47 protein-coding genes, 2 tRNA genes, 2 rRNA genes and 2 riboswitches are annotated in these 50,335 nt (G+C 41.3%); of the genes, 45 read left to right on the forward strand and 6 right to left on the reverse strand.

Annotated elements, in window-relative coordinates; translation table 11 throughout:
* The 7 genes from rrf to tsaD all read left to right on the forward strand — a co-directional run.
* Window positions 1-95: ribosomal RNA gene (gene rrf, locus J2S25_RS15955) — 5S ribosomal RNA — on the forward strand; the annotation flags it as partial.
* Between the two features lie 32 nt (window positions 96-127).
* Window positions 128-201, forward strand: a tRNA-Met gene (locus J2S25_RS15960).
* Between the two features lie 29 nt (window positions 202-230).
* A tRNA-Asp gene (locus tag J2S25_RS15965) sits at window positions 231-306 on the forward strand.
* 206 nt (window positions 307-512) lie between these two features.
* The gene (gene tsaE, locus J2S25_RS15970; protein WP_307192363.1) at window positions 513-965 is read left to right on the forward strand and encodes a tRNA (adenosine(37)-N6)-threonylcarbamoyltransferase complex ATPase subunit type 1 TsaE; all 453 of its coding nucleotides are present in this window, start codon (window positions 513-515) and stop codon (window positions 963-965) included.
* A complete protein-coding gene (gene tsaB / locus J2S25_RS15975) occupies window positions 966-1,667 on the forward strand; it encodes a tRNA (adenosine(37)-N6)-threonylcarbamoyltransferase complex dimerization subunit type 1 TsaB (RefSeq protein WP_307192364.1) in 702 nt (233 codons plus the stop codon).
* A 13-nt stretch (window positions 1,668-1,680) separates the two neighbouring features.
* The gene (gene rimI / locus J2S25_RS15980) at window positions 1,681-2,133 is read left to right on the forward strand and encodes a ribosomal protein S18-alanine N-acetyltransferase (protein WP_044391735.1); all 453 of its coding nucleotides are present in this window, start codon (window positions 1,681-1,683) and stop codon (window positions 2,131-2,133) included.
* Window positions 2,130-3,161 (forward strand): tRNA (adenosine(37)-N6)-threonylcarbamoyltransferase complex transferase subunit TsaD, encoded by a 1,032-nt coding sequence (gene tsaD, locus J2S25_RS15985; RefSeq protein WP_044391736.1) that lies wholly within the window; start codon window positions 2,130-2,132, stop codon window positions 3,159-3,161. The genes rimI and tsaD overlap by 4 nt, the downstream gene beginning before the upstream one ends.
* Window positions 3,162-3,361: 200 nt before the next feature.
* Here tsaD and J2S25_RS15990 read toward each other — a convergent pair whose 3' ends face one another.
* A complete protein-coding gene (locus J2S25_RS15990) occupies window positions 3,362-5,290 on the reverse strand; it encodes an ABC-F family ATP-binding cassette domain-containing protein (RefSeq protein ID WP_307192365.1) in 1,929 nt (642 codons plus the stop codon).
* 167 nt (window positions 5,291-5,457) lie between these two features.
* Between J2S25_RS15990 and moaC the strand changes: the two genes are divergently transcribed.
* Both moaC and J2S25_RS16000 read left to right on the forward strand, forming a co-directional pair.
* Entirely contained in the window at window positions 5,458-5,952 is a 495-nt protein-coding gene (moaC, locus tag J2S25_RS15995; RefSeq protein ID WP_307192366.1) for a cyclic pyranopterin monophosphate synthase MoaC, read from the forward strand.
* 28 nt (window positions 5,953-5,980) lie between these two features.
* Entirely contained in the window at window positions 5,981-6,646 is a 666-nt protein-coding gene (locus tag J2S25_RS16000) for a redox-sensing transcriptional repressor Rex (protein ID WP_044391739.1), read from the forward strand.
* 24 nt (window positions 6,647-6,670) lie between these two features.
* Here J2S25_RS16000 and J2S25_RS16005 read toward each other — a convergent pair whose 3' ends face one another.
* Both J2S25_RS16005 and J2S25_RS16010 read right to left on the reverse strand, forming a co-directional pair.
* Window positions 6,671-6,874: a YdiK family protein gene (locus J2S25_RS16005; RefSeq protein ID WP_307192367.1), complete on the reverse strand. Its 204-nt coding sequence runs from the start codon at window positions 6,872-6,874 to the stop codon at window positions 6,671-6,673.
* A 3-nt stretch (window positions 6,875-6,877) separates the two neighbouring features.
* Window positions 6,878-7,609 (reverse strand): CPBP family intramembrane glutamic endopeptidase, encoded by a 732-nt coding sequence (locus J2S25_RS16010; protein ID WP_307192368.1) that lies wholly within the window; start codon window positions 7,607-7,609, stop codon window positions 6,878-6,880.
* Window positions 7,610-7,949: 340 nt separating this feature from the next.
* Here J2S25_RS16010 and groES point away from each other — a divergent pair, with 340 nt between their 5' ends.
* From groES to J2S25_RS16145, 27 genes are all read left to right on the forward strand, one after another.
* Window positions 7,950-8,234 carry a co-chaperone GroES gene (gene groES / locus J2S25_RS16015; protein ID WP_041967795.1) on the forward strand — a complete coding sequence of 95 codons (285 nt, stop codon included), beginning with the start codon at window positions 7,950-7,952 and terminating at the stop codon, window positions 8,232-8,234.
* 107 nt (window positions 8,235-8,341) lie between these two features.
* Window positions 8,342-9,970: a chaperonin GroEL gene (gene groL, locus J2S25_RS16020; protein ID WP_044391749.1), complete on the forward strand. Its 1,629-nt coding sequence runs from the start codon at window positions 8,342-8,344 to the stop codon at window positions 9,968-9,970.
* A gap of 416 nt (window positions 9,971-10,386) precedes the next feature.
* Window positions 10,387-10,959 (forward strand): hypothetical protein, encoded by a 573-nt coding sequence (locus J2S25_RS16025; protein WP_052806957.1) that lies wholly within the window; start codon window positions 10,387-10,389, stop codon window positions 10,957-10,959.
* Window positions 10,946-11,323: a hypothetical protein gene (locus J2S25_RS16030; protein ID WP_307192369.1), complete on the forward strand. Its 378-nt coding sequence runs from the start codon at window positions 10,946-10,948 to the stop codon at window positions 11,321-11,323. The genes J2S25_RS16025 and J2S25_RS16030 overlap by 14 nt, the downstream gene beginning before the upstream one ends.
* 429 nt (window positions 11,324-11,752) lie before the next feature.
* A complete protein-coding gene (locus J2S25_RS16035) occupies window positions 11,753-12,055 on the forward strand; it encodes an urease subunit gamma (protein WP_044391754.1) in 303 nt (100 codons plus the stop codon).
* An 18-nt stretch (window positions 12,056-12,073) separates the two neighbouring features.
* Entirely contained in the window at window positions 12,074-12,394 is a 321-nt protein-coding gene (locus J2S25_RS16040) for an urease subunit beta (protein ID WP_044391755.1), read from the forward strand.
* Complete coding sequence (gene ureC / locus J2S25_RS16045; protein ID WP_307192370.1) at window positions 12,394-14,103, forward strand: urease subunit alpha; 1,710 nt, start codon at window positions 12,394-12,396, stop codon at window positions 14,101-14,103. The genes J2S25_RS16040 and ureC overlap by 1 nt, the downstream gene beginning before the upstream one ends.
* 10 nt (window positions 14,104-14,113) lie before the next feature.
* Window positions 14,114-14,560, forward strand: coding sequence for an urease accessory protein UreE (gene ureE, locus J2S25_RS16050; RefSeq protein ID WP_307192371.1), 447 nt, complete (start codon window positions 14,114-14,116; stop codon window positions 14,558-14,560).
* On the forward strand, window positions 14,553-15,242 hold the full coding sequence (locus J2S25_RS16055) for an urease accessory protein UreF (RefSeq protein ID WP_307192372.1): 690 nt from the start codon (window positions 14,553-14,555) through the stop codon (window positions 15,240-15,242). Before ureE ends, J2S25_RS16055 begins: the two co-directional genes overlap by 8 nt.
* 25 nt (window positions 15,243-15,267) lie before the next feature.
* Complete coding sequence (gene ureG, locus J2S25_RS16060) at window positions 15,268-15,882, forward strand: urease accessory protein UreG (RefSeq protein ID WP_307192373.1); 615 nt, start codon at window positions 15,268-15,270, stop codon at window positions 15,880-15,882.
* Window positions 15,879-16,691 carry an urease accessory protein UreD gene (locus J2S25_RS16065; RefSeq protein WP_307192374.1) on the forward strand — a complete coding sequence of 271 codons (813 nt, stop codon included), beginning with the start codon at window positions 15,879-15,881 and terminating at the stop codon, window positions 16,689-16,691. The genes ureG and J2S25_RS16065 overlap by 4 nt, the downstream gene beginning before the upstream one ends.
* A gap of 130 nt (window positions 16,692-16,821) precedes the next feature.
* Window positions 16,822-17,340 (forward strand): CBO0543 family protein, encoded by a 519-nt coding sequence (locus tag J2S25_RS16070; protein WP_044391761.1) that lies wholly within the window; start codon window positions 16,822-16,824, stop codon window positions 17,338-17,340.
* 202 nt (window positions 17,341-17,542) lie between these two features.
* Window positions 17,543-17,866 carry a nucleotidyltransferase family protein gene (locus J2S25_RS16075; protein ID WP_044391762.1) on the forward strand — a complete coding sequence of 108 codons (324 nt, stop codon included), beginning with the start codon at window positions 17,543-17,545 and terminating at the stop codon, window positions 17,864-17,866.
* Window positions 17,842-18,240, forward strand: a complete 399-nt coding sequence (locus J2S25_RS16080) for an HI0074 family nucleotidyltransferase substrate-binding subunit (RefSeq protein WP_044391763.1) — start codon at window positions 17,842-17,844, stop codon at window positions 18,238-18,240. Before J2S25_RS16075 ends, J2S25_RS16080 begins: the two co-directional genes overlap by 25 nt.
* 491 nt (window positions 18,241-18,731) lie before the next feature.
* Complete coding sequence (locus J2S25_RS16085; RefSeq protein WP_307192375.1) at window positions 18,732-19,685, forward strand: ArsR/SmtB family transcription factor; 954 nt, start codon at window positions 18,732-18,734, stop codon at window positions 19,683-19,685.
* Window positions 19,686-19,839: 154 nt separating this feature from the next.
* On the forward strand, window positions 19,840-20,805 hold the full coding sequence (locus J2S25_RS16090) for a glycoside hydrolase family 43 protein (RefSeq protein WP_307192376.1): 966 nt from the start codon (window positions 19,840-19,842) through the stop codon (window positions 20,803-20,805).
* Window positions 20,805-22,061, forward strand: coding sequence for an ABC transporter substrate-binding protein (locus J2S25_RS16095; protein WP_307192377.1), 1,257 nt, complete (start codon window positions 20,805-20,807; stop codon window positions 22,059-22,061). Before J2S25_RS16090 ends, J2S25_RS16095 begins: the two co-directional genes overlap by 1 nt.
* A gap of 110 nt (window positions 22,062-22,171) precedes the next feature.
* The gene (locus tag J2S25_RS16100; protein WP_307192378.1) at window positions 22,172-23,077 is read left to right on the forward strand and encodes a carbohydrate ABC transporter permease; all 906 of its coding nucleotides are present in this window, start codon (window positions 22,172-22,174) and stop codon (window positions 23,075-23,077) included.
* 10 nt (window positions 23,078-23,087) lie between these two features.
* Window positions 23,088-23,924, forward strand: coding sequence for a carbohydrate ABC transporter permease (locus tag J2S25_RS16105; RefSeq protein ID WP_307192379.1), 837 nt, complete (start codon window positions 23,088-23,090; stop codon window positions 23,922-23,924).
* A gap of 30 nt (window positions 23,925-23,954) precedes the next feature.
* Window positions 23,955-24,368: a hypothetical protein gene (locus tag J2S25_RS16110; RefSeq protein ID WP_307192380.1), complete on the forward strand. Its 414-nt coding sequence runs from the start codon at window positions 23,955-23,957 to the stop codon at window positions 24,366-24,368.
* A gap of 33 nt (window positions 24,369-24,401) precedes the next feature.
* On the forward strand, window positions 24,402-25,478 hold the full coding sequence (locus J2S25_RS16115; protein ID WP_307192381.1) for a glycoside hydrolase family 172 protein: 1,077 nt from the start codon (window positions 24,402-24,404) through the stop codon (window positions 25,476-25,478).
* Between the two features lie 67 nt (window positions 25,479-25,545).
* Window positions 25,546-28,659: an alpha-mannosidase gene (locus tag J2S25_RS16120; protein ID WP_307192393.1), complete on the forward strand. Its 3,114-nt coding sequence runs from the start codon at window positions 25,546-25,548 to the stop codon at window positions 28,657-28,659.
* Between the two features lie 35 nt (window positions 28,660-28,694).
* Entirely contained in the window at window positions 28,695-30,494 is a 1,800-nt protein-coding gene (locus tag J2S25_RS16125) for a glycoside hydrolase family 2 protein (RefSeq protein WP_307192382.1), read from the forward strand.
* 417 nt (window positions 30,495-30,911) lie between these two features.
* Complete coding sequence (locus J2S25_RS16130) at window positions 30,912-31,385, forward strand: CopY/TcrY family copper transport repressor (RefSeq protein WP_307192383.1); 474 nt, start codon at window positions 30,912-30,914, stop codon at window positions 31,383-31,385.
* The gene (locus J2S25_RS16135; protein WP_307192384.1) at window positions 31,386-31,616 is read left to right on the forward strand and encodes a heavy-metal-associated domain-containing protein; all 231 of its coding nucleotides are present in this window, start codon (window positions 31,386-31,388) and stop codon (window positions 31,614-31,616) included.
* Between the two features lies 1 nt (window position 31,617).
* Entirely contained in the window at window positions 31,618-34,074 is a 2,457-nt protein-coding gene (locus J2S25_RS16140) for a heavy metal translocating P-type ATPase (protein ID WP_307192385.1), read from the forward strand.
* A gap of 169 nt (window positions 34,075-34,243) precedes the next feature.
* Entirely contained in the window at window positions 34,244-34,945 is a 702-nt protein-coding gene (locus tag J2S25_RS16145; protein WP_307192386.1) for a hypothetical protein, read from the forward strand.
* 521 nt (window positions 34,946-35,466) lie between these two features.
* On the opposite strand, the gene J2S25_RS16150 is transcribed toward J2S25_RS16145, so the two are convergent.
* From J2S25_RS16150 to J2S25_RS16160, 3 genes are all read right to left on the reverse strand, one after another.
* Complete coding sequence (locus J2S25_RS16150; RefSeq protein WP_307192387.1) at window positions 35,467-35,964, reverse strand: hypothetical protein; 498 nt, start codon at window positions 35,962-35,964, stop codon at window positions 35,467-35,469.
* Window positions 35,965-36,687: 723 nt separating this feature from the next.
* Window positions 36,688-37,074: a hypothetical protein gene (locus J2S25_RS16155; protein ID WP_307192388.1), complete on the reverse strand. Its 387-nt coding sequence runs from the start codon at window positions 37,072-37,074 to the stop codon at window positions 36,688-36,690.
* 492 nt (window positions 37,075-37,566) lie between these two features.
* On the reverse strand, window positions 37,567-38,091 hold the full coding sequence (locus J2S25_RS16160; protein WP_307192389.1) for an ECF transporter S component: 525 nt from the start codon (window positions 38,089-38,091) through the stop codon (window positions 37,567-37,569).
* Between the two features lie 205 nt (window positions 38,092-38,296).
* On the opposite strand from J2S25_RS16160, the gene J2S25_RS16165 reads away from it, so the two are divergent.
* The 9 genes from J2S25_RS16165 to J2S25_RS16205 form a co-directional block, all read left to right on the forward strand.
* Window positions 38,297-38,671, forward strand: a complete 375-nt coding sequence (locus J2S25_RS16165; protein WP_044391411.1) for a hypothetical protein — start codon at window positions 38,297-38,299, stop codon at window positions 38,669-38,671.
* A gap of 193 nt (window positions 38,672-38,864) precedes the next feature.
* Complete coding sequence (locus tag J2S25_RS16170; protein ID WP_044391408.1) at window positions 38,865-39,818, forward strand: AAA family ATPase; 954 nt, start codon at window positions 38,865-38,867, stop codon at window positions 39,816-39,818.
* A gap of 1 nt (window position 39,819) precedes the next feature.
* Window positions 39,820-41,037 (forward strand): DUF58 domain-containing protein, encoded by a 1,218-nt coding sequence (locus tag J2S25_RS16175; protein WP_307192390.1) that lies wholly within the window; start codon window positions 39,820-39,822, stop codon window positions 41,035-41,037.
* The gene (locus J2S25_RS16180; protein WP_307192391.1) at window positions 41,034-43,256 is read left to right on the forward strand and encodes a transglutaminase TgpA family protein; all 2,223 of its coding nucleotides are present in this window, start codon (window positions 41,034-41,036) and stop codon (window positions 43,254-43,256) included. The genes J2S25_RS16175 and J2S25_RS16180 overlap by 4 nt, the downstream gene beginning before the upstream one ends.
* Before the next feature lie 30 nt (window positions 43,257-43,286).
* Window positions 43,287-43,388, forward strand: a riboswitch (purine riboswitch).
* Between the two features lie 125 nt (window positions 43,389-43,513).
* Window positions 43,514-45,061, forward strand: coding sequence for a glutamine-hydrolyzing GMP synthase (gene guaA / locus J2S25_RS16185; RefSeq protein WP_307192392.1), 1,548 nt, complete (start codon window positions 43,514-43,516; stop codon window positions 45,059-45,061).
* An 87-nt stretch (window positions 45,062-45,148) separates the two neighbouring features.
* Window positions 45,149-45,250: riboswitch (purine riboswitch) on the forward strand.
* A gap of 112 nt (window positions 45,251-45,362) precedes the next feature.
* Window positions 45,363-46,694: an NCS2 family permease gene (locus J2S25_RS16190; protein ID WP_044391401.1), complete on the forward strand. Its 1,332-nt coding sequence runs from the start codon at window positions 45,363-45,365 to the stop codon at window positions 46,692-46,694.
* Window positions 46,695-46,824: 130 nt separating this feature from the next.
* The gene (gene glcT, locus J2S25_RS16195; RefSeq protein ID WP_044391399.1) at window positions 46,825-47,667 is read left to right on the forward strand and encodes a glucose PTS transporter transcription antiterminator GlcT; all 843 of its coding nucleotides are present in this window, start codon (window positions 46,825-46,827) and stop codon (window positions 47,665-47,667) included.
* 175 nt (window positions 47,668-47,842) lie between these two features.
* Complete coding sequence (gene ptsG, locus J2S25_RS16200; RefSeq protein WP_044391397.1) at window positions 47,843-49,915, forward strand: glucose-specific PTS transporter subunit IIBC; 2,073 nt, start codon at window positions 47,843-47,845, stop codon at window positions 49,913-49,915.
* Between the two features lie 352 nt (window positions 49,916-50,267).
* Window positions 50,268-50,335, forward strand: a 16S ribosomal RNA gene (locus tag J2S25_RS16205); the annotation flags it as partial.

Raw genomic sequence — 50,335 nt, forward strand, 5'->3', positions numbered from 1 at the left:
GTCACACCCGTTCCCATACCGAACACGGAAGTTAAGCTTCTCAGCGCCGATGGTAGTTGGGGGTTTCCCCCTGTGAGAGTAGGACGCCGCCGGGCTGTTTGAATAATTAAATGGATATTATTATCGACGCGGGGTGGAGCAGTCCGGTAGCTCGTCGGGCTCATAACCCGAAGGTCGCAGGTTCAAATCCTGCCCCCGCAATAATCCATCTTTTCCATACATATTTTTTAGGTCCCGTGGTGTAGCGGTTAACATGCCTGCCTGTCACGCAGGAGATCGCCGGTTCGATCCCGGTCGGGACCGCCATTTTTTAGATTGTTAGAATCACAAAGCGGAACAGGGTTTCGTTTTTTTTGCTTTTAGAATAGGTTCTACCGACCTTGAAAAGTGGAAAATGCATGGTTTCTTTGCTCGTCCATGATAAATCGTGTAAACTACATATAGAATCGTCATCCTTAGGAGGCATCCTAAGGTTTTTTTGTCTTATAAAATTTGTTAGTTAGGTGATAGATATGGCGACTTATCAATTCATTTCAAAGCTTCCGGAAGACACGAGAAAATTCGCCCGGAGGCTGGCTGGACTTTTGCGGGCAGGTGACGTGATTGCGCTAGAAGGTGATTTGGGAGCAGGAAAGACGACTTTTACAAAGGGACTGGCAGAGGGTTTGGGAATCACCAGGAATGTGAACAGTCCTACTTTTACGATTATCAAGGAATATCAGGGGCGGCTACCTCTCTATCATATGGATGTGTACCGCGTGGAAGATGCGTTTGAAGATCTCGGATTTGAAGAATATTTTGAAGGCAACGGAGTAACGGTGGTGGAGTGGGCGCATCTTATTGAAGCTCAGCTGCCGAATGAACGGTTGCTACTTCAATTGTACTTGGAGGACAATGGCGCAAGGAGAATTGTCGCTGAGCCAAAGGGCGAGCACTATGAAGAATTGTGTAAGGAGATTTTTTAGATGAAGGTATTATCGATTGATACGTCTAATAATGTTTTGGGTATTGGTTTGTTGGATGGAAATATGGTTTTGGGTGAGTATATCTCCAATATAAAAAAAAATCATTCTGTTCGCGTGATGCCGGCGATTCAGACACTGATGGAGGAGTGCAATGTCAAACCGGATGAGTTATCGAAGATTGTTGTAGCGAAAGGGCCAGGTTCATATACAGGAGTCCGTATCGGTGTGACGATTGCCAAAACAATGGCCTGGACATTGAAGATTCCCCTATCAGGTGTTTCGAGCCTTCAGGTGGCAGCAGCTTCAGCAGGGCGTTATTTTAATGGGTTTTTATCGCCATTTTTTGATGCGAGGAGAGGCCAGATTTACACCGGTTTATATAAGTTTGAAAATCAAAGGCTGGAAGTTTTGAAAGACGATCGGCTAGTGATGTCAGCAGATTGGGGAAAAACATTGAACAATTTGGACAGCAATATTTTATTTATGAGCAATGATTTGGCACTCCATGAGGAAGTCTTGAAGCAGGAGCTAGGGAGTAAAGCTATTTTTGCGGAGATCACCGAGCTGAATCCCAGGCCGGCCGAACTTGGATTGTTAGGCAGGGATAAAGAGGCTGTGGACCTTCACACCTTTGTCCCTAACTATATCCGGTTGGCAGAAGCAGAGACAAACTGGCTGAAAGCGCAACAGAATAATAAATAAGTGGGAAGAGTAGATGAATAATACAATAACGTTTCGGAAAATGACAATTGATGATCTGGATGATGTGATGATCGTGGAGGCCAATTCCTTTACTTTACCATGGAGCAGGGAAGCATTTTTTAATGAGTTGACGAAAAATCAATTTGCTCAGTATTTGGTTGTCGAAGTGGATCAGCTGGTTGTGGGTTACTGTGGTGTATGGATCATTGTGGATGAAGCACATATCACAAATATTGCCGTGCTTCCGGATTACAGGGGCATGAAGCTTGGTGAGGCATTGATGGCGAGGGTAATAGAGCTTGCCAGTGATATGGGAGCATGTAGGATGACGCTTGAAGTGAGGGTAAGCAATGAAAGGGCTCAAAATCTTTACCGAAAGTTTGGATTCCAAAAAGGTGCCATTAGGAAGAAATATTATACAGACAATATGGAAGACGCTATAGTAATGTGGGTGAATTTATCATGACAAAAGACCAATTAATAATGGGAATAGAGACGAGCTGTGATGAGACTGCAGTAGCCATTATAAAAAACGGAAGGGAAATCCTTGCGAATATTGTGGCCTCCCAGATTGAGAGTCATAAACGATTTGGTGGTGTGGTCCCGGAGATCGCTTCGCGGCACCATGTCGAGCAAATCACGCTTGTGTTAGAGGAAGCACTCAGCCAGGCAAAAGTAGATATGAAAGAGCTCGATGCGATTGCTGTAACAGCAGGACCAGGTCTCGTTGGTGCGCTTTTAATCGGTGTAAATGCAGCCAAGGCTTTAGCCTTTGCTAACAACATTCCGCTGATAGGAGTTCATCATATTGCTGGCCATATATATGCAAACCGGCTTGTTGCTGAGATGAAGTTCCCGCTGCTTGCGCTTGTCGTGTCTGGGGGGCATACAGAGCTTGTTTATATGAAGGAGCATGGTTATTTCGAGGTGATAGGGGAGACGCGTGACGACGCAGCAGGAGAGGCCTATGATAAGGTTGCTCGTACCCTGAATCTTCCTTATCCAGGCGGTCCGCATATTGATAGGCTTGCCCATGAAGGAAAGGCAACCATTAAGCTGCCAAGAGCCTGGCTAGAGGAAGGGTCCTATGATTTCAGTTTCAGCGGTCTGAAATCCGCTGTGATCAATGTTGTCCATAATGCACAGCAACGAGGAGGAGAAATTGTTCCGGAAGAGCTTGCAGCCAGCTTTCAGGAGAGTGTTATTGATGTTTTAGTCACGAAGACGCAAAAGGCAGTTAAGGAATACGGTGTAAAACAAGTGTTGCTGGCTGGAGGGGTTGCGGCCAATAAAGGACTGAGAGCAAAATTATCTGCAGTTTTTGCCGATTCGGATGTGGAGCTCGTCATTCCTCCGCTGTCCTTATGCACCGATAATGCAGCAATGATCGCGGCTGCAGGAAGTGTCATGTACGAGAAAGGGCAAAGAGCGGGGTTAACACTGAATGGAGACCCTGGGCTAGAGATCACAATCCACAACCAAAATCGCGGGTAAAAAATCTTTTAGCACCAAATATTTGTGGATAAGTAGATAAGTAAGCTTGTTTTTGTGGATAATGTGGAAAACTCTATGGATAACCTTTAAATTAGTCTTTCCTATGTGAATAACTGTGTGAACAAAAAGTCCCGGTTTTTACTATTACATTTTGAGCAAAATATGAAACCGGATATATTCATATCCGGTTTTTCTCATTTCTATGCCAATTCTGTCCATTCTTCCATCAGCTCGTCGATTTTTTCTTTCAGGCTTTCGATTTTGGAGTGGATTTCTGCTGCTTTTTCGTGATCTTGGAAGATGTTTGGGTCACAAAGCAATTCTTCGTATTCGGCGGCCTCTGTCTCGAGCTTGTCAATCAGCGCTTCGACTTCTTCCATACGCCGCTTGCGCTGACGTTCCAGCTTCTTTGCCTCTTTATCCTGTTCGTAGGAGGTTTTGTCCTGTTTGACTGATTCGGTAACCTTGCCAGCCGCTATTGCAGCCTGTCTGGCAAGTGCCTTCAGTTCTTCCTGATCTAATTTCTTTTCGACGTAGTAATCATAATCACCTAAATATTCTGTTGCCCCACTGCGGTTCAGCTCCAGAACCTTTGTGGCGATCCTGTTTATAAAATAACGGTCATGGGAAACAAACAGGATGGTGCCCGGATAATCAATCAAAGCATTCTCTAGAACTTCCTTGCTGTCCAGATCGAGATGGTTTGTTGGTTCATCTAGAATGAGAAAATTGGAATTTTGCAGCATCAGCTTGGCAAGTGCCAACCGTGCTTTTTCACCGCCGCTCAGGGTAGAAACGATTTTTAACACATCATCGCCTGAAAACAGGAAGTTGCCCAATACGGTGCGGATTTCCTTTTCGGATTTCAGCGGGTGCTCGTCCCATAGCTCGTTTAAAACCCGTTTATTCGAACTCAACTCTGCCTGTTCCTGGTCATAATAGCCGATCGAGACATGGGAGCCATATTGGATGCTGCCAGCGATCGATGGCAGGTTTTCAACAATGGTTTTCAGCAATGTCGACTTTCCAACACCATTAGGTCCGACCAGTGCCGTACTATCACCGCGAGAAAGATGGAAGGTAATATCCTTTGACACGGGCTGGTTGTGATAGCCAACTGAAAGGGCGTCCACTCTCAAGACATCATTTCCGCTCTGGCGCTCGATCTGGAAGCTGAAGGAAGCGGATTTTTCGTCAGCTAACGGCCTGTCCACTCGGTCTATCTTCTCTAACTGCTTCCGGCGACTTTGGGCGCGTTTTGTTGTCGAGGCCCTGGCAAGGTTCCGCTGGATAAAGTCCTGAAGCTTGGAGATTTCATCCTGCTGTTTTTCATAAAGCTTCAGGTCGCGTTCGTAATTTGCGGCTTTCTGATGCAAATACGAACTGTAATTTCCTGGGAATTTCGTCAGCTGATGGCGGGAGATTTCGTATACCTGGTTCACTACCTTATCGAGAAAATAACGATCATGAGAAACAATCAAAATGGCCCCATCATAGCCTTGAAGATACTGTTCAAGCCAAGAAAGTGTATCTATGTCAAGATGGTTTGTCGGCTCATCAAGGATCAAGATGTCAGGATGCGTTAATAACAGCTTAGCGAGTGCAAGCCTTGTTTTCTGTCCACCGCTTAAAGTGGAGATTTTTGTGGAATAATCAAAAGACTGAAAGTTCAGGCCGTGAAGGACCGAACGAATATCTGCTTCGTATTGATAACCGCCTTGCTCCTTGAACTGAACTTGACAAAGGTCATAATCTTTCAAAATTCTAGCATACTCTGCTTCATTGGAAAGGATTCCAGGATCAGACATGGTCTCCTCAAGCCGCCGCAGCTCTTTTTCCATGCTGCGCAATTCGTCAAAAACAGCGAGCATCTCTTCCCAGATGCTTTTCTCGGATTCCAGTCCGGTATTCTGGGCAAGATAGCCGATCGATGTGCCTTTCGGGCGGATGATGTCTCCACCGTCATGTGATTCATAGCCAGCAATGATTTTCAGCAGGGTTGATTTTCCAGCACCATTCCTGCCGACCAGGGCAACTCGATCATTAGTCTGTATTTCAAACTTAATATTCGCTAAAATAAGATCAGCCGCAAAATATTTTGAGAGCTGATTAACTTGTAATAAAATCATTTTTTTTTTCACCTCTAATGCCTTATGGATAGTGTAACCCAAACTAAAGGGCTCGGCAATATTTGCTTGTGAGGGGAGACATTCAGCCTTAACATGTAAGGATAGAAACAAAGTTCACACACAAGTTTGTGAAAATAGTGTATTATTTGGTTGAAAGGAGCTTGAGCATGGCAGAATTTACGCATTTTAATGATGAGGGAAGAGCGAAGATGGTCGATGTCAGTGAAAAACCAGAGACCGTCCGTACGGCAGTTGCCCATTCAAGCATTACCGTTAATGAAGATATATATGGCAGAATTACCGAAAATAAAATAAAAAAAGGCGACGTACTAGCGGTCGCTCAGGTTGCTGGCATCATGGCAGCCAAGAAGACTTCCGAGATTATTCCTATGTGCCATCCGATTCCCTTAACAGGCATAGACATTTCATTTGCTTGGGAGCAAAATGGGAGTGACTATACTCTCGCAATTGCTGCAGCAGTTAAAACGAAAGGAAACACAGGTGTAGAAATGGAAGCGTTAACAGCAGCATCTGCATGCGCGCTGACTGTTTATGATATGTGCAAGGCCGTAGACAAAGGCATGGTGATTGGCAAGACATATCTTTTAGAAAAAACCGGCGGGAAAAATGGTGATTTTAAGCGAGATGAGAAGATAAAATAGAAATACAAACAGGGTGGAGGATTTGAGAATGACCAACGATGGAATGAAGATTCCGCAAGCAACGGCAAAACGTTTGCCTCTCTATTACCGATTTTTATTGAACTTGCATTCTTCAGGCAAGCAAAGGGTTTCGTCTGCGGAACTGAGTGAGGCTGTCAAAGTAGATTCAGCGACGATCAGAAGGGACTTTTCCTATTTTGGGGCTTTGGGCAAAAAGGGTTACGGTTATAATGTAAACTATCTGCTGACTTTTTTTCGAAAGACGCTGGACCAGGATGAACTTACAAAGGTCGGTCTAATCGGTGTCGGAAATTTGGGCACCGCTTTTTTGAACTATAATTTTTCCAAAAACAATAATACGAAAATTAAAATTGCCTTTGACGTTGATCCGAATAAGGTGGGAACACAGATTGGCGATGTACCAGTCTATCACATGGATGATCTTGACAAGGTTCTTATAGAGGAAGGCATTCAGGTTGCAATTCTGACGGTGCCCTCCACCGTGGCACAGTCGATTACGGACAGATTGGTGCAGGCAAATGTAAAGGGAATTCTTAACTTTACACCGGCAAGGCTGAATGTACCGACTTCCATCAGAATCCATCATATTGATCTCGCAGTAGAATTGCAATCGTTGATTTATTTCTTGAAGCATTATCCAACCGACGCGGAAATAACGGAAGTGGAAGAATAAAAATAGCTCCTTCAGATGAAGGAGCTATTTTTTATTCTGGTTATTCTTCAGTTTGAAATGGAACAGGACCATTCTGATGCCGGACCCAAAGTCGAATGTTGCAAGGGCTACGAGCAAATAGCTGAAAAACCCCCAGCCTGTTTCGTTGACATTCTGGATCGCGAAATAGGTAAATAAGCTGCCTAACAAGATATAGACAACGCCTGAAAATATAGGCGATTGCTTCATGACTTAAAATCCCCCAATAAAGCTTTGAATTTTTTCTGCTTCTTTTATCATTCTCTCAATGTCTTCTCGAAATACCGATTGAAGCATAACAACCATTGTATTCATTGTAACATGGGCAATGATCGGCACAATGATCCGTTTTGTTTTCACATATAGAAAGGCAAAAGTGAATCCCATAGCTGAGTATAGGATCACATGTTCAGGCTCCATATGGGCCAACGCAAAAATAACGGAACTGATCAAGGCGGCAAAGAAAAAGTTCATTTTCTGGTGCAGTCTCCCAAAAATAATCTTTCGGAAGACGATTTCCTCTAGAATTGGACCAATAATCGAGCTGACAAGGATGACAACCGGGAATTGTGTAATCAGTTTGATGATTTGCTGAGTATTCTCTGAGCCCATTTCAATTCCCAGCATGCTTTCTATAGTACCTGCAATCGACTGGGCAAACAAGGCAAGAAATACCCCGCCGAATGCCCAGGCAGCCGAGCTTGCCGGTGAAGAAGCGTCGCGAAAATCAGTGTCCTTCGTTCTTTCCTTCCTTAAAATTAGAAGGATGATCAAGAGTGTCAGTGAAAAGCTGATCACTAGCCAGTATGGAATCGCGAGGGTTTGCATTTCCTCCAGACTTTTTCCCATGGCAGTTCCGATAAAGACAACAAACGGTACACCGACCAAGCTGGAAATCTGCATGACGATATAGGCAATAATGACGAACCAGTATTCCTTTTTCAAAATGAAAACTCCTTCTAGTAGGATCGGTTTATTTGAAGATGTGCAGCTATTATAGAAATGCTATCTATCCATTTTACTAGTAAGTGTTGGGAAAGTTCAAATATCAGGTTGTCTTCTAACTATTTTTAGCAAAATTCCAGGGAACAGGCGGTCATATAAGCGATCCCACATAAGAATAAGAAAGACGGTTTAGAAGCTGTTTAGAAAATTTTATAAAAAAATTATCCTTCCTGCTTGCAAAAAAAATCGAGATTCATTATTATATAAATTGTGTTAGCACTCTATAAAGGTGAGTGCTAATAAACAAGAATCTACATATAATTTGAGGAGGTTGTTTCACTTGATCAAGCCATTAGGAGATCGTATTATTATCGAGCTTGTTGAGTCTGAAGAAAAAACTGCAAGCGGTATCGTTTTACCCGACACAGCGAAAGAAAAACCTCAAGAAGGAAAAGTCGTAGCTGTTGGTACTGGCCGTGTACTTGAAAACGGAGAGCGCGTTGCTCTTGAAGTTGAAGTCGGAAACCGCATCATCTTCTCAAAATACGCAGGCACAGAAGTGAAGTATCAGGGAACTGAATACCTGATCCTACGTGAAAACGACATTTTAGCAGTAGTAGAATAGAATAGCGGAAGCGCCAACGTCTCGAGGGACTAGGCGCTAAAGCTAGACACAAACAAAAGTGTAGAGATTCATATAACAAATAAAAATCCTAAGGAGGTTTTTCTACCATGGCAAAAGAAATTAAATTCAGTGAAGAAGCTCGCCGCGCGATGCTTCGCGGCGTAGATTCTCTTGCAAATGCAGTAAAAGTAACTCTTGGACCAAAAGGACGTAACGTGGTACTTGAGAAGAAATTTGGTTCACCATTAATCACGAACGATGGTGTTACAATCGCAAAAGAAATCGAACTTGAAGATGCATTCGAAAACATGGGTGCTAAGCTGGTAGCTGAAGTAGCAAGCAAGACAAATGATGTTGCTGGTGACGGTACAACTACTGCAACCGTTCTTGCTCAGGCGATGATCCGCGAAGGTCTTAAGAACGTAACTGCCGGAGCGAACCCAATGGGTATCCGTAAAGGGATGGAAAAAGCTGTTATTAAAGCAGTTGAAGAGTTAAAGGCTATTTCTAAGCCAATCGAAGGGAAGGCTTCTATCGCTCAAGTTGCCGCAATCTCTGCTGATGACGTAGAAGTGGGCCAATTGATCGCTGAAGCAATGGAGCGTGTTGGCAACGATGGCGTAATCACAATCGAGGAATCTAAAGGCTTCACAACAGAATTGGATGTTGTGGAAGGTATGCAGTTCGACCGCGGATATGCATCACCTTATATGGTAACTGATTCTGACAAAATGGAAGCAGTTCTTGAAAACCCATATATCCTGATTACTGACAAGAAAATTGGCAGCATCCAGGAAATTCTTCCTGTTCTTGAGCAGGTTGTCCAACAAGGTAAGCCATTATTGCTTATTGCGGAAGATGTTGAAGGAGAAGCACTTGCAACATTGGTAGTCAACAAGCTTCGCGGAACATTCAACGCAGTTGCAGTAAAAGCTCCTGGCTTCGGCGACCGCCGCAAAGCAATGCTAGAAGATATCGCTGCATTAACTGGCGGCGAATTGATCACGGAAGAATTAGGCCGCGACCTTAAGTCTGCTACGATCACCTCTTTAGGACGCGCTTCTAAAGTTGTTGTTACAAAAGAAAACACCACGATCGTGGAGGGTGCTGGAGACAGCGCACAAATCAAAAGCCGTATCAACCAGATCCGTGTGCAAATGGAAGAAACAACTTCTGAATTTGACCGTGAAAAGCTGCAAGAGCGCCTAGCAAAGCTAGCTGGCGGCGTTGCAGTCATCAAGGTTGGTGCTGCTACTGAAACTGAATTGAAAGAACGTAAGCTTCGCATTGAAGATGCCCTTAACTCAACTCGCGCTGCAGTGGAAGAAGGGATCGTTGCAGGCGGAGGCGTTGCGCTTCTAAACGTATACAAAAAAGTATCCGAAATCCAGGCAGAAGGCGACGAAGCTACTGGTGTGAACATTGTTCTTCGTGCAATTGAAGAACCAGTTCGCCAAATTGCTCACAACGCAGGCCTTGAAGGCTCAGTCATCGTTGAGCGCTTGAAGCGCGAAGAAGTCGGCACAGGCTTCAACGCTGCAACTGGCGAGTGGGTAAACATGATCGAAGCTGGTATCGTTGACCCAACAAAAGTTACACGCTCTGCTCTACAAAACGCAGCATCCGTATCTGCAATGTTCCTGACTACTGAAGCAGTAGTTGCTGACATTCCAGAAGAAAACGGCGGCGGCATGCCTGACATGAGCGGCATGGGTGGAATGGGCGGCATGATGTAATAAGTGCCTCCAACCCTTGATATGAGTGGGTTTTGTAGGGTGCTTAGAGTGATTTGCTAACATTTTGCTAATATTGAGGATTTTAACGGAGGCTTCTCATAAGTTGAGCAAACTTGTGGGAAGCTTCTTTTTGGTTTCTTGTTGAATATGAAGTCAGTAGACTTTGTGAGCTTTATAAAAATGGCTTGGCGATTGCGAAGGAAGAGGACAACTTACCATGAAGAAAGTATTGTATCGCTTTTATTTAGATTTTGAAAAAGAAGAAAATTGGGTTATGATATGGGAGCGTAAGAAGAAATCGGCGCATTATTAGTGAGTGTTCACCTATTAATATTCTAATGAGAATGGTTATTTTGTTGATATTTTTAATGATATAATGAAGATAGAATGCAAAAACCTGATAGAGGTGGAATAAGGTGACTAATTCTAATTCTAATAATATTGGATTAATGGATAAGGATAAGTTGTTAGAGATATTTGATTATCTAAATGAACGGCTAAAAGAAAATTTATTGCAACTAGAGATAACAATTTATGGTGGTTCTATTATGACGATGGTATATGATAATAGACCAGCAACTAAAGATATAGACTGTGTGTTTGGTAACACTAATACGAAATTATTGGATAACATATTAGCCCAAACCAAGTTTATTTTTAATCTTTCAGAGGGTTGGATAAATGAAGAGATTAAGGAGCCGCTGAAAGCCATTTTAAGAGAAGATAAAGAAACCTATAAGGTATATTCCAACTTAAAAATTTTAAAACCTAGGGCAGAACAATTGTTAGCAATGAAAATATTAGCAGCTAGACCAGAACCTGCTAAGGATTTTGTTGATGCCTTTTTACTATGTAAAGATTTAGGTATTACTACTAAAAATGAACTTTTAACTATTTTTAATAATTATATACCGCTAACTCTAATCGGCGAGAGACAAATAAATTTTATAAAATATTTAGGAAAGGATTTAGGATATGATTGGGAATAAGTATTTACTTTCATTATTCGAGTATCCTGATGAAGATACAAGTTTAAATCAATTATTAGAAATCCTAAGAACAAAGGATATGGAGTTTATTGAGAGTCTTATCAATCCAATAGATTTAGAATTATGTAATGATACTGAGTTAACATACTTAACTAAAGTATCAGCCTTGATAGATTATTATTTGCAAATTTATTCTATTGAAGTACCAAGTTGGCTTAGAAATGAAAAATTATCGTTTACTCATCCTTATTATCATTCTAAGCGAATAAGTGATTTTGACAGATTTAAATTACAATATACAAGTCCTGCTCCCTTTAGGGCAAAAAATGTTTATTTTAATTTAGAAGGTATTAAAAGAGTGTAACAAAAAGATGACTGGAATTTTCGGGAAGCTTCTTCTAACTTGAAAATGAGTTAATCTTAAAGGTTGTACCTCTAAAAAACCTGATCGATTCATTTTTGCTATAGTATTCCAATCTATCTGTTAATCATTGGGCAACACTACACCATAATGCCCTAGAACCCTTGATAGGATTTGGTTTTGTAGTAAGAGAGTGGTTTGCTAATATGGATGTTTTTATAGAGGCTTTTCAAAAGTTCACTGAACTTTTGGGAGGCTTCTTTTTCTTTTTGTGATGGTCCAATTATCCGGGAAAGGAGTGTTGAAAACCGGCCCTACTTGTCCTAACGTATCTATTTTTTCATTTTTTAAAATATTTTTATGTAAGGTAATCTTACATCGAATATTAAACGATGTGCTAATTGGGTTATATTGAATGAAGGGGTGAAATAAATGAAGCTTACTTCGCGGGAAATGGAGAAATTAATGATCGTTGTAGCAGCTGACTTAGCACGGCGTAGGCAAAAACGAGGGTTGAAGCTTAATTATCCAGAGGCTATTGCTATTATTACATATGAAGTCCTTGAAGGTGCGCGGGATGGAAAGACGGTAGCTCAGTTAATGCAGTTCGGTGCCACAATATTATCAAGGGAAGATGTAATGGAGGGTGTTCCTGAGATGATTCATGATATTCAGGTGGAGGCAACTTTTCCGGATGGGACAAAGCTTGTGACGGTGCATGACCCAATTCGTTAATAAAAGGAGGAGTAGGCAATGATTCCTGGTGAGTATGTGTTGAAAAAAGAAATGATTGTATGCAACGAAAATAAACAAGCGAAGAAGATTCAAGTTCTCAATAGAGGAGACCGACCGATTCAAATAGGGTCGCATTTTCATTTCCTTGAAGTCAATTCAGGTTTACACTTTGACCGGGAACAAGCCTTTGGAATGCACATTAATATTCCTGCTGGTACTGCTGTACGTTTTGAGCCTGGAGTTCAAAAGGAAGTAGAACTTGTTCCATTTTCAGGCGAACAAATGGTCTACGGTTTAAATAACAAAACAAATGGTCCGGTAGGAAAGGTGGTTGATTAATGAGCTTTAAAATGCCGAGAAAGCAGTATGCTGATATGTTTGGTCCAACAGTTGGAGATGCCGTCCGTTTGGCAGATACCGAACTATTTATTGAGATTGAAAAAGATTATACAACCTATGGAGACGAAGTGAAGTTTGGCGGTGGCAAGGTTATCCGAGATGGAATGGGGCAGCATCCCTTAGCGACTAGAGCTGAGAGTGTCGACTTAGTTTTCACCAATGCTATTATTCTCGATTATACAGGCATTTATAAAGCTGATATTGGGGTGAAGGATGGTTATATTACTGCTATTGGAAAAGCGGGAAACCCACTATTGATGGACAATGTTGATATTGTTATTGGTGCTTCTACAGAAGTAATTGCTGCAGAGGGAAAAATAGTAACTGCGGGTGGGATTGATGCTCATATTCATTTCATATCTCCCGGGCAGATTGAGACTGCCCTTTCCTCTGGGATTACGACAATGTTAGGTGGGGGTACAGGTCCTGCAACAGGAACAAATGCAACAACTTGTACACCGGGACCATGGAATATTCATGGAATGCTTCTTGCTGCAGAAGAATATCCGATGAATCTTGGATTTTTCGGAAAGGGAAATTCTTCAGATGAAAAACCTCTTATTGAACAGGTAGAAGCAGGAGCTATTGGATTAAAGCTTCATGAAGATTGGGGAACAACTGCTGCGACGATTGATACTAGTTTAAAAGTAGCGGATCAGTTTGATATTCAAGTTGCTATCCACACAGACACTTTAAATGAAGGAGGGTTTGTGGAAGATACCTTAGCTGCTATCGATGGCAGGGTTATCCATACTTTTCATACGGAAGGCGCTGGAGGTGGGCATGCTCCAGATATTATTAAAGCAGCTGGATATTCTAATATTCTTCCTTCCTCTACAAATCCAACTCGTCCATTTACAGTAAACACACTGGAAGAACATCTAGATATGCTTATGGTTTGTCATCACTTGGATCCGAGTGTTCCGGAGGACGTTGCTTTTGCGGATTCAAGAATTAGAAAGGAAACAATTGCAGCTGAAGATATTTTACATGACCTAGGTGTGTTCAGTATGATTTCTTCGGACTCGCAGGCAATGGGACGTGTAGGGGAGGTGATTTCCCGCACATGGCAAACAGCCGATAAAATGAAGAAGCAACGAGGCAAGCTGCAAGAGGACCTCTCAGTAGGAGATAACTTTCGGATCAAAAGATATATTGCCAAATACACCATTAACCCAGCAATTGTACATGGTATTTCGGAATATGTGGGATCTGTGGAGGTGGGGAAATTTGCTGATTTAGTTTTGTGGGACCCAGCATTTTTTGGAGTGAAACCAGATCTTATTCTAAAAGGTGGGATGATTGCTCATAGTATAATGGGTGATCCAAATGCGAGTATTCCTACTCCTCAGCCTGTCTTATATCGCCCAATGTTTGCAAGTCATGGAAAATTGAAATATCGAACATCGATAACTTTCGTTTCTAAGGCTGCATATGAAAATGGCATTCATACGAAGTTAGGACTTCAAAAAGAAATCAAGTGTGTTTCGGGAACCCGGAATATATCAAAAAAATCAATGATATTTAATGATGCAACACCAAATATCGAAGTTGATCCGCAAACATACGAAGTTCGTGTGGAGGGGGAATTGATTACATGTGAACCAGCTGAAGTTGTTCCAATGGCCCAGCGTTATTTCTTATTTTGAGGTGGATGTTATGATAATTGAAAAAGTGATAGGGAATCTCTCGACGATGGAAAAAAGAACTCCGCATGTTGAACGTGTTTATTTGGAAAGTGATTTATTGGTCAAAAGAATCCTGCCGGTTAGTACAGACCATGGGAGAGAAATTGGAATTCGTCTAAAGGATCATAAAGATTTGGTTGATGGTGATATTCTTCATATGGATGAAAAAAATATGAATGTTATTTCGGTGAAAGAGGAGGATGTGTTAGTAATCATGCCAACTTCGATTGGACAGATGGGTGATATTGCGCATCAGTTAGGAAATCGCCATCTTCCAGCCCAATTTAAAGGGAATGAAATGTTGGTTCAGTATGATTACCTTGTCGAGGAATTGCTTAAACAGGTAAAGGTGCCTTTTAAACGAGAAAATAGAAAAGTGGGTCATGCGTTTCGTCCTATAGGGCATAGTCATGGATAATGAGTTACTTCCTTTGCTCCAATTATGTGATTCTAATTTTCCTTCTGGGGCATTTTCGCACTCATTTGGATTAGAAACATATATCCAAGAACAAGTTATTGTCGATAAGGAAAGCCTTAAAACGGCCATTTCTGCCTTTGTTGATAACCAATTAGTCTTCTCAGATGGACTTGCTTGTAGACTATCCTGTGAAATATTGGAATCAAGCAGAGGTATGAATGAGCTCCTCGAGATTGATCGTCTATTGTATGTGTCGAGTCTTGCGATGGAAACAAGGGAGGGTAATCGCAGGATTGGAGAACGAATGGCGAAGTTGTGTATGGAATTATACTCTTCAACTACCTTAGGGGAGTATCTTCATTTTATAAAAAATAAACAGGGCTACGGTCATTCGGCACTTGTGTTTGCGTTTGTTGCACATCACTTGCAGATGGATAAGGAAAAAATTCTATCAGCATACCTATTTTCCTCTGTGTCATCACTTATTCAAAATGCAGTTCGAGGCGTGCCGCTAGGTCAAACAGATGGTCAAAAGCTATTGGTCGAAATGCAGGCAAAGATTCACGAGGCCAAAAATAGAATTATGAAGCTAACAAAGGAGGATTTAGGTGCGGTAAGTCCGGGTTTGGAAATTGCGCAAATGCGTCATGTGAGGCTATCTGTACGATTGTTTATGTCTTAATTGAGCCTTATGAGGAGAGATGAAGATGGAACCGATACGAATTGGAGTTGGCGGTCCTGTTGGGGCCGGCAAAACAATGCTAGTCGAAAAATTAACAAGAGCTTTGAACAAAGAGCTGAGTATGGCGGTTGTTACAAATGATATTTATACAAAAGAGGATGCAAATTTTTTAATTAAAAATGGAGTACTGCCTGAGGATCGTGTGATTGGTGTGGAAACTGGAGGATGCCCTCATACTGCTATTCGTGAAGATGCTTCTATGAACTTTGCGGCCATTGATGAGCTAATAGAACTTCATCGAGATTTAGAATTGATTTTTGTGGAAAGTGGTGGTGATAATTTAGCTGCTACGTTTAGCCCGGAATTGGTCGACTTTTCCATATATATCATAGATGTTGCCCAAGGAGAAAAAATTCCTAGAAAAGGAGGGCAGGGGATGATTAAATCAGATTTATTTATTATAAATAAGATTGATTTAGCGCCATATGTGGGGGCGAGTTTAGAGATTATGGAAAGAGATACCATTGCAGCAAGAGGGGAAAAGGCATATATATTCACGAATTTGAAGGATGGAACTGGTCTAGATAAGGTCGTTGATTGGATGAAAAGGAATGCATTATTAATGGGATTAGGTTCATGAGCTACACAGGAGTGTTAGATCTTTTCGCCTCAAAAAAGAATGATAAAACGATTATCTCATCGTGCTATTATCAGGGCGCCTTAAAAATAGCACGTCCAATCTACCTAGAAGAACATTCACCTTCTATCTATCTCATTCATGTTGGCGGAGGGTATGTTAATGGAGATTCTTATTTCACTCAAATACAGGTAGATGACAGTGCGCATCTCCTAGTTACTACACAATCGTCAACGAAGGTTTATAAAACTCCTACAGAACCTGTACGTCAGCAAACAAAAATAAAATTGGGATTTGGAAGTGTACTGGAGTACATTCCGGATTCTTTGATTGCGTATGAAGACGCTCGATTTATACAAGAAACTGAGGTTGAAATGGAACGTGATTCCTGTTTTTTTTATAGCGATATCATTACTCCTGGCTGGGCAAAAGATGGGAGTTTTTTTAAATATGAATGGATTCGATCTAAACTTAGGATTTATAGAGATGGACAGCTCGTGTTATTTGATCATCTTTTTTTAGAACCGGATCATCAAATGAACGGAATTATGCAAATGGAAGGATCTACCCATATAGGTACATTCATTCTTATTCATGAGCAGGTGAATAAGAAGTTTTTAGATAAGCTTTATTCTCACCTTATTGGAAATTTTCCTGATGTTCATTTAGGATTATCAGGATTACCTGATCAAGGGGGAATTCTGCGATTATTAGCAAATCATTCTGGAATCATGGAAGCAGTCATAGCAGAAGCCCAAACATATAGTAGGCGCGTGTTGTTAAATAAAGAATCCGTTCTTTGGAGGAAATAGTAACAATGAGTACGGTAAGTTCGAGTTGGGAGACTATGCCATACTTGGTTTTGGTTAATTAACTCGGATAAATGTATATATCATATTTTTATTCAAGCATGGACACCTTATAAGTGGAGGTGTCTAGCATATGAAAGATAGAACTATATTGCACTTATTAACACTATTCGGAATAGGCGGCAGTATAATTTTTTTACTCAGAAAAAAAGGGGAATTAAAGGATTGGTTCCTAATTTTTTTTATTAAAACATTAGTTTCTACACTATTCGATGGTCCAGCCATAAAGAAAAAATATATAAAGTATCCTACTCGCTACATGCCTAAACTGTTTGATTCTAATATTGTATTTTTATATATCCTGTTTCCTCTATCGTGTGTAATCTATAACCAATTTACCTATAAGATGAAGCCACTATACTCTATGCTAAGCGTTTTTCTTTTTAGTGGACCAATGGCATTTTTTGAGGGCTGGCTTGAGAAAAATACAGATTTGGTTGAATACAATAAGGGCTGGAATAGTTTTTATAGCATTTCAGTTCTTACATTTTCTTTTTGGTTGGTTAAATACTTCATGGAGCTTATTCGTTTCTTAGATAGCAAAATAGGCGGTTCTTCTTTTTCAGACAAAGAAACACCAAAATCTTATTAACATCTAGTCCGCAAAATGGAAGAAACCTATTCCTAATAAAAATATGTATAGCTGTCAGCAATATCATTTTAGCTAACATTTTGGTAACGGAATCCAGTAAACTGGGAATGATTAAATTGCTGATTGGGGCAAGTGGAGAAGAGAAATTAATAAAAGAGAAAATGTGTATATGCTATAATGGGACAAAAAAGGTAGGGATATTATGGGTTGTCCTGCAGATTTACGGGAGCGAATTTTAGAACAGCTTAAATCGATTTTGGATGAACAACTCGTTATGGAAAATGTGCGTGTTTACTTATTTGGTTCTTGGGCCCGACAGGAAGAAAAACATAGTTCGGATATCGATATCGCTATAGAATCCGACCTCCCGCTCTCTCCTTTTAAATGGAATAAAATTATCGAACAAATCGAAGAATCTACTATTCCTTACAAGGTAGATGTGGTGGATTTATATAATGCCAAACAGGCGCTAGTCCAAGTAGTGAAAGAGGAGGGGATTTTATGGAAAGATTACGCCAACGATTAGACGCAGCAGAAAAAGCGTTGGCTGCCTTTGAAAAGCTAGCTAACCTTAAAAATCCGAATGATGTAGAACGTGATGCAGCGATTCAACGATTTGAATTTTCTTTCGAGGCTAGTTGGAAAGCGGCTAAACAATATTTGTATGACATAGAAGGGGTGGATGAAGGCTCTCCGAAGGGAGTCATTCGCAGGTGCAGGGAGGTACACTTGTTCAAGGACGAAGAAGCCATTCTAGCACTGGAAATGGTAAATGATCGCAATTTGACTGTCCACACCTATAATGAAGAAGTAGCCATTAAAATACACAAAAACTTGACCAGGTATAATAACCTTCTTCATCAATGGGTTGAACGGATGAATGATAAAGTGATGGAATAGCCATTAAAAGATCAAAGGGCATGCTAATCTCTTTTTTAAAAGAATAAGAAACCACCATGGCTATGAATTGTAGCCACCATCTACAATGAAAATGAATTTCTATTTTCATACAAAAATAGTTTTTATCTATCCTTCCTGCTAACTTTATCGCCAAATAGAAACATTAGGCTCTTCTCACTTTGAGAAGAGCCTTTTTTGATAATTGAAAATGTAAATCTATCAAAATCAATAATATTTCCTAATGTTTAGAAAGAAGATACCTTCAGTTTGTGCATATAGTAAATTTTCTATCATAAACCCACAATTATCTATCCACTTCCAAAGACATTTAGATAGAACTTAAAGTAAAGGAATATTTTAAGCGGAAAAACATTATTTTTACGTATAACAAACAAAAATAGTTGTTTAAAATACTATACAAATAGAAATGTAAGTGCTATCATTTACTTAAAGTTATTTAAAACAAATAAAGTTGTTGGAAAGGAGGATATATGCCAGAGATTTTAGTGGATCGTTCAAAACCAGAGATAGCTAACCGCGTGTTAATAGCAGAGCTAGATAATTTTGTTGAAATAGCGAAAGCGCTCACATCCGATTTGAGAGTGGCGATTTTCAAGCAATTATTGGAACAGCCAATGAATGTAATCGAAATAGCGGAAATGTTTCATATTCCACCTTCTACAGCTGCTGTAAATATTAAGAAATTAGAAGATGCAAATTTGATTAAGACGGAAATGATCCCAGGAACAAGAGGTACACAGAAATTATGTGTCGCTTTATATAGCCGTATCATACTGGAAACGAAAAAGGTGGAACAAGAAAAAGGAGACAATTTTGTATTGATACCGATGCCGATTGGTCACTATTTTGATTTCAAAGTTTCTCCTACTTGTGGAATTGTTAGTGATACGAGTATTATTGGCGAGTTTGACGATCCTAAGTCTTTTCTTGAACCCGAAAGAATCAACGCTCAACTGATTTGGTTTCGAAAAGGGTATGTTGAATATCGATTCCCGAATAAAGGACCTCATGGAGCCAAAATGAAAAATTTTGAGCTGTCGATGGAAATTTGTTCGGAGGCACCATTGTTTAATTTGAATTGGCCATCGGACATTACACTTTGGGTTAATGGAGTGGACATTGGCACATGGACCAGCCCTGGTGACTTTGGGGGAGAGCGAGGGGTATTGACACCTTCCTGGTGGGGAAATGAAAATACCCAGTTTGGGCTGTTGAAAACATGGAAAGTAAATGGCAATGGCTCTTACATTGATGGGCGATTGATTTCTCAAGTGACCTTGAAAGACCTCCATGTAGAACAAGAACCGTTTATAACCGTGAGAATTGGTGTTAAGGAGTCTGCTCAAAATGATGGCGGCGTTAACTTGTTTGGCAAAAAGTTTGGAAATTATGAAAAAGACCTTGTAATAAAGTTGGAATTTTAAGCTGCCTGCCATTTCTATTCAATAGAGATTATATATAAAGGTAGGAATTTTAAAGAGGGGGGTGGGGAATGTTTTATCTAGAAACAAGCTGAAATTCATTGTTGCGATTATTGTGGTCCTCAGTTTGGTGGCTGGAATAAAAGGAGTACTATTTATGAAAACTGAAAGAACAGTCAAATATACAAATCCAGTCGGTGGGATAACGAATATAGGCGATCCCTTTGTATTAAAGGACAAGGATACGTATTATATGTATGCTACCTCGGCAGCAACCATTGGATTTAGGGCTTGGCAGTCTTCTAACCTGGTGGATTGGGAAGACAAGGGTCTCGTTTTCGACAGTTATGAACAACCGAACCAGTGGGCGACAGGGGACTTTTGGGCTCCGGAAGTAGTAATGCACAATGGCGAATTTTTTATGACCTATAGTGCACGAAATGCAGACGGCCATTTGCAGATTTCTATAGCTAAAAGCAAAGACCCTTTAGGACCTTTTAAAGATGTAAGTACGGAAATTGTTCAGCAAGAAGGCTCTTATATTGATGGCCATATTTTTTTTGAAGAGGATGGAACTCCGTATTTCTATTATGTAAAGGACAATTACGAAAATATCATAAACGGAAAGCATGTCAGCCAGATTTTTGTTCAGAAAATGACGGAAGACCTTACGGAGTTGACAGGTGAACCCAAGCTGCTGCTCGAACCGGACCAGGATTGGGAAGGGCTTGGCGGAGAGTATCAATGGAATGAAGGACCGTTTGTAATAAAAAATGATCATAAATATTATCTCATGTATTCGGCTAACTTCTATGCAAGTTCTGATTATGGAGTTGGTTATGCAGTTTCGGATAGCCCAATGGGTCCTTTTAAAAAATCAGACGAAAATCCGATTTTGTCAAAGGATCTGGAAAACGGGATTTCCGGGCCGGGTCATAATAGTGTGACGGTGGGGCTTGATGGAAAAACTCTTTACACCGTCTACCACACTCATACTGATCCGGAAGCTCCAAGTGGAGATAGGCAAATGAATATAGACCGACTCTATTTTGATGGTGGGAAATTAAAAATTGATGGTCCTTCTCATTCAGAGAGGGAAATAAGCTTAGGGGGGAATAAGTAATGAAGAAGAAGACGAAAATTTTATCTGCTTTAATGCTTAGTGCATCATTAATATTAAGCGCTTGCAATAGCGGTGGCGACCAAAATTCAGGTGGGGACAGCAATAATGAAAAGAAAGAAATCCTGCTTTGGAGTGGTACGACTGGTCCGGATGGCGACTTGATCAAAAAGGACATCGACCGCTATAATGCAACAAACCCTGATTACAAAGTTAAAATTGTTTCTATGGAAGGTGCGGTATTAGGAAATAAATTAGCAACTGTTACTCGTTCAGGGAAAGGGGTACCGGATATCGCACTCATAGCTTCAGAAGCAGTGTCCACCTATCACGCACAAGGAATGCTGGAACCGTGGGATACATTCATTGATGGCACTGAAGTAAAGGGCGACAACTATCTCAAAGAAGCTTGGCAGGTTGGAACAGTAGAAGGCAAGCAATACGGTGTACCTGCAACAATGGGTAGCTGGGTAATGTACTACAATAAAGATTTAGTAGATAAGTATGTGCCAGGTGCAGCAGATGACAATATCATCACGTATGAAGAGGTCGAAAAAGCGGGGGCTGCAGCTAAAGCAGATGGAATTTATGCTTATGGTTTCACTTGGGGAATGCAGAACTTTAACAATCTTTATCTGCAAATGGGCGGCAAATTCTCTGATGGAGAAAAACCAACCATCGATAATGAAACAGCTGTAAAGACAATAGAAGAATTCAAAAAACTTCATGACCTTGGTTATATGAATAAAAAAGGCGAGGACATGAACAAATTATTCAATAATGGAAAAGTCATTTTCTTACCAGAAGGTACTTGGATGCTGTCGCAAATGAACAAAATTACAAACTTTAAATGGGCTCAGACGTTCACACCGCAATGGGATGCTGGAAAGATCATTCAAGGTTCAGGTGCAGACCAGTTTGCCATGTTCGTCAGCAAAGAACGGTCCGAAGCGAAAATCAAGAGTACGGTTAAATTCCTTGAGTGGCTGCAAGGAAACCAAACTGAGTGGATTAAATCGGGTGCGAATCCAACATCTTTAGCTATGTTGGACAATGAAGAATATACTAAAATGCCACAATCCTTCTTGTTAAAAACAGATAAGGCACGTGAAGCAGTTACCATTGTCACAGATCCAGGCAGCTCTTATGTGTTTGGAGAAATCGATGCTGGTATTTGGGATATGATCCAGGGCAAAGCAGATATCAAAGAACAGTTGAAAAAAATTCAGCAAACAGTCAATGACAAAATGGCTCAATAACAAGCTTAACATGGGGAGGAGGAACCTGTTTCTCCTCCTTTTCTTTCCACAATCTTAGTATTAGGCACATAAACGTGCCTGTGCTTTTCTTAAAAATGAGGTGAAAACTAATGGAAGCAATCACTGATAAACCCCAAACAAAAAAGCGGAAAAAACCAAATTTGTGGCCCATTTTATTCGTCGGTCCACATTTACTTTTATTTCTCATTTTTTTTCTAGCTCCATCGATATTCGGAATCTATATTTCATTTACGAAATGGAATTTATTCACTTCACCTGAATTTGTAGGGATGGATAACTTCCGTACCATATTATTCGATGAAAACTCCAGCTTCTATGATCAGTTTTATACAGGGATGAAGAACACGTTTATTTTTGTTCTCATTTCCGTACCGTTCAGCATTATTGTCCCATTATTAATTGCAACCGCCCTTTCTGTGAAGCCCAGATTAAACAGGCTGTTCCAGTCTCTGTTTTATCTGCCTTCCCTATTTGCTATATCTGCAGTCATGATTGTTTGGAACTTTTTGTTAAGCGTAACGTATGGACCACTGGAGAACTATTTTGGCATTTCCACAAACATGTTGGATAATCAGCCATATGCATGGATCTCACTCGTGCTAGTAACGATTTGGTGGACGATTGGCGGGAATATGGTTATCTATTTGGCGGCGTTAAATGGAGTGCCAAAAGATCTCATTGAAGCAGCAGAACTTGATGGAGCAGGCATTTTCAACAAATTTTTCCGAGTAACACTTCCGAGCATAAAATATCAAATTCTTTTTACAACCGTTATGACGACAATTGCCCAGTTTAACGTCTACGGTCAGCCGTTGATGCTTACAGGCGGTGGTCCCAACAACTCAACCGAAGTATTATTGATGTATATTCAAAGAAATGCATTTGGTTCTGGAATGTCGATTGCGGGTATTTCATCGGCGATGGCTGTCATGCTTGGTATTTGTATTATGATTGTTTCGGCAATCCAATTCTTCCTATTAAGGGATCGTGATTAGGGGTGGCATTATGAAGCAAAATAGCACTTCAAAAATAGTGGCTTTCGTGTTTCTCATCATTATGGCAATTTTATGGGCATTTCCAATCCTTTGGGGTATCTTTACCTCATTTAAGTCGGAAGAAGAAATTACTGCAGCAGGGGCTACGTTTCTGCCAATTCATTGGTCCATAAGCAATTATGCTGAGCTGCTATTTAACAATCAATCAACTCCGATTGTGAAATGGTTTACTAATTCCTTGATTATTTCTGTCGGGCATACGATTCTTGTACTGGTGGTTGTATCTCTGGCGTCCTATGGGTATACAAGGCTTGAATTTAAGGGTCGCGATTTACTATTTGGAATGTTATTAGCATCGATGATGTTTCCGGGCATCGTTAACTTGATCCCGTTATATGGCATTATGGATAAGCTTGGCTGGGTGAACAACTTCTTAGCCGTCATTGTGCCAGGGGCAGCCGGTGTCTTTAATATTTTTCTTGTTCGCCAGTTTGTTCTCGGCATACCAAAAACATTTGATGAATCAGCACGAATTGATGGTGCTAGTGAGTTTCAAATTTTTTGGCATATTATCCTGCCGCTTTTAAAGCCAGTTCTAACGGTTGTAGCATTATTTAGTTTTACAGGGGCCTGGAACGACTTCCTTTGGCCGTCTATTGTACTGAATGATATTGACAAACTTCCGATTACGCCAGGACTCCAATTGCTGCAGGGGCAATATTTGACTTATCCGGGGATCGGAACTGCAGGTGCATTGATTGCTCTCGTACCAACCTTCCTGCTTTATTTGTTTGCACAAAGATATTTCATGCAATCTATGTCATTATCTTCCGGTGTAAAAGGGTAAAGCGCCCAAAGTTGGGTTAGGGGGATGGAAATGAGCAGATCGTTTGAACGATACATTATTTATGTAGCAAGTGGCTGGCAAATAGTAACAGGGTTTATTACCATGTTCTTTTACGCAACTTATATCAAAAAACAGGGTGTGGAAGCAAGTTTAGGTAATCTGCAATTTGCAGAACGAAAGGGCATGGAATCCCTCTTTGACAGTTTATTCACCTACACTGTTACGTATGGACTGTTTTTTATCCTCATAGGAAGTTTGAACATTCTTTTTGCAAAAAAGATCTTAAAGGATGAAACGATTCAATATAAGCTTCCGCTTTACTGGATTGGATTAGCAGTTATTTGTTACTTTTTATCTGACTTTATCAGCGTAGCCTTGTTAATGACTGGCGCAGTCATTGTTTTGGCAAAAAACAAACCGATAAAAGCTGCAAACAGAGAATGAAAATAATAACTGTGGAAAGGGAGGAAATTCAGTATGTTTAATGGTTTAGGAATGGGACTTGGCCAGTTATCGAGACTATCTAAAGCAAAAACTAGGTCAATCAGTCCAGAAAATTATACAGGGGCAAAGGGAAAGGGCGGCATGGCTACTGAAGGGACGGGATCTGGACCATCACGGGAACTGGGACAGGGATGGAAGGTTTCTCCTTCTGTATTGGTTAAGCAAAACTCTACTCATGTGGTCGCAGATATACAGGAACAAGGTGCCATCCAGCATATTTGGCTAACCTGTCATCCAGATTCGTGGCGAAGGATGATTTTGCGTATGTACTGGGATGGAGAGGAATTTCCATCCGTAGAAGTACCTTTAGGAGATTTCTTTTGCAATGGCTGGACTGAAAGGGTAAATGTGAATTCCATCCCAATCTCTGTAAACCCAGCTGGTGGGTTTAATAGTTATTGGGAAATGCCATTCAGGAAGTCTGCAAAAATAACAATGGAAAACATTTCGAATGAGGATTACTATCTCTATTATCAAGTGGATTATACGATTACCGATGTCCCAAATGATGTGGCTTACTTCCACGCACAATGGAACAGAAGCAACCCGCTAAAATACAAGGACGTTCATACTATTGTTGAGGGCGTTAAGGGACATGGTCATTATGTAGGAACATACATCGCCTGGCAGGTCAACAGTAATGACTGGTGGGGTGAGGGAGAAGTGAAGTTTTATTTGGACGGGGATGAGGAGTTTCCTACCATCTGCGGGACTGGAACAGAGGACTACTTTGGCGGCGCATGGAACTGGGAACAGCCAAAAGGGCAATACTGCCCATATTCTACACCCTATCTTGGCATGCATCAGGTTATTAAGCCGGATGGTTTATATCAGGCTCAACAAAGATTTGGAATGTACAGATGGCATATCATGGACCCAATAAGGTTTGAGCAAAATTTAAAGGTAACCATTCAGGCACTTGGATGGCGATCTGAAGGAAGATATCTGCCATTGCAGGACGATATAGCATCTGTTGCCTATTGGTATCAAGCTGAGCCTCACAATCCTTATCCAAAAATGGCTGATAAGAATGAGCTGGAAGTAATTTAAAAAATCCTTGGTAACTGAAGGTATTTAGTAAAACGGAAATTTAGGAAAGGAAAGTGAAAAAATGACAATGTTTTGGAAGGAGCAAAAACTGGAAGCCCGCATAGACGAGTTGTCCGAATTTCGCTATAAAGAGAAAATTTCCATTCCGTCTTTTCATTATTTAGTGGATAACGAAGGAAAAATAGCAACTCCTCCTCCAATACTTACAGATGAATCGGATATGATAGGTGTCGGAGAATATTGGACAGGTAGTGATGTCTACATATGGCTCCAAACAAAAATTAAGATTCCTGATTATTGGAAAGAACACGAAATCGTCGGTCGATTTAACTTTGGAAGAACTGGAGGAGGAAACAATACCGGATTTGAGTCGATGCTTTTTTTGAATGATTCTCCCTATCAGGGTGTAGACTCGAATCATGAAGAAGTGTTTTTTCCGAGTGAAACGGCTGGAACAGTATTGGAAATGACCTTTCGATTATGGTCCGGCCTTTCTGGTGGCGGGGTTCCAAAGCAGCAGGAACATAAAATCAAGCAGGCTGAACTTGCGATCCTAGATCCGGCAACAGATGATTTATTTTTCACCGCAAAAGCAGTCATAGAAACAGTGAAGAGTTTTGATAAAAACAATCCAGATCGAACTATGCTATTAACGGCATTAGATAAGACTTTTCGCCTAATCGATTGGGCTAAGCCCGGATCTGATCATTTTTACGATTCTATTTCCCAGGCTCAGAGCAGCCTTTATTCTGAGCTGCAACGTTTCGATAAACACCATCCAGTTACACTGCGCTGTATTGGTCATACGCATATTGATGTGGCGTGGCTTTGGCGCTTGAAACATACACGTGAGAAAGCAGCGCGTTCTTTTTCTACTGTCCTTCGCTTAATGGAAAAGTATCCGGAATATATTTTTCTGCAAACCCAACCGCAGTTATATGATTACATTAAATCTGATTATCCTCAAATTTATGAACAAATAAAAAAACGGGTAGAAGAAGGACGATGGGAAGCTGGAGGAGGAATGTGGCTTGAGGCAGATTGCAATGTCACTTCTGGTGAATCACTTGTCCGACAGCTACTATTTGGAACTCGATTCTTGAAGAACGAGTTTGGAACGGAATGCACCTATTTATGGCTTCCTGATGTTTTCGGCTACAGTTGGGCTTTGCCACAAATTTTGCGAAAATCAGGTATCGAAACCTTTATGACCACGAAAATCAGTTGGAATCAGTATAACCGGATCCCCCATGATACCTTTATTTGGAGAGGAATGGATGGTTCTGAAGTGGTGGCTCATTTTGTAACCACTCCCGATCGTACATACAGCGGGGATTTTAATCTGGAGAGAGTGCAGGGGATTTGGAATGAATACCAAGATAAGTCCTTAAATCAAGAGCTATTGTTAACATATGGATGGGGAGATGGGGGAGGCGGCGTAAATCGCGAAATGCTGGAAATGCGCAGGCGTCTGAACCAGTTGCCGGGTTTGCCCAAGTTGGAAACAGGGAGAGCGGATGAGTACTTTAAAGACCTAAAGGATCGTGTTGATCAAACGGATCAGTATGTCCATACATGGGATGGAGAACTCTATTTGGAGTATCATCGCGGCACCTACACAAGCCAGGCACAAATTAAACGGATCAATCGAAAGCTTGAATTGATGTATCGTGAAACAGAATGGCTTGGTGTTCTTTCCGCTATTTTTCATAAAAAGTGGTATCACTATCCACAAGAAGAACTGCAGGAAGGCTGGAAAATCATCTTGCGAAATCAGTTTCATGATATTATTCCGGGTTCTTCTATTCGAGAAGTGTATGAAGACAGTGAGATGGAATATGAGGAAGCAGAAAAGCTTGGTAGAGAAGGCTGGACAAAAGCAGCAGATGCTATTTTGGCAAATGATGATAAAAATGGATATACTATATTTAATTCGTCCCCATGGGCCCGTAAGGATCTTATAGAGCTACCTGTCAAGGATAATGAGCAAGGTGCGTGGTTTGATGCGAATGGGAATAAGCTAAAATCAGTGATGATAGGTGACCAATGGCTAGTAGCAATAGAAAATATACCGGCAATGGGTTTTGCCAAAATTGCATTTGACGAGAATAGCACGAATCTAGAAATAATAAATCCGTTTGTCATTGAGGAATCTGAAATTACAACCCCTTATTTTAAAATTGCTTGGAATAGGAAAGGCCAATTGACTACCATTTTTGATCTTCAAACCAATCGAGAAGTGTTGTCTGAGGGGCAAAAGGGAAATGTATTTCAGGTTTTTGAAGATAAACCAATGATGTTTGATGCATGGGATATTGATATCTACTATCAAGAAAAAATGCGGGAAATAATCGATTTAACATCTGTTCAGATTCTTGAGGCAACCGCTTTGCGTGTTGTAGTTCGTTTTGAATGGAAGTATATGGACTCTTCGGTAAAACAAGATATGATCCTTTATTCAGATAGTCGAAGAATCGATTTTAATACCGATGTTGAGTGGCACGAGCAACATCAATTGTTAAAAGTTGCATTCCCTGTTGAAATCCGTTCTACAGAAGCAACTTATGATGTTCAATTTGGGAACGTTAAACGGCCAACCCATTGGAACACAAGCTGGGATTATGCGCGTTTTGAAACCGTTGGCCACCAATGGGCGGATTTGGGCGAAAGAGGCTATGGAATTAGTTTATTAAATGATTGCAAATATGGCTACGATATCAAGGATAATGTCATAAGATTAACGCTGATTAAATCGGCCACCGACCCAGACTATTTACAAGATCAAGGTTCTCATACTTTTATTTATTCCCTCCTTCCGCATAAAGGAGATTGGTTAGAAGGAAATACAGTCCAACAAGCATGGTGGTTAAATAACCCGGTAACGTATGCGTACGGAGGGCCAATGGAGTCTCAATTCTCCCTATTTTACAGTAACGATGAACAGATCATGATAGATGCAGTTAAAAAATCGGAAGATCTTGATCAAGTTATTTTGCGTGTTCATGATTTTGCAGGCAGTCGAAGAACAGTCGAAATTCGCACGGATTTTTCATTGAAATCTTGGCAGGAGTGCAACCTAATGGAACAAGTAATTGGGAAACAAAGGGATGGAGAAGTGGTGAGATTTGAAATCAAACCGTACGAAATAAAGACATTTTTAATAGATTTAGGCATGAAGTAATCCCAAAAAATATACATCTATAGAGGTGAGGGCAAATGAGTTATCGACAAGAATATCCGAGACCCCAACTCGTTCGCAATGAATGGTTGAATTTAAATGGAGTTTGGGCGTTTGCTTTTGATGATAAAAATATAGGTACTGCAGAAAGATGGTACAAGAAAGACATTAGTGAATATCCTCAGCAAATTCAAGTTCCATTTGCATTTCAATCTGAGTTAAGTGGCATAAATGATCAGAATTTCCATGATATTATTTGGTATAAAAGAAAGTTTGAAACCTCAGGAACTTGGAAGGGCAAGCAGATCTTCCTCCACTTTGGAGCAGTAGATTATCGGACTTGGGTATATGTTAATGAAGAGTTAGTTGGATATCATGAGGGGGGACATACATCCTTTTCCTTCGATATTACCGACTACTTAACTGGTGGTACCGAAACTATTTCTGTCAAGGTAGAAGACCCTTCTGAGGATGAAACAATTCCACGCGGCAAGCAATATTGGAAAGAAAAGCCCGACTCAATCTGGTATTCTCGAACGAGCGGGATCTGGCAAACTGTTTGGTTGGAAGCAATCAGCCATGATCATATTAAAAAACTTAAGTTTACTCCAGATCTTGACAACGGAACAGTCATTGTTGAATTTGAAGTTTCTGGGGATCATGTTGGGAAAGAAGTAGATTTCGAAATCGAATTTGATGGGAAAACGGTCGTTAAAGATTCGATAACCATTTATGAAGCGTATAACAAACGATCATTTGATCTATATAATCATAAAATATTCCGTACAGGATTCCACCATTATGGCTGGAATTGGTCGCCTGAGAATCCGAATCTCTTCGATGTTAAAGTAAGGTTACATCAGAATGGAACAATTTTGGACGAAGTAACATCCTATTTTGGGATGAGAAAAGTACACATCGAAAATGGCATGGTTTATCTGAATAACCGTCCGTATTATCAAAAGTTGGTGCTTGATCAGGGATATTGGCCAAAAGGGCTGCTGACAGCTCCGACAGATGATGCGCTAAAAAAGGATATCGAATTAGCAAAGGAAATGGGCTTTAACGGGTGTCGAAAACATCAAAAAGTGGAAGACCCTCGCTTTCTTTATTGGGCTGACCAACTAGGGTATCTCGTATGGGGAGAATGCGCTGCGTCCCCTTCGTTCAATGAAGATGCGGTCGCCCGGTTGACAAGGGAATGGTTAGAAATCATCGACCGGGATTACAACCACCCATCTGTTGTCGCGTGGGTTCCTTTAAATGAAAGCTGGGGAGTTCCAAATATAAGGGCAAACAAACAACAGCAACATCATTCATTAGCGATGTATTATTTGCTTCATTCCATTGATCCAACACGATTGGTCATTTCTAACGATGGATGGGAGCTTACAAAAACAGATATTTGTGCCATTCATAATTACAACCACGGACAAAAGGAAGATGCGAATAAATATGAACAGTTCAAGCTAGATTTATCCACGAAGGAATCTGTCCTTGCGTCCATGCCAGCTAGAAGAGGAATTTATGCGAATGGTTTTGAACACCAAGGAGAACCAATTATTCTTACGGAATTTGGGGGAATTGGTTATAAGGTAAGTGAGGACGAAGGATGGGGCTATACTTCTGTTACGAATCCGAATGATTTTCTTGACGACTATAAGCGAATAATGGAAGCAGTTTATAGTTCCAAAATTTTATTTGGATATTGTTATACTCAACTTACAGATGTAGAACAAGAAATTAACGGATTATTAACTTACGATCGTAAACCAAAATGCGAATTAATGGAAATTAAACAAATTAATGATCAGTGGCATCCAGATACGATTAAATAGTTTTTTTCTCTATTCTTCATGAAATAGAAACATTAGGCTCTTCTCACTTTGAGAAGAGCCTTTTTGAAAGAAAAGAAAAAATTAACTTAACTTCGAGAATTGTCTGGCTCCAGCGCCTAGCCCCTCTAGGAGTCTGTCTGAATTTTTTTAGCGTATAATGATGCGAAAATGCTTCCTATTCATCCTTTTTATTATACGTGGATTTCACTCCGTCGGATAGACTCCTAGGTGCTTGCGCTTTTGGTCTAATAATTTTCGGCTGAATTGGCAAGTTAAGTTTAGGTATTTGAAAATAGGGTTTTAGTTTAATGAAAAATGATTTTTTTCAAAGTGCAAGCAATGGGGTTGACAAAAAACGTTTACGGTTGTAAACTATAAACATAAATCGATTACAATTGTAAACGTCGAGGTGTTGTCATGCAAAAAGAGGAAAGGTTTGAAATAACCGATTCAGAGTGGGAAGTAATGAGGGTTGTGTGGACGAGTACGAAAGCGACCAGCAAGGAGATTATCCAAGTGTTGCAGGAAAAAAAAGCTTGGAAGCCTGCGACAACGAAAACCTTTATTGGCCGGCTTGTAAAAAAAGGCGCCCTGAATACGGAGACGACAGGGAACAAATTTATTTATTCGGCGGCTGTCAGTGAGAGGGAAAGCCTTCAGGCACTAAAGGCTGGATTTTTCGATCACATCTGCAATACGGCGGTAGGGAAAACAATTGCCGATCTGATAAAAGAAGCGACGCTGAGCTATGACGATCTGTCCATGCTTGAGGAGGTTTTGCAGGCAAAGAAGAAGGATGCTGTAGAAACAATTATCTGCAATTGTGTACCAGGCCAGTGTCATTGTAAAGAAAATCACAATATGGATTGTCATAAAAAGGAGTGTTTATAAATGGAAAAAATAGTATTGAAGGTAAATGGGATGACTTGCGGACATTGTGTCGGAAAGGTAGAAAAGGCTTTAAATTCGCTCCCAGGGGTAGAAGTAGCCAAGGTCGATTTAAAAAAAGGCACAGCGAAAGTAAAATACGATGATTCAAAGCAAACAATTGATGCGATGAATGAGGCAGTCCGTGAAGCAGGCTATGAATCTGAATCCACATCCAAAAGGTGGCTGATATAGGATGACAGAAAAAACATTAACGATTGAAGGCATGACGTGTGCATCATGTGTGCAGTCTGTTGAAAAGGCTGTGAAAAAACTGCCTGGCATGCAGGAAGCAAATGTGAACCTTGCTACTGAAAAATTAAAGGTTCATTTTGATGAAAATGAACTGACAATTAAAGACATCCAGAATGCTGTAGAGGATGCCGGTTATAAGGCGATCACAGATGTTGTAAAAAAGAGTTTTATCATTAATGGGATGACCTGTTTATCTTGTGTCCAGTCGGTTGAAAAAGCAACAAGGAAACTGGATGGAGTAATAGATTCAAATGTAAATATGGCAACCGAAAAAATGGTCATTCAATTCGATCCGACCGTCGTTACGGTAGCCGACATTAAAAAGGCAGTTGCAGATGCCGGTTATGAGGCACAGGAGGATATTGACGCGGAGAGCTCGGCTGATGCAGACAGAGAGAAAAAGGAACTGCATATTAAGGAAATGTGGCGACGCTTCTGGATTTCAGGCGTGTTTACCATTCCTTTGCTGCTCGTTTCAATGGGGCATATGCTTGGAATGCCGCTTCCCGAAATAATCGACCCAATGCATAACCCGGCTGCGTTTGCGATTACCCAGCTAATCCTGACAATCCCGGTGCTTTATTTAGGAAAACCATTTTTTACAGTTGGCTTCAAAACATTGATCAAGCGGCATCCTAACATGGATTCGCTCGTTGCCCTCGGAACAAGCGCGGCCTTTCTTTACAGCTTGTTCGCGACCATTAAGATTGTTCTCGGCAATGAATCTTACGCCGGCAATTTATATTATGAATCAGCGGCAGTGATTTTAACGTTAATTACGCTTGGAAAATATTTCGAGGCTCTTTCAAAGGGGAAAACGTCCGAGGCGATCAAGAAGCTAATGGGCCTTGCGCCGAAAACGGCAACGATTTTAAGAGAAGGAAAAGAATTAGTCATCTCTGTTGATGAAGTGCAGGTTGGCGACATCGTTATTGTGAAACCTGGGGAGAAGATGCCGGTAGATGGTATCGTCGTCGAAGGAACGACTTCTGTCGATGAAGCGATGCTTACGGGTGAAAGTATCCCGGTTGAAAAATCTGTTGGTGCTTCTATTATCGGTGCCAGCATCAATAAAACGGGTACGATCCGCTATGAAGCAACCAAGGTTGGTAAGGATACAGCATTGTCGCAAATTATTAAGCTAGTTGAAGATGCACAAGGCTCAAAAGCGCCGATTGCGAAAATGGCGGATATTATATCTGGGATTTTTGTGCCAATCGTCATTGCGCTTGCCATTCTCACTGGTCTTGCCTGGTACTTTGGAGGGCAGTCAGGTCTGTTCGCCTTCACAATTACGATTTCAGTTCTTGTGATTGCATGTCCATGTGCACTTGGGCTGGCGACGCCTACTGCCATCATGGTCGGTACAGGAAAAGGGGCAGAGAATGGTGTGCTGATCAAAAGCGGTGGAGCACTTGAGACTGCCCACAAAGTCAATACGATTGTGTTTGATAAAACAGGCACGATCACAGAAGGTAGGCCGGTTGTGACAGATATTGTAACAGCAAATGGCATTGCCGAGCAGGAACTGCTCGCGCTTGCAGCCTCAGCTGAAAAGGGCTCTGAACATCCTCTGGGGGAAGCGATTGTCCGGGATGCGCAGGATAAAGGTCTTACCCTATCCACAACCGAAGGATTTAACGCGATCGTTGGACACGGAATTGAGGTAACCATTGATGGTAAGAATCTGCTGCTTGGTAACCGCAAATTAATGGATGATCGCGGTATCGATTTACTGGACTTGTCCCAAACCTCAGATCAGTTTGCCAACGAAGGCAAGACTCCGATGTATATCTCGATCGACGAGAAAATCGCCGGAATCATTGCCGTAGCTGACACGGTAAAAGAAACAAGTCTAAAGGCGGTAGAAAAGCTTCATAGAATGGGCTTAGAAGTCGCGATGATCACTGGCGACAACAAACGCACAGCGGAAGCAATCGCCAAACAAGTCGGAATCGACCGTGTGTTGAGCGAGGTGTTACCGGAAGACAAAGCAAACGAGGTCAAAAAGCTCCAGGATGAAGGCAGAACGGTAGCAATGGTCGGAGACGGCATCAATGACGCTCCTGCACTTGCCCAGGCTGACATCGGGATTGCGATTGGCTCAGGAACGGATGTAGCGATGGAATCAGCAGATATCATCCTGATGAGAAGTGATTTAATGGATGTACCTACAGCTATTGAGCTAAGCAAAGAAACCATCCGCAACGTAAAACAAAACCTTTTCTGGGCATTTGCGTATAACGTTGTCGGGATTCCGATCGCAATGGGTATCTTGTTCCTGTTTGGCGGACCTTTGCTGAACCCAATGATCGCCGGTGCAGCCATGAGCTTTAGCTCGGTATCCGTATTGCTGAACGCATTAAGGCTAAAAAGATTCAAGCCTTCTCATGCATAATGAAAATAAGGATCTGTCTCATTGGAGATAGATCCTTATTTTTTTAAAAAATCTGTCGAACGATAGGTTAGATAGGTGTTTATCTGCTAGAATAGGAATATAAGCGATATGACTATTTCAATTATGGTGAACTCTTAGCATATTGGGAAACGGGAGGTGCACGTGCGATATGCGAAACGATATACAAGCGAATGAACAGGCATTCTCAACGAAGGAAGTGGCAGAGGAGATAGGCATTGCCACACCTACTGTCCGAAAGTATGGGCAGATTCTGGAGCGCTATGGCTATGAGTTTTTGAAGGATGGTGACCGCCGAATCTTCGTGCAGTCCGATGTTCGCGCACTCGTAGCGCTACGCGATACAGACAAACCGCTGGATGAAACAGCTAAAGACCTAGTTGCGAAGCAAAGAGAGATGCTGGATGGAGCGGGCGATACGGAGATCGCTCTTTCCGAAACATTTGAAAATCTACCGCAGGATCCAAATCAGTTAAAAGAGGTATTGCTGTTTGTCGTCAATGAATTAGCGGCAACACGCGACATGAATATACAGCTGAAGAACGATATGGCCCTGCTGAAAACAAATATATCACAGCTTCAGCAAGATCATCATGTGATTAGTTCCAGTATTGGAAATTCCGCACAAAGAACCAATGCGAAGATCGAGAGAATTTTGGAGCAGCAAAATGCCCATTATGAAGAACTCCTGAATCAGGAAAGGGAGCGAAGTGAATACCTTCAACAACAGCTGCAGAAAATGCGCGAGGAACAAAGGAATGAATGGAATGCTCAAATTAATTTTAACAAGCGATTAGAAGAAGGAATCCGGACCAGTAAATGGAACTGGCTATTATCAATGTTTAAGAAATAGTAAAAAAATAGAAATAAAGAGCATATTGCTAAGCGATATAAAGCAATTGCTACAAAAAACCAAGATCTATACATAAAAAGGAATCCCCTAACAAGCCATAGGGGATTCTTTTTTGTAATATCAGAATTTATATGTTTACCCTTTTTTGTAATTGCGGGAAAATCGAGGCATGGAGCCAAATATTCTGAAACGAATCCTTTTTGGTGATAGACACGAAGACGAAGAGCGTCTCGAGGAGTTAGCGGCAAACGGGTTACCTTGGGCTATGTGCTAATGCTGGACAAGACTAGAAACTGACGTTATTTATTTTGACAGGTGTGGGTGTGTAGAGCGGAAAGTTGTCAAGAAAGCCCTGTTATTTTGACAGGTTTGGGTGCTTGGAGCGGAAAGTTGTCAAGAAAGCCCCGTTATTTTGACAGGTTTGGGTGCTTAGAGCGAAAAGTTGTCACGAAACCATCGTTATTTTGACAGGTTCTATGTTCTTATCAAAAAAACCGATCCTGTGAGGGTTTGGGGTGAAATTATTTATTTGGATGGTGATAGGCTCGGTTGCGATCGGAATAGGTTTGTGCGAAGCTATAAAATGTTTCAAAAGTTGCTGATGACGCTCCAGCTACCCAAGTACTTTTAGCTGGAATAGTAGCCGCTGCAAACCTTGCTGACCGTTCTGACAACTTATCTAAAAAGGTTGACGAACCAGTAAAAGAATCAATAAAATAATAATTCATGCTTCCTGGGTCTACATAAGCATACTGTGGATCATCAATTGCTGGGCCTTCTTCGAGGTCTAACCCACTAGATAATAATTCAACATCACTATCCGAAGCAATTTCCATGTCACCTTCTGTAATGGTAGTTTCAGAAATTGCTATACCGTTTTCATACTCAGTGACAACTGTGTTGTTGACAGTTTTCGGTTCCGCTTTCTGTTGTTCAATTACTGGCTTACCTTTCGCAGAGGCACTCAATGCAAATCCAACTGTAGAAATTGATGTAACGACTGTTAAAACCTTTTTCATGTTACCCCCCACCTTTGGAATTTATTTGGTACTTTTAAAGTATATATCGAATTATTCTATAATGATATAATATTCATAATATTAAAGTATTTAGGAAAATTCTAATAGGCAAGGTGATAAAAATGGCTCTTAAGAATGAGTCCAAATGGTTTAAGGTGTTTTGGAAAGTGTTAGCAGTGGTTGCAGTTTTAGTATTAATTTTGGATAAGTTTGGACCCAAAATAGAATACCTAAATAATTTGGCCTTTATAGTCTTTACTATTTTATGTATTGGTATGGGTATCGAATTAAGAAAGTCAATTGGGAAAATCATAATTGTAGCCCTGTTCTTCATTTTTGGTTTAGTATTCTACCTTTAGACTTTAGAACAATCCCCCCCACTTTTATCTACATCTTTATTTATCTTTAAGAAATAAGGCTCAAGCAGGAAATCGATCCACCTAAAGATGAATTGTTGTTGAAAAAAATCTTTAAAATCCACTTTGGGACACACTATATCTTCAGAGTGCGTCGTACACAGAAAAAAAGCATATTTCCACAGACAGTGGATATATGCTTTTTTCATTGTTTATTAAAAGTGTAGATTTATTTTCTAACCTTCGTGTTTAAATTTGGTATTGGTTTCTCTTCGAGTAAACTGCATCATTTGTTCAATAAGGAATTCAACAAAAAAGGCCGCCAATCCTTCATGATCAACGTACCCGTTAGTTCAACAAGATTTGTTTACCCTTCAACGATTACAAGATATTTTTTGATTTCTCCTTCAGATTCAACAATTAAAATATCTCCTCTTTCTTTGGTGGAAAAAATCTTAGCACCAACAGGAAGTTTATTCGACATCTCATCTTTAAAATCTGTACTAGCATCATTTTTTGTTTTTATTTCACCGATTTGAACATCTTTTGTTAAAGACAATTCTTCAACCCAATCAATATTAGTTTTGTAGATAACGCCATTATACTGAAAAATATCAGCATCAGAGTCCAATGTTAAAACTTCTTCGGCATCAATACTATCAATTGTTACTATGGTTGCTTCCCCTTCATTGGAACATCCACTAATCATAAATAAAGCTAATGCAATCAGAACATAAAATAACTTTTGAACCAATGTAATATCCCCTTTATATATATAGTCGGAAATACTCTATCATAAGTTTCTTCTTCCACTAACCTGCACCGTTTGTTTAACAAGGATTTCAAAAAAAGGCTGTTAATCTTTCCTGGCTCAAAAGTCCCTATAATTTAAATTAAGTTATTCATATACTTTTAAAGGTTATAGAGTTACCATCGTTTTATTTACACCACCTTTATAAGAATATATGTTCTCGAAATGTATGTTCTTGTATTTATTGTAGTACAAAATGTTGTAGTATTCCCATAATTTTCTTTAACATAGTTGTAGTAGTAAATGAAGTCATTTAAGTGGTCTAATAAATAAAAAAGTACACCACTAATATATAAGTGATGTACTAATTTTTATATTATGTATGACATTAAAGACTAGTTAAGATGTCATAACAAAAACATACATTCACTTGTCTTTAATTTTACATAGTAATAGAGGATTCTTTTTTGCCAACTCTGTTAATCAAACGTTTGATTAAAACAGTTTTTTGATTCTTCCTGCAAGTGGAATGACTATCAGGCCAGCGAGGACTACTTGCATGATATTGCCTGGGATGGAGCCGAATGGCTGGATCCAGTTGCCGTAAAGGACAACTTCGGCAAAATAGTAGCCAACGATCTTGATCAGCATGGCGACAATCACTGCCAGTGAATAGACAATTACCTTTTTGCCAGGCATTTTTTCAGCCATCAGTCCTGCCAGATAACCCATCAAACCAACGATAATGAAGGTGAATGGAGCCCATACTGCCCAGCCGGAGATAAGGTCGAACAGGCCCATGCCGAACGCTCCTGCGATTGCTCCTGTTTTTCTGCCAAAAACAAACGCTGCGATGAACAGGGGGACGTTACCAAGATGAATCAACCCGCCGTTGCCCATGATTGGAAGTTTGATGTTGATAAACATAGTTGCTACAAGGGTCAATGCGATAAAAAGAGCATTGATCACAAGAGTCTTTGTTTTCGACATGCTTGGCGATGTTGGGTATACTGCATTCATATAATTACCTCTTTCTTTATGAAGTACTTTTCGCATGATGCCTTCCTATACGAAAATATATTTTAATCACTATCATACCTCTTTTAAAAAAGTTTTTAAATACTTAAAAATATCCAATCATGCCTTCGTTAAAAATGATGCAGTAGTAGCGTTGTCGTCCGATATAGATAATAAGCAGAATTTTTACCATCAGGAGGAGAATAGGATGCACGTTTTGGATTTGATAGCCAGGATCAACAATCGTGTCGAAGAACTGGATTTTGCAGCTGCAAGATTGTATATGGAAGAGAATATGGAAATTCTAAATGAGAATCGCAACCATCTAAAGTCTAATGCCAGAGAGTTGCTTGAATTTTTGACAAAGCGAATGGAAGTCGGCCAACAGCCGTTGACAAGGAAAGACATGGCAGTAATTGGTGCTGTAAACAGCTATGCATCCAAATTTGATTTACGAGGCATGAAGGGAATAGTCAAGGACCATTCGCTGCTGTTTTTGCGGAGAGATATCGGGGCGTATTTGAACACTGATGCGCGGATTATCCTGGAGGGCATGGGGGCAATTCCGAATGTCGCAAGCTAAGTAGATAGAAGGAATGGTGCTTTTTCACTTTTCATGAAACTTTCTCGTTGAATTTCTCGTCTATCACAAAGTGGTAAAAATTTTTATCTCAGATTTTACAGGATTTTGACAGAAAATAGCGAATATAGACTTAAATCAGATGAAAAATATAAACGTATTTGCGTACTTTCAATAGATGTAAGGGGGAAATTCAATGAGAGACCAAATGAATCCTGTGGTTGATCGAATATTAGGAAATATCGATAAGGTAATGACAGGCAAACGAAACGTGGCAGAGCTAAGTCTGATTGCGCTGCTTGCCGGGGGACATGTGCTTTTAGAGGATGTCCCAGGTGTTGGGAAGACGATGATGGTCCGTGCACTGGCGAAGTCTGTCAGTGCCAAGTTCAGAAGGATTCAGTTTACCCCTGACCTGCTGCCTTCAGATGTGACAGGGGTTTCCATCTATAACCCGAAAGAAATGGAATTCGAGTTCAGACCGGGACCGATTTTGGGAAACATCATTTTGGCTGATGAGATCAACAGGACATCTCCAAAAACTCAATCAGCTCTGCTGGAAGGAATGGAGGAGCACAGCGTCACGGTTGATGGTGTGACGCATATTCTCGACAAGCCATTCTTTGTCATGGCTACCCAGAATCCGATTGATTATGAGGGTACCTATCCACTCCCAGAAGCACAGCTGGACCGGTTTCTCCTTAAAATGAAAATGGGCTACCCGGCACCTAATGAGGAAATGGAAGTGCTTAACCGAGCGCAGCGCAGTCTTCCGATCGAAGATTTACAGCCGGTCGTTTCGCTTGAAGAATTACGCGGCTTGCAACAGAGTATTAAGGAAGTTGTCGTCGACGAATCGCTTAAGCGATATATTGTCGAACTGTCGGGCCGGACACGAAGCCATTCAAGTGTCTATCTTGGCGTAAGCCCGCGTGGATCGATAGCCTTGATGAAGGCGGCACAGGCGTATGCATTTATTTATGGCAGAGACTATGTTATTCCGGATGATGTCCAGTACCTGGCTCCATCTGTTTTTGCCCATCGGATCATTTTAAAATCTGAAGCAAGGTTTGAAGGGATTACGCCTGAGGATATCGTCAACAGAGTAATGGCGCGCGTTCCTGTGCCGGTCCAAAGGCTTGTGAAATAATATGAAAAAATTTTTTCGAAAGGTCAATGAAGTTTGGAAGCGGATCGTTTTGCTGTTTCTGCTCTTGCTCACCTTTTCGTATGCGATGTTTCAGGGGGGGTTTGTCAGCTGGTTCCTGTTTTATAGCTTTGTACCATTCGGGCTGTATGCTTTTGGCCTAGCTTTGTACTCTTTGAAAGAGATAAAAGCGGAGAGAGTGTACACAAAACAGGATTACAACGCTGGCGAGAAGTTCAAGGCAAGCATTACCCTTAGAAGAAAGATCCCATTCCCACTGTTTTTCGCAATCGCCGAAGAACAGGCGGGAGAAACGCTTGCTGGAAACAAGGATTTGCAAAGTGCGAAAACAATGATATTTCCGGGATTTAAACGGATTTTCAGCTTTCATTACTCGATCGAGAACCTGCCCAGGGGCGAACATGTCCTGACAGGAATCAAGCTGAAGACAGGTGATTTGCTCGGATTAATCGAAAAAGAAAAAATCCTGAAGGATGAAAATAAAATTCTTGTGTATCCAGCGTATCAGGAGTTGGTGTACCGGACGGTGTCGCGCCATTTTGACCAGGGGATGACCGCCTCGAAGGAGCGAGTCCAGCGAGATACATCAATGGCAACTGGTGTTCGAGAGTACCAGCCGGGTGACCGGTTTTCCTGGATTAATTGGAAAGCGACTGCTCGGCGAAATGATATTATGACCAAGGAGTTTGAACAAAGGCAATCTCATGATGTAACTCTTTTAATGGATTGTGCTCCAGATCCGCACTTTGAAGTGATCGTTTCTTTTACCGCCTCGGTTATCAGGGCGATATTGCGTAAAGGTGCCCAGGTTGGACTGCTAACATCGAGCACGGAGCGTGTCGCTTTTCCTGCTCGAGGCGGGGAGAGCCAGCAACAGCAGCTTCTCTACCATCTCGCCAAAATCCGGGATACTAGTCCGGTTTCCTTCGATCGTGTTTTGGAAGCAGAAACCTTTCTTGCACAGCAGAGCAACTCCGTTATGCTGGTTACCGCCCAACTGACGAAAGAGCTAGTTGAAATAGCAGTGGTCTTAAATCAACGAAATGAAGCGGTCAGTATCTTTCTGATTAAAAACAGCCAGGAATTATCAACAGATACAGAAAAAAACTTAAGATCATTGACAAGTGCGAGGGGAATCCGGCTTGTCATGGTGCATGACGGCCAGTTTCCTGAAGCCTTCTCGGAGGTGAATCGGGGATGAAAATCGTTAAGCCCAAAAAAGATGCTGCATACTTTTTATTGTTTGTTTTCAGCTTTTTGCTGCTTTGGGAGTGGCTGCGGCCTTTAAAGGAACTGACGGATACAGGACATATAAGCATCTTCCTTAGCTTTGTATTTGTTTCGCTGATGATGACGTACTTCAACATGCCAGCGATTCCGGGAGCGCTGATAAAAATCATCATCATCTTATATTCAGTTCATACCATGTTTTTTGACGGCTCCTTTTTTAGTTTTAAATGGGTTTCCGGGCTGTTCACCGAAGTGATATCAAATGCCAATTTTATCGTAAATGCAAATTGGACAGAGATTTCTAATGAGTTTCGGACATTGTTATTCTTTATTTTGTTATGGTTGTTGACCTACCTGATTTCATACTGGCTGATCAACCGAAAACAAATTTTTGTGTTTTTCTTTATGACGCTTGTATACATCACTGTCCTTGACACCTTCACCCCATATAACGCGGATGCGGCGATTGTTCGGACAGTTTTTGCCGGATTTTTCATGCTAGGATTGCTGTCGTACTACCGGATGGGTCTCAAGGAATTGGCGAAGAAGAACCTCTATAGCGCAAAAAAATGGATGATACCTTTGGCGGCCATGGTTGTTTTAAGCGTGGGAATTGGCTATGCAGCTCCTAAAGCTGGCCCTATCTGGCCGGATCCAGTTCCATTTATCACCTCCTATAATCAGGATTCCGGTGAAGGCAGCGGCGTTCAGAAGGTTGGCTATGGAACAGATGATTCCGCGCTGGGCGGCCCGTTCATCGGGGACGACACGGTTGTTTTTTCTACAGAGGCAGATGGGCGGCATTATTGGAGGATCGAAACGAAAGATGTCTATACCGGAAAAGGATGGATAACAGAAAAATCTGATACTTCCATGCCGGTTGAATTTAGGCCAGAGCAGCCAGTTCCTATGCAGCCTTTTGAACCAGGTGGGGTGAAGACAGAAGAACGTACGAGCACGGTTACTCCAAAAATTGGGTATCCGCACCTTGTTTATCCGCTTGGGGTAAAACAGGTGGATGCTGGAGCAGGGTACTCGTCTTTGCAGTTTATGCTCGATCTGGAGACAGAGAAAATCACTTCACTTCCCGATGGACAATCAGGATCCTTTGGGCCATATTCGCTCACGTTTGATTATCCTGTCTACAGTGTGGATAAGCTGAAGGAAGCTGGGAAAGAAGATATGGCAGGGGAGCAAAATGCGGCTTTCCTGGAAAAATACACCCAGGTACCAGAAGGGCTCCCTGAGCGGGTTGTGAATCTAGCTGAGGAAATTACGAAAGATAAACAGACATGGCTTGAAAAAGCACAGGCCATAGAAGCATACTTCCATTCGAATAATTTTGTTTATGATCAAACGAATGTGGCAGTTCCGGCTGATGACCAGGATTATGTTGATCAATTCCTGTTCGAAACCCAACGAGGCTATTGTGATAATTTCTCCACTTCGATGGTGGTGATGATGCGTTCTGTCGGCATCCCTACCCGCTGGGTGAAAGGCTATACCGAAGGAGATTATCTCGATACTACAGACGATGGTCGCCGGCATTACGAGGTTACAAATAATAATGCACACTCCTGGGTGGAGGGGTATTTTCCTGGTGTTGGTTGGGTGCCATTTGAACCGACTCAAGGGTTTTCCAATAATGTCCAGTTTGAAAACAACACCAACAACACTCCGTCGACTACTGTGGATAATCAAGAAGATGTAACAGCACCAGAGGCGTCGAAGAAACCGGATATACCGAAAGAACAGGTGCAGGCGGACAAGCCAGCAGCTTCTGTTTCAAACAGTCTGAAAAATGCCGGTGCTTTTCTTACGGATCATTTCGGAAAAATTTTACAGACAGTGCTCGTGCTCGCTGTATTTCTGGCAATTATGTACAGACTGCGCGGAAACTGGCTTCCCGCCTTCTATATCCTTCTTTATAAGGGAAAAAAGCAAAATAAGTACTTGGAGAAAGCTTATATTGTCCTGTTAAAGCAGCTCAGGACTTACGGGCTGAAGCGGGAGGATGGCCAGACATTGCGTGACTATGCCTCTTATGTGGATTCATTTTTCGCGACTAGCGATATGCGCAGGCTTACTGCTAAATATGAGGAGTATTTGTATCGCGGCGAAAGAGAGGAAGACATGTGGCAAGATGTAAAAAAGCACTGGGAAAATATGATTAGGAAATCTGGGGCTTGACCGTTAAAATAGGATACTGATACAATGTGAGCAACTATATAGTTAATCCTTCATATATCCTCGATAATATGGATCGAAAGTATCTACCAAATCACCGGAAATGATTTGACTATGAAGGCAGACTTCTTTTGTTCGTATTGCGCTGGAATTCTGCTTTCCTTTCACTTGGGTGGCAGATTTCTGGTTTTTTTTATGCGCAAAAAAACATAATAGGTACATAATGGAATTACTGCGTTTATTTTAAATGAGGTGAATGTATGAAAACCGAGCTGCAAGAACAGGAAAAGATAGTAGTATTAGACTTTGGCAGCCAGTATAATCAATTGATTACAAGACGGATTAGGGAGTTTGGCGTATACAGCGAGCTTCATCCACACACAATCACTGCGGCAGAGATCAAGGAAATGAACCCAAAGGGGATCATCTTTTCAGGTGGACCAAACTCCGTTTATGATGAGGGAGCCTTTCGTTGTGATGAAGAAATTTTTGAGCTTGGCTTGCCGATTCTAGGCATTTGTTATGGGATGCAGCTAATGACCATGCATTTTGGCGGGAAGGTCGAAAAGGCGAAGAACCGCGAATATGGAAAAGCACTGCTGACTCTCCATAACCAGAACAAGTTATTCGAAGGCACACCAGGAGAACAGGTAGTTTGGATGAGCCACGGCGACCTCGTCACAATGTCACCGCCAGGGTTTTCAGTGGATGGAATCAATCCATCCTGTCCGATCGCAGCGATGAGCGACGAGACCCGTAAGCTATATGCAGTCCAATTCCATCCGGAAGTACGCCACTCTCTTTTTGGCAATGATCTGCTGAAAAACTTTGTCTTTAAAGTATGCGAATGCGAAGGCAACTGGTCAATGGAAAATTTCATTGAAATGGAAATGGAGAAGATCCGCCAGCTGGTGGGAGACAAGAAAGTTCTTTGCGCGCTAAGCGGGGGAGTGGATTCTTCAGTAGTTGCGGTACTGATCCACAAAGCGATTGGTGATCAGCTGACATGTATTTTTGTTGACCATGGATTATTGCGCAAAGATGAAGCGACGAGTGTAATGAAGACCTTCGCCGATGAATTCAACATGAATGTGATAAAGGTGGATGCCAAAGAGCGATTCCTCAGTAAGCTTGAAGGTGTATCTGATCCGGAGCAAAAGCGCAAGATCATCGGAAACGAGTTCATTTATGTTTTTGATGACGAAGCAGAAAAACTCGAGGGCATTGAATTCCTTGCACAGGGAACATTGTATACCGATATTATTGAGAGCGGCACGGCGACGGCTCAGACAATCAAATCTCATCACAATGTTGGCGGCCTTCCAGAGAACATGCAGTTCAGCTTAATCGAGCCATTGAATGCATTATTCAAGGATGAGGTCCGGAAGCTAGGCACCGAGCTTGGAATTCCTGATGAAATCGTCTGGCGTCAGCCGTTTCCTGGTCCTGGACTAGGTATTCGCGTTCTTGGGGCTATCTCTGAAGAAAAATTAGAGATTGTCCGGGAATCAGATGCTATTCTCAGAAACGAAATTAAGAAAGCGGGACTTGATCGGGAAATCTGGCAGTATTTTACCGTCCTTCCTGATATCCGCAGCGTAGGTGTCATGGGTGATGCGAGGACATATGATTACACGATCGGCATCCGCGCAGTTACATCCATTGATGGAATGACGTCCGATTGGGCAAGAATCCCATGGGATGTTCTTGAAATTATCTCGACAAGGATCGTCAACGAAGTAGACCATGTCAACCGTGTCGTTTACGACATTACTAGCAAACCACCAGCAACGATTGAGTGGGAATAAAAGACGAACGATATTAAAAACGAACATGAAAATGTTCGTTTTTTTTATTGACTTGATGCAAAAGTCCTGATAGAATGTATCTGAACTTACTAATTTGTCATAATTCGTCGTATAATCTTGGGGATAAGGCCCAAAAGTTTCTACCGAGCTACCGTAAATGGCTTGACTACGAGGGATAGAATACTGGCAGTTTACCGATTTTTAATTGGTTTTCCGTCAGCTATGCCTTTCGTCAACGCCCGGTATCCAGAGGCGTTTTCTTTTTGGTCTTATTTCCCCATTCATTCAGGGGGAAAGAAAAATGAAGAACTATTTTGAGTTTGAAAAGCTTGGCACGAACTATCGTCGCGAATTCATCGGCGGATTGACAACGTTTCTGGCAATGGCGTACATTTTGGTTGTCAACCCGCTTACACTTACATTGGACAGCATAAAAGATCTGCCTGATGCGATGAGAATGGATTACGGCGCGGTTTTCGTTGCTACGGCGTTGGCCGCAGCAGTCGGGTCGATTATAATGGGATTGCTTGGAAAATATCCCATCGCACTTGCGCCGGGAATGGGATTAAATGCGTTTTTTGCCTATACGGTTGTCCTAAGCCATGGAGCACCATGGCAGCATGCGCTCGCTGCCGTTTTTATCTCCAGCCTGTTTTTCCTGTTGCTTACGATTACTGGCTGGCGGGAAAAATTGATTAATGCTATTCCTGTGGAACTAAAGCACGCAGTTGGAGCGGGAATTGGATTATTTATTACATTTATTGGTTTGAAAAATGCTGGCATCATCGTCGATAATCCAGCTACACTTGTTGGGCTTGGTGATTTGGCAAATGGCAATACTTTGCTAGCTCTTTTCGGGTTATTGATTACGGTCATCATGATGACAAGAGGCATTCACGGCGCGGTATTCTTCGGTATCATTATTACTGTCATTGCCGGAATGATGTTCAACCTGATCGACACGCCTAATAAAGTAGTCGGTGCAGTACCAAGTGTCGCGCCAACATTTGGAGCGGTATTTACAGCGTTCGGTGATCCGTCCTTCTACACTTCTACCATGCTCGGCATCATTTTGACATTCTTGTTCGTTGACTTTTTTGATAATGCAGGTACGCTCGTAGCAGTAGCGAACCAGGCGGGATTAATGAAGGACAATAAGCTTCCTCGTGCAGGACGTGCTCTGTTTGCCGATTCAATCGCATCACTTGTTGGTTCCATCTTCGGCACTTCAACAACAACATCGTATATTGAATCATCTGCAGGCGTTGCATCAGGAGCACGAAGTGGATTTGCTTCCCTTGTGACAGCAGGATTCTTTCTATTATCCCTATTTTTCTTCCCGCTGCTTTCAGTGGTCACTTCGGCTGTAACTGCACCAGCATTAATCATCGTCGGTGTTCTGATGGTTTCATCGCTCGGAAAAATCGAATGGAGTCGCTTTGAAATCGCAGTGCCATCATTCTTGACAATGATCTCCATGCCGTTGTCGTCAAGTATTGCGACCGGAATTGCAGCAGGATTCATCTTTTATCCGATTACGATGATCGTCAAGGGGAAATCAAAAGAGGTTCACCCAATTATGTATCTATTCTTTGTCATCTTCGTACTCTACTTTGTGTTTTTAACAGAATAGCATCTTTCGGTCCAGCGAATGCCGCTGGATCTTTTTTGGTAAAAAAGTATCTGGTAAACTCTGCGGATTGACTTCTAAATCCTCGTTCTATACGATATTCCCATAGAACAAGTGGAAACGGGGAAACGGCATGGACAGAATAGAAGTGAAAAAAGGATTGAATAATAATGTCTTAATTGCTGACCATCCGTCATTTGGAGAAGTAATCATGATTGGCAAGGGAATCGCCTTCAATCGAAAAAAAGGCGACATGATAGAAGAGGGACAGGCGGAGAAAATGTTTGTTCTCAAAGATGAAAAAGAACAGGCAAACTATATCAAGCTTTTGCCTTTTGTTGAAAATGACCTGCATGAAGCGATCATATCTTCAATTGAATTAATTAAAAAACAGACATCTGGCCTGCTAAATGAGCATATCCATGTCGCCTTGACGGATCATTTGATGTTTGCGGTAACTAGAATTTCGCAGGGAATAGAATTCAAAAATCCATTTCTAGTGGAAACAAAAACGCTGTATCCAACTGAATTTGACATGGCCAAAGAAGTGGTGCAGCTGATCAAGGAACGCTCAGGTATGGAACTTCCAGAAGGGGAGATCGGCTTTATCGCCCTCCATATTCACAGCGCTATCATGAATCGGAGTCTATCGGACGTAAATAAACATTCACAGCTTGTGACAAAACTAGTACAAGTAATTGAAGAAAACCTAGATATCGAGGTTGATAAAGAAGGGATAGACTATACAAGGCTTGTGCGCCACATACGCTTCACGATCGAAAGGGTCAATAACGGCGAAAAAGTAGAGGAACCAGAAAAATTTGCAAACCTCTTGAAAGAGGAATATCCTCTGTGTTACAATCTTTCGTGGAAACTCATTAAAGTGATGCAACAAACCTTGAAAAAACAAGTATGCGATGCGGAAGCCGTGTATCTAACGATGCATCTGCAAAGACTTCAGAAAAAAGTGAAATAAGCAGTATTCTTACGTGTTACTGATTCGATCAGGCATGAGTAAAGGATGTAATGGAAAGGAAGTTTTATGGGTACTATATCCATAAGCTTCTTTCGACACATCCTTCTCATGCTTTTTTTATTTGTTTTTTCATGTTTGTAACCGCTTGAAGAGAAAAAATTTAGGAGGTCTTTCCATGTTTAAGAAAGTTTTTGGTGTTCTTCAAAAAGTAGGAAAAGCGCTAATGCTTCCCGTCGCATTGCTTCCAGCTGCAGGTATTTTGCTTGCGATTGGAGCTGCCCTTCGCAACCCTGCTTTGTTGGAGCTTGCTCCATTTTTAGATAATAGCGCTGTTGACATTGTTGCAGCTGTCATGCAAAAAGCAGGGGAAATTGTCTTCGGGAACTTGCCGCTATTGTTTGCCGTGGGTGTAGCGGTTGGTTTAGCAGGCGGGGAAGGTGTTGCTGGTCTTGCTGCCATTATCGGGTACCTGATCATGAACGTGACAATGGGTACGGTTCTAGGCATCACACCAGAAGATGTGAACGGACTGAACTATGCTAACATTCTTGGTGTCCCGACACTTCAAACAGGGGTTTTTGGTGGTATCATCGTTGGTATCATTGCCGCTGCTCTTTACAATAAGTTTTTTGAAATTGAATTGCCTTCTTATCTTGGCTTTTTCGCAGGAAAGCGTTTCGTTCCGATCGTCACGGCTGGAACAGCGATTCTGCTTGGATTGGCAATGATTGTGATTTGGCCACCAGTCCAAAATGGCTTGAATGCATTCTCACAAAACATGGTTCATGCTAATTTAACTTTATCAGCATTTATCTTTGGTGTAGTAGAACGTTCGTTGATTCCGTTTGGTTTGCACCATATCTTTTATTCACCATTCTGGTATGAATTCGGACAGTATACTACTTTAGCTGGCGAAGTTGTACGTGGGGATCAGCGGATCTTCATGGCCGAAATAGGAGATAACGTTCAGAATTTGACTGCGGGCACATTTATGACCGGTAAATTCCCGTTCATGATGTTTGGTCTTCCAGCTGCCGCATTAGCTATTTATCACGAAGCCCGTCCTGAAAGAAAAGTAGTAGTCGGCGGTCTCATGGCTTCTGCTGCATTAACTTCATTCCTGACAGGGATTACAGAACCACTTGAATTTTCGTTCCTATTTGTAGCGCCGGTATTATTCGGGGTTCACGCGATTTTTGCCGGTCTATCCTTTATGACCATGCATCTTTTAAATGTAAAAATTGGGATGACGTTCTCTGGCGGCCTGATTGACTACGTTCTGTTTGGATTGATCAATCCGCAGACGAATGCATGGATTGTCATCCCTGTAGGGCTAGTGTTCGCGCTCATCTATTATTTTGGTTTCCGATTTGCGATTCGTAAGTTTAACCTGATGACACCAGGTCGAGAAGAGGTTGATGAAGAGGAAGAAGTCGGAGCAAAGGGACAAGCAAGTGACCTGCCGTATGACGTCCTAGATGCCATGGGCGGGAAAGAAAACATCGCTAATCTTGATGCATGTATTACCCGACTTCGTGTATCTGTTAATGACATTGGCCAGGTTGATAAAAACCGCTTGAAAAAACTAGGTGCTGCTGGAGTGCTCGAGGTAGGAAATAATATTCAAGCAATTTTTGGACCGCGCTCTGAGACGATTAAGGGTCAGATGAAAGATATTATGAATGGCAAACGGCCTCGTCCTGTGGAAACGAATCAGGCAACAGAGGTGGAACAGCAAATAGAAGAAGTGAATCCGGAAGCATTGCAGACTCAACATGATGTGGATTCTGTAGCTGAAACTTTTGTTTCTCCTATTAAAGGGGAGATCAAACCAATTACAGAAGTTCCGGACCAAGTGTTCTCAGAGAAAATGATGGGCGATGGTTTTGCGATCATTCCTGCTGAAGGTACGATTGTTTCACCGGTAGACGGAAAAATAATCAATCTGTTCCCGACCAAACACGCTATCGGAATTCTGTCTGCTTCAGGAAGAGAAATCCTGATTCATGTTGGGATTGACACAGTGAATTTGAAGGGGCAGGGATTCGAAACACTTGTTTCAGAAAATGAAACGGTAACAAAAGGACAACCGTTATTGAAGGTGGACTTGGAATATATCAAAGAAAACGCAACATCGATTATTACTCCAATCGTATTCACAAACCTTGCTGAAGGAGAACACATCGTAATCAACAAAGAGGGCAATGTTGATGTGAAAGACGAGAATATAATTACGATTTCTAAATAAGCTATCCTAAAACAGCCGGTCCCTAGCAAGGGGAACCGGCTGTTTTTAATTTTTACCAGTTTTTTCAAGGAATAAACATGTTGACTTTGGAGATGCTCGGGTGATAGTATATAGAAACAGTCGCGAATAGATTTCCAACATTGCAAATCACGAAAAAAACATTTTAAAAAAATGTTGACATTCAACACTGTGATATGATATATTATTAAAGTCGCTTCTGAGCGACGCACACAAATTGTTCTTTGAAAACTAAACAAACAAGCGTCAACAAACAATCAATTATCATGGCTTCTATCTATAGAAGTTCATGAGCCAACGTTTTAACTTAACTTATGAGCTAAACTCATACTCTTTTTTGGAGAGTTTGATCCTGGCTCAGGACGAACGCTGGCGGCGTGCCTAATACATGCAAGTCGAGCG

This window comes from Mesobacillus stamsii, from assembly GCF_030814065.1.
Classification (GTDB): Bacteria; Bacillota; Bacilli; order Bacillales; family Cytobacillaceae; genus Mesobacillus; species Mesobacillus stamsii.

Coding starts and splice junctions, on each gene's coding strand:
- tsaD (WP_044391736.1), top strand. CDS start 2,130: ATGACAAAAGACCAATTAATAATGGGAATAGAGACGAGCTGTGATGAG.
- J2S25_RS16170 (WP_044391408.1), top strand. CDS start 38,865: ATGAGAGACCAAATGAATCCTGTGGTTGATCGAATATTAGGAAATATC.
- J2S25_RS16070 (WP_044391761.1), top strand. CDS start 16,822: ATGAAAGATAGAACTATATTGCACTTATTAACACTATTCGGAATAGGC.
- J2S25_RS16180 (WP_307192391.1), top strand. CDS start 41,034: ATGAAAATCGTTAAGCCCAAAAAAGATGCTGCATACTTTTTATTGTTT.
- J2S25_RS16080 (WP_044391763.1), top strand. CDS start 17,842: ATGGAAAGATTACGCCAACGATTAGACGCAGCAGAAAAAGCGTTGGCT.
- groL (WP_044391749.1), top strand. CDS start 8,342: ATGGCAAAAGAAATTAAATTCAGTGAAGAAGCTCGCCGCGCGATGCTT.
- J2S25_RS16035 (WP_044391754.1), top strand. CDS start 11,753: ATGAAGCTTACTTCGCGGGAAATGGAGAAATTAATGATCGTTGTAGCA.
- glcT (WP_044391399.1), top strand. CDS start 46,825: ATGGACAGAATAGAAGTGAAAAAAGGATTGAATAATAATGTCTTAATT.
- tsaB (WP_307192364.1), top strand. CDS start 966: ATGAAGGTATTATCGATTGATACGTCTAATAATGTTTTGGGTATTGGT.
- tsaE (WP_307192363.1), top strand. CDS start 513: ATGGCGACTTATCAATTCATTTCAAAGCTTCCGGAAGACACGAGAAAA.
- J2S25_RS16055 (WP_307192372.1), top strand. CDS start 14,553: ATGGATAATGAGTTACTTCCTTTGCTCCAATTATGTGATTCTAATTTT.
- J2S25_RS16140 (WP_307192385.1), top strand. CDS start 31,618: ATGACAGAAAAAACATTAACGATTGAAGGCATGACGTGTGCATCATGT.
- J2S25_RS16110 (WP_307192380.1), top strand. CDS start 23,955: ATGAGCAGATCGTTTGAACGATACATTATTTATGTAGCAAGTGGCTGG.
- J2S25_RS16125 (WP_307192382.1), top strand. CDS start 28,695: ATGAGTTATCGACAAGAATATCCGAGACCCCAACTCGTTCGCAATGAA.
- J2S25_RS16040 (WP_044391755.1), top strand. CDS start 12,074: ATGATTCCTGGTGAGTATGTGTTGAAAAAAGAAATGATTGTATGCAAC.
- J2S25_RS16190 (WP_044391401.1), top strand. CDS start 45,363: ATGAAGAACTATTTTGAGTTTGAAAAGCTTGGCACGAACTATCGTCGC.
- rimI (WP_044391735.1), top strand. CDS start 1,681: ATGAATAATACAATAACGTTTCGGAAAATGACAATTGATGATCTGGAT.
- J2S25_RS16090 (WP_307192376.1), top strand. CDS start 19,840: ATGAAAACTGAAAGAACAGTCAAATATACAAATCCAGTCGGTGGGATA.
- ureG (WP_307192373.1), top strand. CDS start 15,268: ATGGAACCGATACGAATTGGAGTTGGCGGTCCTGTTGGGGCCGGCAAA.
- J2S25_RS16030 (WP_307192369.1), top strand. CDS start 10,946: ATGATTGGGAATAAGTATTTACTTTCATTATTCGAGTATCCTGATGAA.
- J2S25_RS16075 (WP_044391762.1), top strand. CDS start 17,543: ATGGGTTGTCCTGCAGATTTACGGGAGCGAATTTTAGAACAGCTTAAA.
- J2S25_RS16145 (WP_307192386.1), top strand. CDS start 34,244: ATGCGAAACGATATACAAGCGAATGAACAGGCATTCTCAACGAAGGAA.
- ureC (WP_307192370.1), top strand. CDS start 12,394: ATGAGCTTTAAAATGCCGAGAAAGCAGTATGCTGATATGTTTGGTCCA.
- moaC (WP_307192366.1), top strand. CDS start 5,458: ATGGCAGAATTTACGCATTTTAATGATGAGGGAAGAGCGAAGATGGTC.
- J2S25_RS16100 (WP_307192378.1), top strand. CDS start 22,172: ATGGAAGCAATCACTGATAAACCCCAAACAAAAAAGCGGAAAAAACCA.
- J2S25_RS16150 (WP_307192387.1), bottom strand. CDS start 35,964: ATGAAAAAGGTTTTAACAGTCGTTACATCAATTTCTACAGTTGGATTT.
- J2S25_RS16105 (WP_307192379.1), top strand. CDS start 23,088: ATGAAGCAAAATAGCACTTCAAAAATAGTGGCTTTCGTGTTTCTCATC.
- J2S25_RS16005 (WP_307192367.1), bottom strand. CDS start 6,874: ATGAAGCAATCGCCTATATTTTCAGGCGTTGTCTATATCTTGTTAGGC.
- J2S25_RS16165 (WP_044391411.1), top strand. CDS start 38,297: ATGCACGTTTTGGATTTGATAGCCAGGATCAACAATCGTGTCGAAGAA.
- ureE (WP_307192371.1), top strand. CDS start 14,114: ATGATAATTGAAAAAGTGATAGGGAATCTCTCGACGATGGAAAAAAGA.
- J2S25_RS16000 (WP_044391739.1), top strand. CDS start 5,981: ATGACCAACGATGGAATGAAGATTCCGCAAGCAACGGCAAAACGTTTG.
- J2S25_RS16095 (WP_307192377.1), top strand. CDS start 20,805: ATGAAGAAGAAGACGAAAATTTTATCTGCTTTAATGCTTAGTGCATCA.
- J2S25_RS16175 (WP_307192390.1), top strand. CDS start 39,820: ATGAAAAAATTTTTTCGAAAGGTCAATGAAGTTTGGAAGCGGATCGTT.
- J2S25_RS16085 (WP_307192375.1), top strand. CDS start 18,732: ATGCCAGAGATTTTAGTGGATCGTTCAAAACCAGAGATAGCTAACCGC.
- J2S25_RS15990 (WP_307192365.1), bottom strand. CDS start 5,290: ATGATTTTATTACAAGTTAATCAGCTCTCAAAATATTTTGCGGCTGAT.
- J2S25_RS16065 (WP_307192374.1), top strand. CDS start 15,879: ATGAGCTACACAGGAGTGTTAGATCTTTTCGCCTCAAAAAAGAATGAT.
- J2S25_RS16160 (WP_307192389.1), bottom strand. CDS start 38,091: ATGAATGCAGTATACCCAACATCGCCAAGCATGTCGAAAACAAAGACT.
- guaA (WP_307192392.1), top strand. CDS start 43,514: ATGAAAACCGAGCTGCAAGAACAGGAAAAGATAGTAGTATTAGACTTT.
- J2S25_RS16135 (WP_307192384.1), top strand. CDS start 31,386: ATGGAAAAAATAGTATTGAAGGTAAATGGGATGACTTGCGGACATTGT.
- J2S25_RS16120 (WP_307192393.1), top strand. CDS start 25,546: ATGTTTTGGAAGGAGCAAAAACTGGAAGCCCGCATAGACGAGTTGTCC.
- J2S25_RS16115 (WP_307192381.1), top strand. CDS start 24,402: ATGTTTAATGGTTTAGGAATGGGACTTGGCCAGTTATCGAGACTATCT.
- J2S25_RS16130 (WP_307192383.1), top strand. CDS start 30,912: ATGCAAAAAGAGGAAAGGTTTGAAATAACCGATTCAGAGTGGGAAGTA.
- ptsG (WP_044391397.1), top strand. CDS start 47,843: ATGTTTAAGAAAGTTTTTGGTGTTCTTCAAAAAGTAGGAAAAGCGCTA.